The 55,008-nt window shown below is 73.8% G+C and carries 55 protein-coding genes, 2 tRNA genes and 1 riboswitch (1 of these 58 only partly in view); of the genes, 19 read left to right on the forward strand and 38 right to left on the reverse strand.

What is annotated here, in order from left to right:
• A protein-coding gene (locus tag ACI1MP_RS19765; protein ID WP_404869134.1) for a metal-dependent hydrolase crosses the window boundary here: on the forward strand, positions 1-446 show its 3' end. Its footprint begins 448 nt before the window's first position; 446 of the gene's 894 nt are visible here — the last part of the coding sequence; the start codon falls outside the window, past its left edge; the stop codon is at positions 444-446.
• Between the two features lie 83 nt (positions 447-529).
• Here ACI1MP_RS19765 and dcd read toward each other — a convergent pair whose 3' ends face one another.
• Positions 530-1,105: a dCTP deaminase gene (dcd, locus tag ACI1MP_RS19770; protein WP_100589142.1), complete on the reverse strand. Its 576-nt coding sequence runs from the start codon at positions 1,103-1,105 to the stop codon at positions 530-532.
• Positions 1,106-1,186: 81 nt separating this feature from the next.
• Positions 1,187-1,387, reverse strand: a complete 201-nt coding sequence (locus ACI1MP_RS19775; RefSeq protein ID WP_043915270.1) for a hypothetical protein — start codon at positions 1,385-1,387, stop codon at positions 1,187-1,189.
• A 155-nt stretch (positions 1,388-1,542) separates the two neighbouring features.
• Here ACI1MP_RS19775 and ACI1MP_RS19780 point away from each other — a divergent pair.
• The 6 genes from ACI1MP_RS19780 to ACI1MP_RS19805 all read left to right on the forward strand — a co-directional run bounded on the left by ACI1MP_RS19780 (position 1,543) and on the right by ACI1MP_RS19805 (position 11,322).
• Positions 1,543-1,613 (forward strand) — tRNA-Gly (locus ACI1MP_RS19780).
• A gap of 235 nt (positions 1,614-1,848) precedes the next feature.
• Positions 1,849-4,956, forward strand: a complete 3,108-nt coding sequence (locus ACI1MP_RS19785; RefSeq protein ID WP_404869135.1) for a BTAD domain-containing putative transcriptional regulator — start codon at positions 1,849-1,851, stop codon at positions 4,954-4,956.
• Between the two features lie 188 nt (positions 4,957-5,144).
• Positions 5,145-5,786, forward strand: coding sequence for a pyridoxamine 5'-phosphate oxidase family protein (locus ACI1MP_RS19790; RefSeq protein WP_404869136.1), 642 nt, complete (start codon positions 5,145-5,147; stop codon positions 5,784-5,786).
• A 7-nt stretch (positions 5,787-5,793) separates the two neighbouring features.
• Positions 5,794-7,044 (forward strand): MFS transporter, encoded by a 1,251-nt coding sequence (locus ACI1MP_RS19795; RefSeq protein WP_380341877.1) that lies wholly within the window; start codon positions 5,794-5,796, stop codon positions 7,042-7,044.
• Positions 7,045-7,250: 206 nt separating this feature from the next.
• A complete protein-coding gene (locus tag ACI1MP_RS19800; RefSeq protein WP_404869137.1) occupies positions 7,251-10,277 on the forward strand; it encodes an AfsR/SARP family transcriptional regulator in 3,027 nt (1,008 codons plus the stop codon).
• A gap of 52 nt (positions 10,278-10,329) precedes the next feature.
• Complete coding sequence (locus ACI1MP_RS19805) at positions 10,330-11,322, forward strand: hypothetical protein (RefSeq protein WP_404869138.1); 993 nt, start codon at positions 10,330-10,332, stop codon at positions 11,320-11,322.
• Here ACI1MP_RS19805 and ACI1MP_RS19810 read toward each other — a convergent pair.
• The 4 genes from ACI1MP_RS19810 to ACI1MP_RS19825 all read right to left on the reverse strand — a co-directional run bounded on the left by ACI1MP_RS19810 (position 11,297) and on the right by ACI1MP_RS19825 (position 14,803).
• A complete protein-coding gene (locus tag ACI1MP_RS19810) occupies positions 11,297-12,058 on the reverse strand; it encodes a BTAD domain-containing putative transcriptional regulator (RefSeq protein ID WP_380341869.1) in 762 nt (253 codons plus the stop codon). The genes ACI1MP_RS19805 and ACI1MP_RS19810 overlap by 26 nt on opposite strands.
• Positions 12,059-12,252: 194 nt before the next feature.
• Entirely contained in the window at positions 12,253-12,864 is a 612-nt protein-coding gene (locus tag ACI1MP_RS19815) for a hypothetical protein (protein WP_380341866.1), read from the reverse strand.
• A 32-nt stretch (positions 12,865-12,896) separates the two neighbouring features.
• Positions 12,897-14,411 carry an LCP family protein gene (locus ACI1MP_RS19820; protein ID WP_404869139.1) on the reverse strand — a complete coding sequence of 505 codons (1,515 nt, stop codon included), beginning with the start codon at positions 14,409-14,411 and terminating at the stop codon, positions 12,897-12,899.
• 164 nt (positions 14,412-14,575) lie between these two features.
• On the reverse strand, positions 14,576-14,803 hold the full coding sequence (locus ACI1MP_RS19825) for a hypothetical protein (protein WP_043915261.1): 228 nt from the start codon (positions 14,801-14,803) through the stop codon (positions 14,576-14,578).
• A gap of 163 nt (positions 14,804-14,966) precedes the next feature.
• Here ACI1MP_RS19825 and ACI1MP_RS19830 point away from each other — a divergent pair, with 163 nt between their 5' ends.
• Entirely contained in the window at positions 14,967-16,151 is a 1,185-nt protein-coding gene (locus ACI1MP_RS19830; RefSeq protein WP_404869140.1) for an ROK family transcriptional regulator, read from the forward strand.
• On the opposite strand, the gene ACI1MP_RS19835 is transcribed toward ACI1MP_RS19830, so the two are convergent.
• The 3 genes from ACI1MP_RS19835 to ACI1MP_RS19845 all read right to left on the reverse strand — a co-directional run bounded on the left by ACI1MP_RS19835 (position 16,148) and on the right by ACI1MP_RS19845 (position 18,659).
• Entirely contained in the window at positions 16,148-17,389 is a 1,242-nt protein-coding gene (locus tag ACI1MP_RS19835) for an RNA polymerase sigma factor (RefSeq protein WP_380341859.1), read from the reverse strand. The genes ACI1MP_RS19830 and ACI1MP_RS19835 overlap by 4 nt on opposite strands.
• Positions 17,390-17,394: 5 nt before the next feature.
• Positions 17,395-17,757: a YciI family protein gene (locus ACI1MP_RS19840; protein ID WP_043915259.1), complete on the reverse strand. Its 363-nt coding sequence runs from the start codon at positions 17,755-17,757 to the stop codon at positions 17,395-17,397.
• A 98-nt stretch (positions 17,758-17,855) separates the two neighbouring features.
• Positions 17,856-18,659 carry a GNAT family N-acetyltransferase gene (locus ACI1MP_RS19845; protein ID WP_380341856.1) on the reverse strand — a complete coding sequence of 268 codons (804 nt, stop codon included), beginning with the start codon at positions 18,657-18,659 and terminating at the stop codon, positions 17,856-17,858.
• Positions 18,660-18,769: 110 nt separating this feature from the next.
• Here ACI1MP_RS19845 and ACI1MP_RS19850 point away from each other — a divergent pair, with 110 nt between their 5' ends.
• From ACI1MP_RS19850 to ACI1MP_RS19870, 5 genes are all read left to right on the forward strand, one after another.
• Positions 18,770-19,213, forward strand: a complete 444-nt coding sequence (locus tag ACI1MP_RS19850) for a MerR family transcriptional regulator (protein WP_404869141.1) — start codon at positions 18,770-18,772, stop codon at positions 19,211-19,213.
• Complete coding sequence (gene trxA / locus ACI1MP_RS19855; protein ID WP_380341853.1) at positions 19,210-19,533, forward strand: thioredoxin; 324 nt, start codon at positions 19,210-19,212, stop codon at positions 19,531-19,533. Before ACI1MP_RS19850 ends, trxA begins: the two co-directional genes overlap by 4 nt.
• A 94-nt stretch (positions 19,534-19,627) precedes the next feature.
• A complete protein-coding gene (locus ACI1MP_RS19860) occupies positions 19,628-20,689 on the forward strand; it encodes a hypothetical protein (RefSeq protein ID WP_380341851.1) in 1,062 nt (353 codons plus the stop codon).
• A 54-nt stretch (positions 20,690-20,743) separates the two neighbouring features.
• Positions 20,744-21,166 (forward strand): MarR family winged helix-turn-helix transcriptional regulator, encoded by a 423-nt coding sequence (locus ACI1MP_RS19865; protein ID WP_380341848.1) that lies wholly within the window; start codon positions 20,744-20,746, stop codon positions 21,164-21,166.
• Positions 21,167-21,247: 81 nt separating this feature from the next.
• A complete protein-coding gene (locus tag ACI1MP_RS19870) occupies positions 21,248-22,015 on the forward strand; it encodes a MerR family transcriptional regulator (protein ID WP_380341845.1) in 768 nt (255 codons plus the stop codon).
• Positions 22,016-22,022: 7 nt separating this feature from the next.
• Here the strand turns inward: ACI1MP_RS19870 and ACI1MP_RS19875 are convergent, their stop codons facing one another.
• The 3 genes from ACI1MP_RS19875 to ACI1MP_RS19885 form a co-directional block, all read right to left on the reverse strand.
• Positions 22,023-23,039, reverse strand: a complete 1,017-nt coding sequence (locus tag ACI1MP_RS19875) for a helix-turn-helix domain-containing protein (protein ID WP_404869142.1) — start codon at positions 23,037-23,039, stop codon at positions 22,023-22,025.
• Between the two features lie 379 nt (positions 23,040-23,418).
• On the reverse strand, positions 23,419-24,909 hold the full coding sequence (locus tag ACI1MP_RS19880; RefSeq protein WP_380341840.1) for an aminopeptidase P family protein: 1,491 nt from the start codon (positions 24,907-24,909) through the stop codon (positions 23,419-23,421).
• A 139-nt stretch (positions 24,910-25,048) separates the two neighbouring features.
• On the reverse strand, positions 25,049-26,419 hold the full coding sequence (locus ACI1MP_RS19885) for a PP2C family protein-serine/threonine phosphatase (protein ID WP_380341838.1): 1,371 nt from the start codon (positions 26,417-26,419) through the stop codon (positions 25,049-25,051).
• A 363-nt stretch (positions 26,420-26,782) separates the two neighbouring features.
• Here ACI1MP_RS19885 and ACI1MP_RS19890 point away from each other — a divergent pair, with 363 nt between their 5' ends.
• Positions 26,783-27,439, forward strand: a complete 657-nt coding sequence (locus ACI1MP_RS19890; RefSeq protein WP_363475728.1) for a bifunctional DNA primase/polymerase — start codon at positions 26,783-26,785, stop codon at positions 27,437-27,439.
• A 189-nt stretch (positions 27,440-27,628) separates the two neighbouring features.
• On the opposite strand, the gene ACI1MP_RS19895 is transcribed toward ACI1MP_RS19890, so the two are convergent.
• From ACI1MP_RS19895 to ACI1MP_RS19910, 4 genes are all read right to left on the reverse strand, one after another.
• A complete protein-coding gene (locus ACI1MP_RS19895) occupies positions 27,629-28,606 on the reverse strand; it encodes a DUF5926 family protein (protein ID WP_404869143.1) in 978 nt (325 codons plus the stop codon).
• 65 nt (positions 28,607-28,671) lie between these two features.
• A complete protein-coding gene (locus ACI1MP_RS19900) occupies positions 28,672-29,208 on the reverse strand; it encodes an ATP-binding protein (protein ID WP_380341914.1) in 537 nt (178 codons plus the stop codon).
• Between the two features lie 261 nt (positions 29,209-29,469).
• Positions 29,470-30,282 carry a glycerophosphodiester phosphodiesterase gene (locus ACI1MP_RS19905; RefSeq protein ID WP_380341830.1) on the reverse strand — a complete coding sequence of 271 codons (813 nt, stop codon included), beginning with the start codon at positions 30,280-30,282 and terminating at the stop codon, positions 29,470-29,472.
• Positions 30,283-30,428: 146 nt separating this feature from the next.
• Positions 30,429-31,787, reverse strand: a complete 1,359-nt coding sequence (locus ACI1MP_RS19910) for a purine-cytosine permease family protein (protein WP_387995441.1) — start codon at positions 31,785-31,787, stop codon at positions 30,429-30,431.
• Positions 31,778-31,929: riboswitch (TPP riboswitch) on the reverse strand. It overlaps the preceding gene by 10 nt.
• 412 nt (positions 31,930-32,341) lie before the next feature.
• Between ACI1MP_RS19910 and ACI1MP_RS19915 the strand changes: the two genes are divergently transcribed.
• Positions 32,342-33,919: a S1C family serine protease gene (locus ACI1MP_RS19915; RefSeq protein WP_404870810.1), complete on the forward strand. Its 1,578-nt coding sequence runs from the start codon at positions 32,342-32,344 to the stop codon at positions 33,917-33,919.
• 62 nt (positions 33,920-33,981) lie between these two features.
• A tRNA-Ser gene (locus ACI1MP_RS19920) sits at positions 33,982-34,070 on the forward strand.
• 149 nt (positions 34,071-34,219) lie between these two features.
• Here ACI1MP_RS19920 and ACI1MP_RS19925 read toward each other — a convergent pair.
• From ACI1MP_RS19925 to ACI1MP_RS20015, 19 genes are all read right to left on the reverse strand, one after another.
• Complete coding sequence (locus tag ACI1MP_RS19925; RefSeq protein WP_404869144.1) at positions 34,220-35,587, reverse strand: tyrosine-type recombinase/integrase; 1,368 nt, start codon at positions 35,585-35,587, stop codon at positions 34,220-34,222.
• Positions 35,588-35,649: 62 nt separating this feature from the next.
• Positions 35,650-35,835, reverse strand: coding sequence for a helix-turn-helix transcriptional regulator (locus ACI1MP_RS19930; RefSeq protein WP_380341820.1), 186 nt, complete (start codon positions 35,833-35,835; stop codon positions 35,650-35,652).
• 173 nt (positions 35,836-36,008) lie between these two features.
• Positions 36,009-37,259, reverse strand: coding sequence for a DUF3631 domain-containing protein (locus tag ACI1MP_RS19935; protein WP_404869145.1), 1,251 nt, complete (start codon positions 37,257-37,259; stop codon positions 36,009-36,011).
• 41 nt (positions 37,260-37,300) lie between these two features.
• Complete coding sequence (locus ACI1MP_RS19940; RefSeq protein ID WP_404869146.1) at positions 37,301-38,131, reverse strand: DUF3631 domain-containing protein; 831 nt, start codon at positions 38,129-38,131, stop codon at positions 37,301-37,303.
• A gap of 44 nt (positions 38,132-38,175) precedes the next feature.
• A complete protein-coding gene (locus ACI1MP_RS19945; protein ID WP_404869147.1) occupies positions 38,176-39,063 on the reverse strand; it encodes a bifunctional DNA primase/polymerase in 888 nt (295 codons plus the stop codon).
• 56 nt (positions 39,064-39,119) lie between these two features.
• Complete coding sequence (locus ACI1MP_RS19950; protein WP_404869148.1) at positions 39,120-39,476, reverse strand: hypothetical protein; 357 nt, start codon at positions 39,474-39,476, stop codon at positions 39,120-39,122.
• The gene (locus tag ACI1MP_RS19955; RefSeq protein WP_404869149.1) at positions 39,473-40,177 is read right to left on the reverse strand and encodes a DNA methylase; all 705 of its coding nucleotides are present in this window, start codon (positions 40,175-40,177) and stop codon (positions 39,473-39,475) included. Before ACI1MP_RS19955 ends, ACI1MP_RS19950 begins: the two co-directional genes overlap by 4 nt.
• A gap of 50 nt (positions 40,178-40,227) precedes the next feature.
• Positions 40,228-40,818: a hypothetical protein gene (locus ACI1MP_RS19960; protein WP_404869150.1), complete on the reverse strand. Its 591-nt coding sequence runs from the start codon at positions 40,816-40,818 to the stop codon at positions 40,228-40,230.
• Positions 40,819-41,186: 368 nt separating this feature from the next.
• Positions 41,187-41,600, reverse strand: coding sequence for a hypothetical protein (locus tag ACI1MP_RS19965; RefSeq protein ID WP_404869151.1), 414 nt, complete (start codon positions 41,598-41,600; stop codon positions 41,187-41,189).
• A gap of 30 nt (positions 41,601-41,630) precedes the next feature.
• Complete coding sequence (locus ACI1MP_RS19970) at positions 41,631-41,822, reverse strand: hypothetical protein (protein WP_404869152.1); 192 nt, start codon at positions 41,820-41,822, stop codon at positions 41,631-41,633.
• Positions 41,823-41,999: 177 nt separating this feature from the next.
• On the reverse strand, positions 42,000-44,060 hold the full coding sequence (traB, locus tag ACI1MP_RS19975; RefSeq protein ID WP_404869153.1) for a plasmid transfer protein TraB: 2,061 nt from the start codon (positions 44,058-44,060) through the stop codon (positions 42,000-42,002).
• Between the two features lie 125 nt (positions 44,061-44,185).
• Positions 44,186-44,767 (reverse strand): plasmid transfer protein TraA, encoded by a 582-nt coding sequence (traA, locus tag ACI1MP_RS19980; protein WP_404869154.1) that lies wholly within the window; start codon positions 44,765-44,767, stop codon positions 44,186-44,188.
• A gap of 17 nt (positions 44,768-44,784) precedes the next feature.
• On the reverse strand, positions 44,785-45,309 hold the full coding sequence (locus tag ACI1MP_RS19985) for a hypothetical protein (protein WP_404869155.1): 525 nt from the start codon (positions 45,307-45,309) through the stop codon (positions 44,785-44,787).
• 35 nt (positions 45,310-45,344) lie between these two features.
• Positions 45,345-46,001, reverse strand: a complete 657-nt coding sequence (locus ACI1MP_RS19990; RefSeq protein ID WP_404869156.1) for a nucleoside 2-deoxyribosyltransferase domain-containing protein — start codon at positions 45,999-46,001, stop codon at positions 45,345-45,347.
• Entirely contained in the window at positions 45,998-46,378 is a 381-nt protein-coding gene (locus ACI1MP_RS19995) for an HIT family protein (protein ID WP_404869157.1), read from the reverse strand. The genes ACI1MP_RS19990 and ACI1MP_RS19995 overlap by 4 nt, the downstream gene beginning before the upstream one ends.
• A gap of 2 nt (positions 46,379-46,380) precedes the next feature.
• Entirely contained in the window at positions 46,381-46,851 is a 471-nt protein-coding gene (locus tag ACI1MP_RS20000) for an NUDIX domain-containing protein (protein WP_404869158.1), read from the reverse strand.
• A 56-nt stretch (positions 46,852-46,907) separates the two neighbouring features.
• Positions 46,908-47,792, reverse strand: a complete 885-nt coding sequence (locus ACI1MP_RS20005) for a hypothetical protein (protein WP_404869159.1) — start codon at positions 47,790-47,792, stop codon at positions 46,908-46,910.
• Positions 47,793-48,000: 208 nt separating this feature from the next.
• Positions 48,001-48,402: a WhiB family transcriptional regulator gene (locus tag ACI1MP_RS20010; RefSeq protein ID WP_404869160.1), complete on the reverse strand. Its 402-nt coding sequence runs from the start codon at positions 48,400-48,402 to the stop codon at positions 48,001-48,003.
• Complete coding sequence (locus tag ACI1MP_RS20015) at positions 48,402-48,653, reverse strand: hypothetical protein (RefSeq protein ID WP_404869161.1); 252 nt, start codon at positions 48,651-48,653, stop codon at positions 48,402-48,404. Before ACI1MP_RS20015 ends, ACI1MP_RS20010 begins: the two co-directional genes overlap by 1 nt.
• Positions 48,654-49,222: 569 nt before the next feature.
• Between ACI1MP_RS20015 and ACI1MP_RS20020 the strand changes: the two genes are divergently transcribed.
• Both ACI1MP_RS20020 and ACI1MP_RS20025 read left to right on the forward strand, forming a co-directional pair.
• The gene (locus ACI1MP_RS20020) at positions 49,223-50,071 is read left to right on the forward strand and encodes a GntR family transcriptional regulator (RefSeq protein ID WP_404869162.1); all 849 of its coding nucleotides are present in this window, start codon (positions 49,223-49,225) and stop codon (positions 50,069-50,071) included.
• Entirely contained in the window at positions 50,068-50,757 is a 690-nt protein-coding gene (locus tag ACI1MP_RS20025; RefSeq protein ID WP_404869163.1) for an HAD family hydrolase, read from the forward strand. The genes ACI1MP_RS20020 and ACI1MP_RS20025 overlap by 4 nt, the downstream gene beginning before the upstream one ends.
• A gap of 232 nt (positions 50,758-50,989) precedes the next feature.
• Here the strand turns inward: ACI1MP_RS20025 and ACI1MP_RS20030 are convergent, their stop codons facing one another.
• From ACI1MP_RS20030 to ACI1MP_RS20040, 3 genes are all read right to left on the reverse strand, one after another.
• Positions 50,990-51,553 carry an NUDIX hydrolase gene (locus ACI1MP_RS20030; RefSeq protein WP_404869164.1) on the reverse strand — a complete coding sequence of 188 codons (564 nt, stop codon included), beginning with the start codon at positions 51,551-51,553 and terminating at the stop codon, positions 50,990-50,992.
• Positions 51,554-51,557: 4 nt separating this feature from the next.
• Complete coding sequence (locus tag ACI1MP_RS20035; RefSeq protein ID WP_404869165.1) at positions 51,558-53,030, reverse strand: hypothetical protein; 1,473 nt, start codon at positions 53,028-53,030, stop codon at positions 51,558-51,560.
• Between the two features lie 81 nt (positions 53,031-53,111).
• Positions 53,112-53,333 carry a hypothetical protein gene (locus tag ACI1MP_RS20040; protein ID WP_404869166.1) on the reverse strand — a complete coding sequence of 74 codons (222 nt, stop codon included), beginning with the start codon at positions 53,331-53,333 and terminating at the stop codon, positions 53,112-53,114.
• A gap of 105 nt (positions 53,334-53,438) precedes the next feature.
• Between ACI1MP_RS20040 and ACI1MP_RS20045 the strand changes: the two genes are divergently transcribed.
• The gene (locus tag ACI1MP_RS20045) at positions 53,439-54,803 is read left to right on the forward strand and encodes an FAD-binding oxidoreductase (RefSeq protein WP_380341760.1); all 1,365 of its coding nucleotides are present in this window, start codon (positions 53,439-53,441) and stop codon (positions 54,801-54,803) included.
• Positions 54,804-55,008: the final 205 nt, after the last annotated feature.

Genomic DNA, 55,008 nt, shown 5'->3' on the forward strand with positions numbered 1-55,008 from the left:
CGCGCTGGCGCAAGGACCCGGGCCGCGCCGACGCCTTCGGGAACCCGGACTTCGACAGCCTCGCCATGGACACCTCGGTGATGGACACCGAGGCCAGCACCGACACCTACCGGATCGGCAAGTCGCTGAAGAAGAAGGGCTTCACCGTCGACGCCACCGAGGAGCTCCCCGCCCTCGCCGACGCGCTGCCCGCCCTCACCGCGGACGTCAACGCCCGGCTGGCCGCCTGGGTCGCCGCCGACGCGGCCGTCCGGATCGACGTCCCCGGCCCCGAGCTCACCGCCCGCCGCCGCTGGCACGCCGACCTCCCGGACGGCGCCGCGGAGATCCCCTGCGGCGGCACCCACCTCCACCACCTCGGCGAACTCGTCGAACTGCGCACCGAGTTGACCCTCTCCGCGGACGGCACCGAGCTGGTCGCCCGGACCAGCCCCAAGCGCGCCTGACGCACGACGAGGGCCGGCCCCGCGGCTGCGGGACCGGCCCTCCTTGGCGTCTGTCTGCTGTCCGTGCGCTCTGCCGAAGCGGCTCAGACCTGGGTGCGGTGGAAGTTCTGGAACGACCGGGACGGCGTCGGGCCGCGCTGGCCCTGGTACCGGGAGCCGTAGCGCTCCGAGCCGTACGGGTGCTCGGCCGGCGAGGACAGCCGGAACAGGCACAGCTGGCCGATCTTCATCCCCGGGTACAGCTTGATCGGCAGCGTCGCCACGTTCGACAGCTCCAGCGTCACGTGGCCGCTGAAGCCCGGGTCGATGAAGCCCGCGGTCGAGTGGGTCAGCAGGCCGAGCCGGCCCAGGCTGGACTTGCCCTCCAGCCGCGACGCCACGTCGTTCGGCAGCGTGATCACCTCGTAGGTGGACGCCAGCACGAACTCGCCCGGGTGCAGGATGAACGCGTCGTCGCCCTCCGGTTCCACCAGCCGGGTCAGGTCCGGCTGCTCCTCGGAGGGGTCGATGTGCGGGTAGCGGTGGTTCTCGAAAACCCGGAAGAACCGGTCGAGGCGGACGTCGATGCTCGACGGCTGGACCATCGACGGGTCGAACGGGTCGACGACGACCCGCCCCTTGTCGATCTCGGCACGGATGTCATTGTCAGAGAGCAGCACGCCCCCGAGGGTACGTGTCCCGGGCCGGGCCGCCCAAAAGCGACCGGCCCGTGGACCTGCTGCGATGGCCGCCCGGAAGGCCTACCGCCGCGCGCCGCGCCCCAGTTGGGCTGCCGACAGCTCCGACACGTCCGCCGGCACCGAATTCCGCAGCCGCCCGCACCCCGGGCACCGCAACAACCGCCCCGGCCCCAGCCGGCCCGCCTGCAACTGCTGCATCGGAAACGCCGCCGTACTGAACACATGCCCCTCGGCACAACGAACCACGGTGCGCTGCTCCATCGGTCCCCTTCCCACAGTTCCGCAGACAGTGTCACATTAGGGGATCAACCGGACACCACCCCACGAGGCTCGCCGCCACCCGGAACCCGGCCCTCCCGCCCCGCCGCATGGGGTACAGTGGTGCTTGATCGATCCGTCCCTGACGGACCGTCAATGCGGGCGTAGTTTAATGGTAGAACATGAGCTTCCCAAGCTTAGAGCGCGAGTTCGATTCTCGTCGCCCGCTCTTCAAGGAATCCCCAGGTCGATGACCTGGGGATTTTTGTTGTTCGGCTCGGTGTCGAAGCTCACCGGCGGGTCGGTGAAGAGCTTCTGGCGGGCGGCGTCGTGGGTGCGGGCCCGGTCGCTGGAGTCGGTTGCTCGGCCGGCTGACGGGCTGAGCCGACCGCCCGTCGGTCCTCCCTTGCCGGGGGCGAACGGCCCGGCCAGACTGGCCGTCCGGGGTGGACGAGGGGGATGCGATGGCAGGACCGGCGGCGGTCGGCGGGGCTCCGTTCGGTCGTCGGCTGCGGGCGTTGCGCCGTCGGGCCGGGCTGAGCCAGCAGGTGGTCGCCGAGCGGGCCGGGCTCAGTGCGCGGGCGTTGCGCGACCTCGAACAGGGGCGGGTCGGGCGGCCGCGGGCGGGCACCCTCCGGAGGCTGGCCGAGGCGTTCGCGCTGACCGGTGAGGAGATGGCCGAACTCACCGACGGCCAGGACGAGTTGGCGGGCGGCGGCCTCGAGGGCTCGCCGCGGCTGCTGGTCCTCGGGCCGCTGGCGCTCCGGCAGGGCGACGGGACCGTTCCCGTCACCAGCCCGATGCTGCGCCGCCTGCTCGGACTGCTGGCGCTCAAGCACCCGGAGCCGGCCACCCCGGAGGAGATCACCGACACGCTCTGGCCGGACGGGCCGCCGGAGTCGCGGCAGAGCCTGGTGCACACGTACGTCAGCCAGGTCCGCCGCCTGCTCGGGGCCGGCGGGGTGGTCCGCACGCCGGTCGGCTACCGGCTGACGGCCGGCCCGGAGGACACCGATCTCGGCCGCTTCGACGCCCTGTTGGCCCGCACCGTCTGCACGCACCACGCGCCGGACCCGGCGACCGTCCACGAGACGCTGGCCCGGGCGCTGGGCTGGTGGCGCGGCCCGGTGCTCGCCGACGCGGACCTCGCGCTGCGCGGGCACCCGGCCGCCGTCGCGGCGGGCGAACGGCGGATCCGCGCCGCGCTGCTGTACGCCGACACCGCCCTGCTGCTGCACCGGCCCGCCGACGCCGTCCCCCGGCTGTGGGAGCTGGTGCACGCCGAGCCGCTGCACGAAGGACTGCACGCCCGGCTGATCCTCGCGCTGGCCGGCGACGGTGAACAGGCCGCCGCGCTCGACGTGTTCCACCGTCTGCGCGAGCGCCTCGACGAGGAACTCGGCATCGCCCCCGGCCCGGAGGCCGACGACGCCCACCTGCGGGTGCTCCGGCGTCAACTCCCGCTACCGGCGCGGTCGGAGAGCGGCCTGCCGAGCCGGCCGGGGAGGCCCGTGGGCGGCCCGCCGGCCCAGCTGCCCGCCGAGACCGGCCGCCACCTCGGCCGCCGGGCCCAGCTCCAGGTCCTCGACACCCTGGTCTCCCCGGGCCCGCAGCCGCGCCTGGTCACGGTGGTCGGCCCGCCCGGCATCGGCAAGACCGCCCTCGCCGTGCACTGGGCGCACACCCGCCGCGAGCACTTCCCCGACGGGCAGCTGTACATCGACCTGCACGGCCAGTCCGCGCAGCCCGCCCTGCGGCCCGCCGAGGTGCTCGCCCGGTTCCTGCGCGCCCTCGGCACCCCGCCCGACCGGCTCCCCGCCGACCCGGACGAGGCCGCCGCGCTCTACCGCACACTGCTCGCCGACCGCCGGGCGCTGATCGTGCTGGACAACGCCCGCGACCCCGAGCAGGTCCGGCCGCTGCTGCCCGGTACCCGCGGCTGCGCCGTCGTGGTCACCGGCCGCCACCGCCTGACCGGGCTGGTCGCCGGCGACGGCGCCCGCCGCCTCACGCTGGGCGCGCTCGACCCGGACGAGGCCCGCGACCTGCTCGGCAGCGTCGTCGGCGAGTGCCGGACCGCCGCCGAACCCGACGCCGCCCGTCGCCTGGTGGAGCTCTGCGACGGGCTGCCGCTGGCCGTCCGCGCCGCCGGCGCCGACCTGGTCGCCCGGGACGGCACGATCGCTGAGCACTGCGCCCGGCTGGCCGGCGACGACCTGCTCGACCTGCTGCACGTCGAGGGCGACCCGCGCTCGACCGTCCGGGCCGCGTTCGACCTCTCCTACCGGGCGCTGCCCGGCCCCGCCCGGCGGTTGTACCGCCTGCTCGGCCTGCTCCCGGGCCCGGACACCACCGTCGACGGCGCCGCGGCCCTCGCGGAGACCGACCCCGCCGAGGCCGCCGCGCTGCTGCGCACCCTGGCCGACGCCCACCTGCTGCGCGAACACCCGGCCGGCCGGTACGCGCTGCCCGGGCTGCTGCGCGCCCACGCCCGGAAGTTGACCGACCGTCAGGAGGCGGACGCCGCGCGGCAGCGGCTGTTCGACCGGTACCTGACGGGCGCCGGGACCGGGGACCTGGCCGCCGTCGTCCGGCAGGCCTGCGACACCGGTTTCCCCGCCACCGCCCGCCGGCTCGCCGAACGCCGTGATGCCGAACGCCGTGATGCCGAACGTGCCGACGTCGAACGTCCCGATGCCGCACGGGAGTTCACCGCCGCCGAGGCCGGGCACCCGGACGACCTCACCGTCCTCGGACTGATCTGCGGGAAGCTCGGCCGGCTCCGGCAGGCCGCCGAGCACTTCGCCCGGGCCGCCCGGCTGCACCACGATTGCGGCGCCTACGCCGAGGAGGCCGTCGACCGCACCAACCTGGCCGTCGTCCGCCGCGCCCTGGGCCGCCCCGCCGACGCCGTCCGGCTGCTCGACGCGACGCTGCCCATGCACCGCAGCACCGGCAACACGTTCAGCGAGGCGGTGGCGCTGACCTGCCTCTCCGGGGCGCGCACCGACCTCGGCGACCCCGCCGCCGGCCGGCTGCTCGCCCGGGCGGCGATCACCGCCGCCCGCGGCGTGCGCCACCCCGCGCTGGAGGCGGGCGCCCACCTCGCGCTGGCCGCCGCACAGGAACGCGCGCACCGCCGGGCCGACGCGGCCGCCGGCTACCGGGAGGCGCTGCGCCTCGCCGAGGCCGCCGCCGACCGGCACCCGCAGGCCGTCGCCCTGATCGGCCTCGCCACCACCCGCTCCGACTCCGATCCGCAGGCCGCGCTGCCGCACGTGGAAAGCGCTCTCCGACTCACCCGTGCGGCCGGTTTCCGCATGCTCGAAGGCAACGCGCTCACCGCCCTGACCTGCGTCCGCACCAGGCTGGACCAGCCGCGGGCGGCGCTGGACAGCGGCCACCGGGCGCTCGCCGTGCACCGGGAGACCGGCCACCTGCCGGGGGAGGTGAGGGCCTTGCTGGCGCTCGGCCGCGCGCAGTCCGCCCTCGGCGCGCCCGGCCTCGCCGTCGGGCACTGGCGGGAGGCGCTGCGGCTGTCCCGGGGGATGGGCGTCACCCGGCTGCGCTGAGCGGCAGTCCCGGCACTTCCGCCGTTCTGCCGGTCGGCCGTGACGGAGAGTCAGTAGCAGCAGGCCAGGGGCGTGGTGGCGGCCTCTGGTCCGGCTGCGGGGGCGCGTACAGGCCGCCTCCGTACGGTGGGCGCACCGCCCGCGCCGACACCCCGAGGTGACACCGTGCCCCTGCTCCCGGACCCCGCATGAGCCGCTACGACCTGCTGGCGTCCACCCCGGCGGTGCGCCGCGTCCAGCAGGAGCTGGGCAGCGCCGCCGCGGCCGGCCGCCGACTGCGGGAGCCCGCCGGGGAGCCCGAGCCGCTCACCGGCGCCGCCGCCGCGTTCATCCGCGGTCTCGACGGCTTCCTGGTCGGCACCGTGAACGAGAACGGCTGGCCGTACCTCCAGTACCGGGGCGGCCCGCCGGGCTTCGTCCACGTGCTGGACGAGCACACCCTCGGCTACCTGGACGTCCGCGGCAACCGGCAGTACCTGACCACCGGCAACCTGCGCGCCGACGACCGGGTGTCGCTGTTCTTCCTCGACCACGCCCGGCAGGCCCGGCTCAAGCTGTTCGGCCGGGCCACCGCCGTCCCCGCCGACCGGTGCCCGGAGCTGGTCGCCCGCCTCGACTCCCCGCGCACCGACGGGCGGGTCGAACAGGTCGTCACCGTCCGGGTGGAGGCGTTCGCCTGGAACTGCCCCAACCACATCACCCCGCGCTTCAGCCAGGACGAACTCGACCGGGCGCTCGCCCCGGTCCGCGAGCGCCTCGCCCGGCTGGAGGCGGAGAACGCCGCGCTGCGCGCGGAACTCGCCGCCGTCCGCACCGACCCGAAGGACTGAACCACCCGTGTCCGAACGCCTGGCCGAAGCCCCCGCGCCGGCCCTCGACCGGCCCGCCGAACCGGCGATCTGGTCCCGCAACTTCCGCTACTGGTTCACCGCCCGCAGCGCGGGCCTGCTCAGCTGGGCGATGCTCCCGGTCGCCGTCTCGGCCGGCCTGATCGACAGCGGCCACGGCCTGGCCACCGCCGGCTACGCGATGGCCTTCCTGGTCGGCCCGTTCGCCGGCCTGGTGCTGTTCGGCGGGGTGCTCGCCGACCGGTTCACCGCCCGCCGGATGATGATCGTCGCCGACCTGGCCAACCTCACCGCGCACGTCCTGCTCGCCGTCCTCTTCCTGCACGGCATCGACCACCTGTGGCAGCTGTACGCCCTGCTGGCGGTGGCCGGCACCGCCAACGCCCTGTTCCAGCCCGGCGCTTCGTCCACCGTCCCGCTGATCGCCCGGGACGTGCAGGGCGCCAACGGGGTGCTGCGCACCTCCGAGGCGATCACCGGGCTGGGCGGGCCCGCGCTGGCCGGCGTGCTGGTCGGATTCGGCTCCACCGGCTGGGTGATGGCGATCTCCGCCCTCGCCTACGCGACCAGTGCGAGCTGCCTGTTCGCGCTGCGCCTCGGCCGGGTGCCCGCCCCGCCGGCCGGCGACGGGCTGTGGCGCAACCTGGTGGTCGGCTGGCACGAGTTCCGCGCCCGCAGCTGGCTCTGGGGCGTGATCGTGATCTGGATGGTCCACGCCGTGCTCGCCTGGGGCCCGCAGCTCTCCCTGGCCGCCGGCCTGATCGTCCCCCGGCACGGCGCCACCGCGTTCGGCCTGGTCAACTGCGCGCTCGGCGCGGGCACCGTGGCCGGCGGGCTGATCGCCATCCGGTACAAGCCCGCCCGGCCGCTCGCCGCCGGCGCCGTCGCCATGTTCGCCTACCCGCTCTACCCCCTCGCCCTGGTCCTCGACGCCCCGGTCTGGCTGCTCGCCGCCGCCCAGGTCCTGGTCGGCGCGGGCATCGGCATCTGGGGCGTCATGTGGGCGACCAGCGTGCAGACCCAGGTCCCCGGCGAGGTCCTCAACCGCGTCCACGCGTACGAAGTGGCAGGCTCCGTCGGCCTCTACCCGCTCGGCAGCGCCCTGGCGGGCCCCGCCGTGCACGCCTTCGGCAGCACCCCCGTCCTGCTCACCGGCCTCGTCGTCGCCACCCTGACCGCCACCGCCCTGTTGCTGACCCGCCCGATCCGCACCCTGACCCGGGTCCCCGACCGCGCCTGAGCCGGCCCGGGCGTCGGCGCGCCCGCCGGTCGCCGCCCCGGTCCCGGCCCGACCTTGGCCGCGGCTCCGGCGGTTGGACCGCGCGAGCGGCCGGACGCGGCGGACGGGATGCGCGCCGGTACTGTGATCAAGTGCAGGGGAGGGGTGAAGCTTCCCGGCACAGGCGCCCGTACCGGGGAGGGGCGTCCCGGCGAACGGGGGATCGGTTGGACGCGCGGATCGAATTCGGCCTGCTCGGCCCGCTGTCGGTCACCGCCGACGGCCGGCGCACGGCCGTCGGCGGTCCGCGCCAGCGCACCATCCTCGCCCTGCTGCTGCTGTCCCCGGACTCCGTGGTCTCGGTGGACGCGATGGTCGAGGCGGTCTGGCAGGGCGTCCCGCCGGCCACCGCCCGCACCCAGGTGGCGATCTGCGTCGCGGGCCTGCGCAAGGTCTTCCGGGCGGAGGGCTGCGGCGACGACCTGATCACCACCGTCCACCCCGGGTACCAGCTCAACTCGGCCGGCCACCGGATCGACCTGCTGGTCCTGCAGGACCTCGTCCAGCGGGCCGAGCAGGCGGTCGGCGGCGGGCGGACGGCCGAGGCCGCCGCCTGCTACGAACGCGCGCTCGAACTGTGGCGCGGGCCCGTGCTGGAGGGCGTCACCGGGCGGCAGGTCGAGGACGAGACCGCACGCCTGGAGGAGGTGCGGATGTGCTGCCAGGAGGCGCTCGCCGAACTCAACCTCGCCCTCGGACGGAACCTGGAGGTGATCGGGTCGCTGGCGGCGGCGGTCCGCGAGCAGCCGCTGCGCGAGCGCGCCCGGCACATCCTGATGCGGGCCCAGTACCTGGCCGGGCGGCGGGCGGAGGCGCTGGAGACCTTCCGCGAGGGCCGCCGGCAGTCCGTCGAGGAACTCGGCCTGGAACCGGGCGCCGCGCTGCTCCAACTGCACGACGCGATCCTGCGCGACGACCCCGCGCTCGCCCCGCCCGAGGACGGCCCGCCGCCGGCGCCGCTCCCGGCGATCCCGCTGCCGCCCGCGCCGGCGGCCGGATCCCGCCCGACGCCGTTCTTCCTGCCGCCCAACGTGCCGGCCTTCACCGGCCGGGCCGCCGAGACCGCGACGCTCGACCGGCTGCTGGAGGGCCGGGCGGAGGAGCAGCCGCCCGGCATCGGCCTGATCACCGGCGTCCCCGGCGTCGGCAAGACCGGCCTCGCCGTGCACTGGTCGCACCGCGTCGCCGCCCGGTTCCCGGACGCCCGGCTGTACGTCGACCTGTGCGGCCACGACGGGACCCGGGAGCCGACCACCGCCGCCGACGTGCTGAGCCGCTTCCTGCGCGCCCTCGGCGTGCCCAGCGAGCAGATCCCGGCCGACACCGGCGAACGCACCGAGCTGTACCGCAGCCTGCTGGCGGGCCGCCGGGTCCTGGTGGTGCTGGACAACGCCCGCGACGCGGCGCAGGTCGACCCGCTGCTGCCGGGCACCGGGCAGTGCTGCGTGATCGTCACCGGCCGCCAGCCGATGGAGCAGCTGATGCTCCGTTACGGCGCGGTGCGCGTCCAACTCGGTGTGCTGCCACCGGGCGAGGCTGTCGAACTGCTGGGCCGGATCGTGCCCGAGGACCGGGTCGCCGCCGACCCCGAGCAGGCCGAGCGGCTGGCCGAACTGTGCGACCGGCTGCCGCTGGCGCTGCGGATCGCCGCGGCCCGGCTGGCCTCGAAGCCGCACTGGAGCGTGCCCCACCTGGTGGCCCGGCTGGCCGACGAGCGCCGCCGACTGGACGAGCTCAGCCAGGGCGAGTCGCAGGTCCGGGCCGGATTCGCGGTCAGCTACCGCCAGTTGGCGCCGGACGCGGCCCGGCTGTACCGCCGCCTCGCGCTGCTGGAGGCGCCCGACGTCACCGTCTGGACGGCCGCCGCGCTGGTCGACGTCCACCCGTTCGAGGCGGAACGGCTGCTGGAGCACCTGGTCGACGTCCAACTGCTGGAGGTCACCGGCACCGACGGCACCGGGCGGCTGCGCTTCCGGCAGCAGAACCTGCTCGCCCTGTTCGCCCGCGAGCGGGCCGCGGCGGAGGACAGCGAGGACGAGCGGACGCAGAGCCTGCACCGGGCACTGCGCGGCTACCTGACCGTCGCCGAGCACGCCCACCGGGTTGAGTACGGCGGGGACTTCGCGCTGATCCACGGCTCCGCCCCGCGCCTCGAACTGGACGCCCTGCTGCTGGAGGAGCTGACGGCCGACCCGCTGGAGTGGTTCGAGGCCGAGCGGCTGTCACTGGTCGCCGCGATCGACCAGGCCGCCCGGCTGGGCCTGGACGAGCTGGCCTGGGACCTGCTGGGCTGCACCGTCGTGCTGTTCCGGACCAGGGCGTACCTCGACGACTGGCAGGACAGCTGCGACCGCGCGCTGGCCGCGACCCGGGCCGCCGGGAACCTGCGCGGCGAGGCCGCTGTGCTGGAGTCGCTGGGCGAACGCTGGATCGGCACCCAGTACGTCTCCGCGGCCGCCGAACCGCTGCTCCGCGCCCAGGCCCTGTTCGAACAGATCGGGGAGGAGCACGGGCGCGCCCTGGCGGTGCGCTCACTGGCCGTGCTGGACCGCGTCCAGGGCGATCCGGCCTCGGCCGGGGCCCGGCTCGCCGAGGCCGTCGAACTGTTCCGGGCGGCGGGCGACCTGTCCTGCGAGGCGCACGTGCTCGGCTTCCTGGCACAGGGCGAGCTTGACGTCGGCCGGCCCGACGCGGCGCTGACGTACGCCGAGCAGGCGGTGGCGGTCGCCCGGCGGATCGGCGAGACCGGGGTCACCGCCCAGGTCCACTTCCGGTACGCCCGGGTGCTGTCGGAGCTGGAGCGGTTCGCGGACGCGGAGCGCGAACTCCAGGTGGTGCTCCGGGTGGTGACGGCCAAGCGCGACCTGCTGGGCTCCGCCCACGCCCGGCTCGGCCTGGGCGAGACGATGCTGCGGCGCGGCCGGGCCGCCGAGGCGCACGCCGAGCTGCTGATCGCCCTGGACCTGGTCGGCCGGTGCGGAACCGTCGTCGCGGAGGGCCGGGTCGGCGTGGCGCTCGGGCGGGCCGCGGCCGCGCTCGGCCGCACCGACGAGGCGCGGGAGCGGCTGGACCGGGCGGCCGAGCTGCTCCGGGCCGGCGGGGCCGAACGCGATCTGGAACTGGCGGAACAGGAGCTGGCGGCCCTCGGGCCGGCCGCGGGCGAAGCGCCCGGCGGCGATATCGGCGACGTATAGGCCGCCGGGGCACAGTGGGACGCAGCTGCCCCGTTCCCCGAAGGAGCCGGCGATGACCAGCGCCTCCGAGCCGCACCCCGCCGACCCGCCGTCCGCTCCCCGCACCACGAGCAGCCTGCACGGGCTGTCCGGCCTCGACCCGGCCTCCATCGGCGGCGGCCCGCTCCCGCTGCACGTCACGGGCTGGGCGCAGAGCCTGGACGCCGGCGACCGCGCCCTGCGGGCGGCGCTGCACGACGGCGCGGTCGGCGCGACCGGCGCGCACGCGCTGGGCCGGGCCGCCGCCCTGCTCGGCGCCGCCGAGGCCGCCACCGTGCTGGCGGCCCGCAGCGCGCACGTGCTCCCCGCGGAGGCGGACCTCACCCTCACGGTGGTCTCGGCCCTGGTGCCGGCCCTGGTCGCCGAGGCGACGTCCGCGCTGGACCACCCGGCCGCCCCCCAGGTGTCGAGGGTGGAACGCCTGCGCGGCGCGCTGACCGCCCAATTCCCCTGGTTGGTCCACGGGTTCGCCTCCGAGGCGGTGGACGGGGCGGGGCTCGCCGAGGCCGTCCGGCTGGGCGCGCCGCTGCCCGCGACGGTGGACGCCCCGGGGCCCGACGCCCGCCCCCGGGGCGGCTGCAGCCCTGTCCAGGCGCTGCCCCGACTGGTCGGCGGTGATGCGCTCGACGCCGCCGGCGCCGAGGCGCAGGGCCTGGCCAGGTCGCTGCTGGCCGCCGGTGACGAGCTGCACCGGCGGATGGCCGAACTGCCGACCGAACCGGCCGGCAGCCCGACGGGGCGCGAACTGGCCGCCGCCTACGAGACCCTGTACGCCGCGACGGCCTGCCTCACCCTGTGGGCGGCTGGTGTGGCGGTCGGACCGCTGTGGCTGCGCACCGCCCTGCGCGCCCTGCTGGTCCGCCTGCACCGGCTGCTGCTGGAGCCGCCCCCGGTCCTCGACCCGTACCCGGCCGAGGAGTTGCTGGCCATCGCGCTCGGCGCCGGGGCCCGGCTGCTCACCTTCCGCACCGTCGACGAGATCAGTGCGCAGGCCGAGGCGGCATGACGGCCCGCGCCTCGCCGCTCAGGATCGCCTGGTACGTCCGCACCAGCAGCCGGCCCGGTTCGACGCCGAGCTCGTCCGCGAGCAGCCGCCGACCGTCCAGGTAGAGCGACATCGCCTCGGCCTGCCGCTCCGAGCGGGACAGCGCCGTCATCAGCAGCGCCCGGAACCGCTCCCGCATCGGGTGCCGGGCGACCAGGCCGGTCAGCTCGGAGATCAGCCGACGGTGCCGGCCGGTGATCAGGTCGGCCTCGATCCGGGCCTCCAGGGCCGCCAGCCGAGCCTCCTCCAGCCGCGGGCGCTCCGCGGCCGCCAGATGGTCCGTCACATCCGCCAGCGCCTCGCCGCTCCAGCACTCCAGCGCCGCCCGCAGCAGGTCGGCCGCCGCCTCGAAGCGCTGCTCGCGCAGCGCCCGGAAGCCGTCGCCCGACAGATCGGTGAACCGGGTCAGGTCGCAGGGCACGTGCTCGGCGAGCAGCCGGTACCCCGATCGGATCCGCACCAGCTGCACGTCGGGGCCGACCCGGGGCCGGAGCCGCGAGGCATAGGTGTGGAGCTGCGCGGGGGCCGTGCCGGGCGGGCGCTCGTCCCACAGCATCCGCCCGAGGTGCTCGTCCGAGACCCCCTGGCCGGCGGCCAGCACCAGCGTGGCGAACATCGTCCGCTGCTTGGTGCCGCTCAGCGTGTCCTCCCGGCCGTCGGCCAGCAGGTGGACCGGACCGAGCATCCGGAACTCCATGGCGTCGCCCTCTTCCCTGCCCGGTGCGGGCCCACTCCGGGACCGCCTACGGGCCGACCCTAGAAGGGCACGTCATCACCGCGTTATCGCCTCCATATCGCCCGCGCGGAGCCTGCGCCGAGCCCGTCCGAGCCCGTCCGAGCCCGCGCGGAGCCTGCGCCGAGCCCGCCCCGGGCCGGTGCGGTCGGCGGTTCTCAGCGGCCGGGCTCGGCGGTGCGCAGGTCGGCCAGCAGGAAGGGGATCAGGCCGCGGTGGAGCAGCGCGGTGCGCCAGGCGGTGCGGGCGGCGGACAGGTCCTGGGCGTGCTGCGGCTCCTCGCCGGGCACGGCCCGCTGGCGGGCGGCGCTGAACAGCAGACCGAGCAGGCCGATCAGGGCGCTGGCGACGGCGGCCGCGACGGTGCTCCAGGCGGCGGTGCGCAGCACGTCGGCGGAGGCGGCGTGCGGGCCGGACAGGCCGATGACGGCGCCGAGCAGGAAGAACACGGCGGCGGCGCTGCCCATCACGATCGGCACCACCAGGGCCAGCGCGCCGAACCAGCCGGACAGCCGTTCGCCGGGTTCGGCGGCGGGGCCCGGTGCGTCCGTCGCGGTGCCCCGGAGCCGGCTGTAGGCCAGGTACTCGGGTTCGGCGGCGGCCAGGATCTCCGCGGTGCGCTGCCGGGCAAGGGTCCGCAGCCGGGCGGCCTGCGCGGTGTCGTCGGCCAGTGCGGCACGCACCGCCGGGTCGGCGAGCGCCCGGCCGAGGGCGTACTCGAAGTCGGCGCGGTCCTGCTGGGTGGGGCCGTGGCCGGTGAGCGGGTCCATCGCTGCTGTCCCCCGTGGAGGTCGAGTGCCGGTCAGCCGTAGGTGAGGTCGGAGCAGGCGTCGTCGGCGGCGGAGCGGGCCTGGCTGACGCTGGTGGGCAGCGGGCCGGTGGGCAGCGGCGGGGCGGCGGTGGTGCCGTTGCCCGCCGCGTAGTCGGCGCCGAGGGTGACGGCGATGCCGGCGTGGCTGCCGGCCTGCAGGGTGGCGCCGGGGAACAGCTCGGCGACCTTCTCGGCCTTGGCCTTCTCGCCCGGCCCGTACTCGACGAGGGTGGTGGCGTGGGTGCGGGAGGAGGCGTTGGCCCGGCCGGTGACGGTGAAGCCGGAGCCCTCCAGTGCCTCGGCGGCCCTGGAGGTCAGCCCGGAGGTGTCGGTGCCGTTGTAGACGGAGACCCGGATGCCGGCCCCGTTGACCTTGACCGGTGCGGTGGTCGGGCCGGGGCTCGGGCTCTCGGTGGCGGGGGCGCTCGCCCCGGCCGAGGCGTCCTGCCCGTCCAGGGTGCGGTCGGCCTTGAGGGCCGCCCACAGCTGGTCGGTGTCGGGGTGCACCAGGGCGACCCGCTCGCCCTGGTAACGCCAGGGCACGGTGAGGAACTTGATGTCGTGCAGGTCGATGTCCTTGAGCGACATCGCGAAGTCGACGAGCTTCTGCGCCGAGCCGAGGCCCTCGTCGACGGTGAGCGACTTGGTGACGGCGTCGGCCAGCGGCAGCAGCGCGACGGGGTTCATGCCCTCCGCCTTGACCTGCTTGATCAGCGAGGAGAGGAAGGCCTGTTGGCGCTTGGTGCGCCCGATGTCGGAGCCGTCGCCGAGGCCGTGCCGGATCCGGACGTAGTCGAGGGCGGCCTGGCCGGAGATCTTCTGGTGGCCCTGGTTGAAGAGCAGCTTGCCGCGGTGCCCGAGGTTCGGGTTGAGGTCGCCCTCGTAGACCGGCTTGGGCAGGCAGACGTCGACGCCGCCGACGGCGGAGGTCATGTCGGAGAAGCCCTGGAAGTTGATCACCATGGTGTGGTCGACGCGCAGCCCGGTGAGCTTCTCCACGGTGTTCTGGGTGCAGGCCGGGTTGCCCTGCTCGCTGTCGCCGACCGAGAAGGCGCTGTTGAACATGGCGCTGGCCTGCGGCTTGGTCCAGCTCTTGTTCGGCAGCAGGCAGGGCGGGACGGCGACCAGCGAGTCGCGCGGGATGGAGACGCCGACCGCGTGCTTGTGGTCGGCGTAGACGTGCAGCAGGATCGCGGTGTCCGAGCGGGCGCCGCCCTCCTCGCCGCCGCCGAGGTCCTTGTTGCTGCCGGAGCGCGAGTCGGAGCCGATCAGCAGCAGGTTGACCGGGACCCGGCCCTGGGCGTCGGCGCCGGCCGCGTCCGGACGGTCCCTGCTGATGCCGGAGGAGTCGAAGGTGCTCAGGTTGCCGTTGAGCCGGTAGTAGACCAGGCCGCCCGCGGTGACGGCGAGCGCGACGACGCCGGCGGTGCTCCACAGGGCGATCCGGCGGATCCGGCGGCCGCGTCCGGATCCGGTGCCGCGGCCCCCCGCCCTGCGTGCAGACATGACGCACCCTTCCCCGTTGTGGCCGACGGTGCGCCGACCCGAACTTCTACAAAGCTGTAGAGGTTCAGCGAAGCATACAAATTCGGTCCAGTGAAGTCACACCCCGGCGGAAACGCACGATCCCCCGACGGCGGGCGGCCGTCGGGGGATCGGGAAGCGGGGGGTCAGTGCACGCGCAGCAGCGCCAGGTGGACCACGGTGGCCCGGGCGAGGTCAAGGGTGGCGCCGCGGCGGTGGCGGCGGGCCTCGACCGACTCGGCGCGTTCGATGGCGGCGCGGCGGGCGTCGTCCTCGGCGGGGGCGTCCACGATGAACAGGTGGCGGCCGGCGCGGATCTCGTTGGCGTGCGGGATCTCGACGCACCAGCGGTGCCGGCTCTGGGGGGCGTCCATCGGCCTTCCTCTCCCGCACATGAGGTGCTGCTGCTCTCCTGGGCGACAGGGAGCCGACTTCGACCATAGGTATAGGCCAATTCCTCCGTCAAGAGGACAAGTCGTTCAGTAAATAATCCGTTCAACGGTGTATATCCGGTCGCTGTCCGCTACCGTTCCCAGCATGACCGCCCCCGCCCACCCGGCCCCCTCGGCCCGCCGCCTGCGCACCCGGGCCGCCCTGCTCGCCGTCCTCGGCGAACACGGCACGCTCAGCCGCGCCGAGATCAGCCGGCTCACCGGGCTCTCCCGTTCGGCCGTCAGCAGCGCCGTCACCGACCTGATCGACGAAGGGCTCGCCGGCGAGACCACCGCCGCCGCCACCACCGGACGCGGCCGCCGCGCCGCCGCCGTCACCCTGCGTCGCGCCCACGCCCTGGTCCTCGCCTTCGACTTCGGGCACACCCACGTCACCGCCGCCGTCGCCGACACCACCGGCGCCGTGCTCGGCGAGGCCACCGCCCACCTCGACGTCGACAACCACCCCCGCGAGGTCCTGGCCGCCGCCCGCACCCTCGCGGACCGGGCGCTCGCCGCCGCCGGGCACCCGTTGGACGCGATCACCGCCGTCGCCGCCGGCATCCCCGGCGCCCTCGACACCCGCACCAACGTGGTCCGCGCGCCCTCCACCCTCTCCCAGTGGATCGGCATGGACCCGGCCGCCGAACTCGGCCGGCTCTTCGAACGTCCCGTCACCGTCGGCAACGACGCCGAGATGGGCGCCCGCGGCGAACGCGCCCACAGCGGCGGACACGCCGTCAACGACCTGATCTACGTCAAGGCCTCCACCGGCATCGGCGCCGGCCTGCTGCTCGACGGCCGCATCTACCGCGGCGCCAGCGGCATCTCCGGCGAGATCGGCCACATCCAGCTCCCCGACACCGGCACCTGGTGCCGCTGCGGCAACCGCGGCTGCCTGGAGTCCGTCGCCTCCATCGTCGAGGTCCGCCGCCGCCTGGCCCACGTGCTCGCCCCCGGCGCCCGCCCCGACGACGCCGTCGACCTGCCGCCGCTCGGCGAACTCGCCGGCACCCCCGCCGCCGCCCGCGTCATCGGCGAAGCCGGCCGCACCATCGGACGCGTCCTCGCCGACCTGGTCAACTGCCTCAACCCCGCCGCCATCGTGATCGGCGGCGAACTCGGCCTGGCCGGAGCGCCGTTGATCAACGGCATCCGGGAGTCCGTCGACCGCTACGCGCAGCCCGCCGTCGCCGAGGCCGTCGAGATCCGCGCCAGCCGGCTCGGCCTGCGCTCCGAACTGTACGGAGCCGTCGACGCCGCGGTGGCCGCCGCGGTCGGCAGGCCCTAGCCGACCGTCCGGGCCCGTTCCGCCAGGAAACGCCGCTCCGGCAGGCTCGGCGCCAGCGCGGACGCCCGGCGGAACGTCTCCGCCGCCGCGGCTGCCTCGCCGGTGCGGGCCAGCAGCTCGGCCCGAACCGCCAGGAAGCGGTGGTGCCGGCCCAACGCCGCCTCCAGCGCGTGGAGTTCCTTCAGCGCGAGCTCCGCGCCGTGCACCTCCGCGAGCGCCACCACCCGGCCCAGCTCCGGCATCGGACCGGGCGCCACCCGCACCAGCAGGTCGTACAGCGCCAGGATCTGCGGCCAGTCCGTGGTCGCCACGTCCGGCGCCTCGTCGTGCAGCGCCGCGATCGCCGCCTGCAACTGGTACGGCCCCACCCGGCCGTGCGGCAGCGCCCGCTCCACCAGCGCCACGCCCTCGGCGATCGCCGCCGCGTCCCAGCCCGTCCGGTCCTGCTCGGCCAGCGGCACCAGCTCCCCGGCCGGGCCCGTCCGGGAGGGCCGCCGGGCGTCGGTGAGCAGCATCAGCCCCAGCAGGCCCATCACCTCCGCGTCCTCGGGCAGCAGCCGGTGCAGCAGCCTGGTCAGCCGGATCGCCTCGTCGGACAGCCGAGGGGTCGTCAGGTCCTCGCCGGAGGTGGCCGTGTAACCCTCGTTGAACACCAGGTACAGCACCTGCAGCACCTCGCGCAGCCGCTCCACCTGCTCGCCCGGCTCCGGCCGTACGAACCGCAGCCCCGACGAGCGGATGGTCTGCTTCGCCCGGCTGATCCGCTGCGCCATCGTCGCCTCCGGCACCAGGAACGCCGCCGCGATCTGCGCCGTGCTCAGACCGCCGACCGCGCGCAGCGTCAGGGCGATCCGGCTGGGCGAGGTCAGCGCCGGGTGGCAGCACAGGAACAGCAGCGTCAGCGAGTCGTCCCGGTCGGCCTCGGGGCCGGCGTCGGCGGCCCGGTCGAGCAGCTCCGACTGCGGCGTCGCCAGGAACAGCCGCTCCTCGCGCTCGCGCCGGGCCCGCTCGGCGCGCACCAGGTCCACCAGCCGGCGCGAGGCCACGGTGACCAGCCAGCCGCGCGGGTTCTCCGGCCGGCCCTGCTGCGGCCACTGCACCGCGGCCGCCAGCAGCGCCTCCTGCACCGCGTCCTCGCAGCTGTCGAACGCGCCGGGGTGGCGGCGCAGCAGCGCCGCCAGGACCTGGGGTGCGAGGGTGCGCAGCAGGTCCTGGTCGGCGGCCGTCCGGTCGTCCACGCGGCTCAGTCCTCCATCGGCGTCTCGTGCAGGATCGGCCACAGCTCCACCGGCTCCTGGTCCGCCCACGGCATGTCGGCGGCGATCTCCAGCGCCCGCTGCTCGCTCTCGCAGTCCAGCAGGTAGAAGCTGGCCATGTACTCCTTGGTCTCCAGGTACGGGCCGTCGCTCACCGCGGGCAGCCCGTCCTGGCGGCGCACCAGTCGGCTGGCGGCCGCATCGCCCAGGCCGTACGCGCCGATCAGCTCCCCGGTCTCCCGGTAGCGGTGGTTGAACGCGTCCTGCCGGGCGATCGCCTCCGGCCACTCCTCGGCCGAGACGGACGCCCACTTCTCCTGGTTGCCGTACGTCATCAGCAGGTACTTCACGGGGACCACGTCCTCTGTGCTCGTCGGGTGCTTGCGTCCGGTGGTCGGAGCCGGGGAGCGGCTTCTCTACACGGCGGAGCGGAGTCTTCGAGAGATTCTCAGGAGGCGGGCGGGGTCCACACGTACGGCGTGGTGGTGGTGACGGCGTGCATGCCGAGGCGGCGCAGGATCGGGGTGCTGTCGGGGGAGGCGTCCACCTGGAGGTAGCGGATGCCGCGTTCGACGGCCCAGCGGGCGCGGTGGGCGACCAGCGAGCGGTAGATGCCGCGGCCGCGCCAGGCGGCGAGGGTGGAGCCGCCCCACAGGCCGGCGAACTCGGTGCCGGGGGTGCGGGTCAGCCAGGCGGCGGAGACCACCTCGGGGGTGGGGGTGTCGGTCTCGGCGACCACCACCAGGAAGCCCTCGGGGTCGGCGGCGGCGTTGTCGGTCAGGTCGCCGACCAGCCAGCTCCAGTCCTCGCCCCAGACCTCGGTCTGCAGCGCGGCGATCCGCCGCATGTCGGTGCGGGCGGTGACCCGGCGCAGCGTGATGCCCTCGGGGGCGGGGGTCGGGGTGGCGAGTTCGGCGGCCAGGCCGACCAGGACGGTCTCCGGGTCCTCGGCGACGAAGCCGGCCGCGGTCAGCCGCTCCGGCAGGTCGGCGGGCAGGTCGTGGCCGCGGGTCTTCCACTCGACGGACTCGCCGCGGGCGGCGAAGAAGTCGCGCTGGCGGGCGATCAGGTCGTCGAGTTCGGCGCCGCGCAGGCCGAGGTCGGCGGCGGGCGAGGTGACGAAGCCGCGGAAGCCGCCGCACTTGCGCAGCAGCGGGCCGTCGGTGTCCCGGATCTCGCCGTCGCGGACGGGGCCGAGGCCGCGCAGGTGCTCGTCGTAGGCCGCGAGCAGGGCCTTGTTCAGGTCGGTCATCAGGCGAGGGTAGAGGATCTTGGCAAGCGCTTTCCGGCCATTCTGCGGACCGGGGCCGCCCGGGACCGCCCCTGGCGTTGACGCCGGGGTGAAGGTCTAGCGTCGTGGCCATGCGGATCGGCGAGCTGGCTCAGCGGGCGGGGACCACCACCAGGGCGCTGCGGTACTACGAGTCGCGGGGGCTGCTGCCCGCGCGGCGCGGCGGCAACGGGTACCGGGCGTACGACGAGGACGACCTGCGGCTGCTGCGGCAGATCCGGGTGCTGCAGGACTTCGGGTTCGAGCTGGAGGAGACCCGGCCGTTCGTGGAGTGCCTGCAGGCCGGGCATCCGGCCGGCGACTCCTGCCCGGCCTCGCTGGAGGTGTACCGGGCGAAGCTGGCCGAACTGGACGCCATGGTGGCCCGGTTGACGGAGGTCCGGGAGCAGGTGGCGGCCCAGCTGACGCAGGCCGAGGCGGCGCGCGACGCGCTGGCCGCTGCGGACCGGGAGCCGCGCTGCGAGCTGGCCCGCACGGACGACCGAACGATCGAACGAGGAGAGGGGAACCGATGAGCGGCGTACAGGAAGTGACCGACCAGGACTTCGCGAGCGAGGTGCTGGGGGCGAAGGGCCCGGTGCTGGTGGAGTTCACCGCCGACTGGTGCCCGCCGTGCCGCCAGCTGGCGCCGGTGCTGGCCGAGGTGGCGGCGGAGCAGGCGGGCCGGCTGAAGGTCGTCGCGCTGGACGTGGACCGGAACCCGGAGACCCAGGCCGCGTACGGCGTGCTGTCGATGCCGACCTTGATGGTGTTCCGGGGCGGCGAGCCGGTGCGCTCGATGGTCGGGGCCCGCGCCAAGGCCCGACTGCTGCGGGAGCTGGACGACCTGCTGTAGGCGGGTGAGCTGTGTCACGGGGCGGGCGGGAGTCTGGATGCGAAGCATTTATGCGTTGTAAAGTGCAACTAGATATTAGTTGTATTTATCAACCATGGAGTCAGAGATGTCCTCGCTGCCAGCGGTGTCCCGCCCCGCCCTGCGGCACGTCCTCACCCACCTGGTCACCCCGCTGCTGATGTGCCTCGGCATGGGCGTCGCGTACCTTTCCGCCTTCCACGCCCCCGCCCCGCACCGGCTGCCGGTCGCCGTGGTCGGCCAGGGCCCGCAGGCCGGGGCGCTGGCGCAGACGCTCCAGGACAGGGCCGGCGACAGGCTGGACGTCACCACCGTCGCCGACCCCGACGCGGCCCGCACCCGGCTGCTCGACCGGGAGCTGGTCGCCGCGTACGTGCCGGGCGGCGACGCGCCCACCCTGCTGGTGGCCACCGCGAACTCGGAGACCTCGGCGAGCGCCGCCGAGAAGGTGTTCACCACGGTCGCCGCCCAACAGGGCAAGCCGTTGGCCGTCCAGGAGCTGACCCCGCTGCCGGCCGGCGACCCGACCGGGCAGGGCCTGTTCTTCCTGCTGGTGGCGTTGAGCATCGGCTCCTACGGCTCGGTCGCGGTGCTCGGCGCGGCCGGTGCGGCGCTGGCGATGCGGGCCCGGGCGCTGCTCGGCCTCGGAGTGGCGCTGGTGGTCAGCCTGCTCGGCGCGGCGCTGGCCGGGCCGGTGTTCCACCTGGTCGACCACGGCCTGTTCGGTCTCTGGGCCATGAGCTGGCTGTACTCGGCGGGCATCATCGCGATCGGCACCGCCCTGCACACCTTCCTCGGCCGGTGGACCACGCTGACCATGATGGTGCTGTTCGTGATGCTCAACTTCACCAGCTCCGGCGGCATCTTCCAGCCCGAGCTGCAGAACGGCTTCTACGGCGCCCTGCACTCCTTCTGGAACGGCGCGGGCTTCCTGGAGGGCGTCCGCGACCACGTCCACTTCGGCGGCCGGGCCGGGCTCGGCGGCCACGTCGCCACCCTGTTCGGCTGGCTCGCGGCCGGTGCGGCGCTGCTCGTCCTGGCCGCCCGCACCGAGCGCGCCCGGGCCCTCGCCGCGGCCCCCGGCCCGGATGCCGGGGAGCCGGCGGAGGAGGAGATGGAGGAGGCGGTCGGCGTCTGAGGACTGCTGCCCCTACCGTGGGTCGCAACACCGCACGACGAAGGAGCCACCGCCATGCCCGACCGCGACGCCGCGCTGGAGACCATTCAGCGCGAGCTCACCGCGTTCGCCCGCCGGGCCCGCCACAAGGCAGCCCAGCTGCACCCCGAGCTCTCGCTGGTCACGTACAGCATGCTCGACCTGGTCAAGGAGCGCGGGTCCTGCCGGGCCGCGGACCTGGCGGCGCACTTCATGCTCGACAAGTCCACCGTCAGCCGGCAGGTCGGCGCGTTGGAGCGGCTCGGGCTGCTGGGCCGCCAGGCCGATCCGGACGACCAGCGCGGGCAGTTGCTGCACCTGACCGACGCGGGCGAGCAGCTGCTGGCGGAGGCGTACGAGCAGCGCCGGCGGGCCTTCACCGACCGCTTCACCTCCTGGGGCGACGAGGACCTGGACCGGTTCGCCGATTACCTGGTCCGCTACGGCGCGTCCGAATAACCGTCCGGCCGGGCCGACTTGACCCTCACGCGACGTGAGGCCGGAGGCTGGTGCGCAGCGGGAAGGAAAGGAGGCGACGCGATGAGCGGGTACACCGTCGGGCAGCTCGCCCAGCTCGCCGGAGTGACGGTGCGCGCCCTGCACCACTACGACGAGATCGGGCTGCTGTCGCCCGGCGGCCGCACCCCGGCCGGCTACCGGCGGTACGACGACGCCGAGCTGGACCGGCTGCAGCAGATCCTGTTCTATCGCGAACTCGGCTTCCCGCTGGAGGAGATCGCGGCGATCCTGGACGACCGCTCGGTCAGCCCGACCGAGCACCTGCGCCGGCAGCGCGAGCTGATCGGCGACCGGATCAGGAAGTTGGAGAACCTCGCCGCGGCAGTCGAACGAGCGATGGAGGCAAGGACGTTGGGCATTCAGCTGACCCCGGAGGAGAAGTTCGAGGTGTTCGGCAAGGACTACCAGGAGAGCTGGGAGGACGAGGCCGAGCAGCGCTGGGGCGACACCGACGCCTGGAAGCAGTCCCAGCAGCGGACCGCGAAGTACACCAAGGCGGACTGGGAGCGGATCAAGGAGGAGACCGACGCCGTCAACGACGCCCTGGTGGCGGCGTTCACGGCCGGCGCGGCCCCCGACAGCCCGGAGGCGATGGACGCCGCCGAGCAGCACCGGAACCACATCGGCCTGAACTTCTACGAGTGCGCCCCGCAGATGCACCGCTGCCTCGGCGACATGTACGTCGCCGACCCGCGGTTCACCGCCACCTACGAGCAGCTCGCCCCGGGCCTCGCCGGGTGGCTGCGGGACGCGGTCCACGCCAACGCGGACCGGCAGGAGCAGTCCTGACGCAGCGTCAGGCGGCCCGGCCGAAGGTGCGCCGGTAGGCGGTGGGCGAGGTGCGCATGGTGCGGCCGAAGTGGTGGTGGAACGTCGCCGCCGACTCGAAGCCGACCGCCGCCGCGATCTCCTCGACACTGCCTTCCGGCGACTCCAGCAGCGGCAGGCTGGCCGCGATCCGCTGGATCGCCACCCAGCGCATCGGGCTGACCCCGTTGCGGGCGGTGAAGTGCCGCAGGTACGAGCGGTCGGACATGGCGGCCGCCCGGGCCAGCAGCGGCACGGTCAGCGGCCGGGCGAGGTGGTCCAGCGCCCAGCGCATCGACCGGGCCACCCCGTCCTCGGGCTCGTCCACCGGGCGCACCGCCGCCTCGACGTACTGGGCCTGTCCGCCGTCCCGGTGCGGCGGGGCGACGAAGCGACGGGCGACGGTGTTGGCGACCTTGGCGCCGTGGTCCTGCCGGACCAGGTGCAGGCACAGGTCGATGTCGGCGGCGCTGCCCGCGCTGGTCAGCACCTGGCCGTTGTCCACGTACAGCACGTCCGGGTCGACCCGGACCTGCGGGTGGCGGCGGCGCAGTTCCTCGGCCCACCGCCAGTGCGTGGTGGCGGGCAGGCCGTCGAGCAGGCCGGCGGCGGCCAGCGCGAAGGCGCCGGAGCAGATCGACACCACCCGGGCGCCGCGGGCGTGCGCGGTGCGCAGCGCGGCGACCACGGCGGGCGGCACCTGGCCGTACGGGTCGGGCACCCCGACCACCACGGCGGTGTCGGCGGCGGCGAGTTCCTCCAGGCCGTGCCGGGGCGTCAGGGTGAATCCGCCGACCGCCTCCAGCGGGTGTCCGGGCCGCTCCGCGCACACCCGCACGTCGTACCAGGGGGCGGCCAGCAGGCCGGCGAGCTCGGGGCGGGCGAGGGCGAACACCTCGACCACCACGCCGAGTTCGAACGGGGCCATGCCCGCGAAGGCGTACACCGCGACGGTGTGCACGGGAGCCGGGCGCTTTCCGATGGTGACGGGCACGGGCTCGGCCATGTGGTGCTCCAGGTGCGGCCGGTGGCGGGTTCGCGGCGAGTGTAGCCGTCCGCCCCGCCGCCGTGCCGCGCGCCGGGCCGGGGCGGACCGGGTGCGTACGGGCGGCGGCGAAGGGTGATCGGACGGGGGCGGAAAACCTTTGGAACTGATCTGCAACCTCCCGGGAGGATGGGAGCGTCAACACGCGCAGGCCGCAGAATGCCTCTCGCGGACGTCCACCACACCCTTTTCCCGGAGAGCAGCCATGTTCACGCCCGGTCGTGCCCGTTTCGAGAAGATTGTCGTGCTCGCTGCCGCCCGCTCCGGGTGGGGCCGACGGCACTGAGCGCGCCGAAGCCCCCGCCGGCGGACCGGACGGGGGCTTCGGCGCGAGGCTGCGTCAGCCGTTCAGCGAGGCCATCCAGGCCTCCACCTCGTCGGCCTGCCGGGGCAGGCCCACCGAGAGGTTCTCGTTGCCGTCGGCGGTGACCAGGATGTCGTCCTCGATTCGGACGCCGACGCCGCGGTACTCCTCGGGGACGGTCAGGTCGTCGGCCTGGAAGTACAGGCCGGGCTCGACGGTCAGCACCATGCCGGGCTCCAGCACCGCGTCCACGTAGTTCTCGCGGCGGGCGTGCGCGCAGTCGTGGACGTCCAGGCCGAGCATGTGGCCGGTGCCGTGCAGGGTCCAGCGGCGCTGCAGGCCGAGCTCCAGCACCTTCTCCACGTCGTACACCGAGGCGTCGATCAGGCCCCACTCCAGCAGGCGCTCGGCGAGCACCCGCTGCGCGGCGTCGTGGAAGTCGCGGAAGTTGCCGCCCGGCCGGACCGCGGCGATGCCCGCCTCCTGGGCGTCGTACACCGCGTCGTAGATCTTGCGCTGCAGCGGGGTGAACGTGCCGTTGATCGGCAGCGTGCGGGTGACGTCGGCGGTGTAGAGGGTGTGGGTCTCCACGCCGGCGTCCAGCAGCAGCAGCTCGCCGGGGCGGACGTCGCCGTCGTTGCGCACCCAGTGCAGGGTGGTGGCGTGCGGGCCGGCCGCGGCGATGGTGCCGTAGCCGACGTCGTTGCCCTCGACCCGGGCGCGGCGCCAGAAGGTGCCCTCGATCCAGCGCTCGGAGGTGGCGACGGCCCGGCCGAGCTCGCGCACCACGTCGGTGAAGCCGTTGACAGTGGAGGTGCAGGCGGCGCGCAGCTCGCCGATCTCCCACTCGTCCTTGACCAGGCGCAGCCCGGACAGGAAGACCGTCAGCTCCTGGTCCTTCTCCTCGTCGAGCTGCTCGGCGAGGGCGGCCTCCAGGCCGGCGTCGTAGCCGCGCACCAGGCGGGTCGGGACGGTGTCGGCGGCCAGCTCCTCGGCGGCCTTGCGGACGTCCCGCACCGGCAGGCCGTACAGCTTCTCGGCCTCGGCGTGGGAGTTGCGGCGGCCGACCCACAGCTCGCCCTGGCCGCTGAGCCAGAACTCGCCGTTCTCCCGGTCGGAGCGCGGCAGCAGGTAGAGCGCGAACCGGTGGCCGCCCTCGACGGGCTCGCCGACCAGCACCGCGTCCTCGGTCTGGTTGCCGGTCAGGTGCACGTACTCGCTGGCGGCGCGGAACGCGTACTCGGTGTCGTTGGCGCGGGTGCGCAGGTTGCCCGCGGGGACGACCAGCCGCTCGCCGGGGAAGGCGGCGGAGAGCCTGGCGCGGCGCTCGGCCGCGTAGGGGGCCTGGGCGACCGGCTGCAGGCCGTGCAGCTCGGTGTCGGCCCAGCCGGTGCGCATGGACGCGGCGAGCTCGTCGGAGATGTCGCCGTACAGGCCGTTCTTGCGGCTCTTGATCGGCTCGTCCTCCTCGCCCTCGGCGGCCCCTTCGGGGTTCTCGGACACCGCCGGGCTGCGGTCCTCGGTCACGTACGTCGCCTCCTTGCGCGTGGTACCGCCCCGCACTCCCCGGGTCGCGGGGCGCGAGGGCGGACGTCGCCCCCATGGTACGTAGGGCCGTTCGAGGGAAGAAAGGCCGTTCGACCTGCGGTTCGCGGCCGGCCCGCGGTCACTCGAAGCGGGCCGCCAGCAGCACCAGGTCGTCCTCGCCCGGGCCCTCGCCGCCGGCCTCGGCCAGCAGGTGGTCGCAGAGCCGCTCCGGATCCAGCCGGACGTCCCGCGGGGCGTCCGCGGCGGCTCGGCGCAGCGCGCTCTGCCCGGCGTGCAGGTTGGCCCCGAACCGGCGGGCCAGGCCCTCGGTGTACAGCACCAGCACGTCGCCGCGCTCCGCGGTGAGCTCCACCCCGGGCGCCTCCCAGCAGCTGAGCATGCCCAGCGGGGCGGACAGCGAGGTCTCCACGAAGTTCGCCCCGTACCGGGTGAGCAGCACCGGCGGGCAGTTCGCCGCCCCCGCCAGCGCGATCCGGCGCTCGGCCGGGTCGACGTTGGCGTACACGGCGGTCGCCGAGCGGGTCGGCTCGGTGGTCTTCAGCAGCAGCTCCAGGTCGCCGAGCACGGACACCGGGTCCTCGCCCTCCAGCACCGCGTACGCGCGCAGCGCGGCCCGCACCCGGCCCATCGCGGCGGCCGCGCAGGCGCCCGCGCCCGGACCGGCGCTGGGGCCGCCGCCGAGCACGCTGCCCACGGTCAGCGCCAGGGTGTCGTCCGGCAGCGGGACCGCGTCGTACCAGTCGCTGCCCGCGGAGTGCTCCAGCGCGGCGGGCACGCAGCGGGCGGCGATCCGCAGGCCGGGCCGGACCGGCAGGTGGTCGGGCAGCAGCGAGCGGCGCAGCGCGGCGGTGGCGCGCACCGCCCGGTCGGCCTCCAACTGGCGGGCCAGCAGCGGGGCGGCGAACTCGCAGTAGCGGCGCACCAGGTGCTCGCGGCGCTCGCCGGGACGGCCCGGCTCCTCGTAGAACCAGGCCGCGGCGCCGAGCGCGCCCTCGCGTTCGGTGGCCAGCGGCAGCGCGTAGCAGGCGCCGAGGCCCAGCTGGGCGGCGATCTCGCGGAACCGGGGGCCCACCGTCGGGTCGGTGGCCAGGTCGGAGATCAGCAGCCGGCCGGTCGCGCCGGGCAGGCTGAGCAGGTCGGCGAACGGGCCGTGCTCGGCCGGGATGGTCTCCAGCTGGCCGAGCGTCGCCGGGTCCAGGCCGAGGCCGACCGGCCGGGCCAGCGTGCGGGCCGGACCGGGCCGCAGCGTGACCACCAGGCCGCGGCGGGCGCCGAGCAGCGCCGCGCCGGAGTCCAGCAGCGCGTCCAGGGTGCCGGCCAGCCCGTCGGCCCTGGCCAGCAGCTCCAGGTGCTCCTGGAGGCTGGTGAAATCGGACAGCCATCCGGCCAAACGGTCCTGCAGGTCCGCCGAGGGCGCCTCGCCGAGCTCCGGCAGCAGCGCCTGCTCGAACCTCAGGGCCTCCGCCGCCAGCGGCTGGACGTCGGTCATGTCGCAACTCCCCACAATCCGGAACGTGTCACGCAGGACCCCCGAGACCGACCGAAAACGATGTCTTTACTCACTACTCGGCACGATTCCCCCACTTGTACACAGGCCGATCGGGGCATGTCCAGGAGAGCGACGGGCCGAACGTGCCAGGGATCGTACGGCGAGGCCCCGCAGGTGCCACCCGGGGCGCCGGGCACTCACTCGTACGGTGGAACCGGTGTCGGCCGACCCGCGTCCATCCGGACGTATGGGGGATTCTCGTTCCAGCGGCGCAGCGCGGGCTCGGCCGAACAGGCCCTGAGCGCAACCGCACCGCCCGCACCCCCGGCCCAGGCCGACCGACGCGGAGAGGAACGAGCCGCCATGCGCCGACACCGCCGAGAGCTGCTGACCGAGCGGGTCGGCCAGTGGTGGCCGGGCCGCCGCGGCCGGACGCTGGCCCTGACCGCCGCACTGCAGGCCGCCGTCGGCTGCGGCTGGCCGGTGGTGCCCGGCGCGCGGGCGCTGCGCGGCCCGGCCTGCTCGTGCCCGGACCGGCTCTGCCCGACGCCCGGCGCGCACCCGTGCGACCCGCCGCTGGAGGCGGCCACCACCGATCCGCGGATGGTCCGGCACTGGTGGGAGCGGCGCGCGCCCGGCGCGCCGGTGCTGGCCGCCACCGGCCGGTCGCTGTGCGCGGTGAGCCTGCCCCGCCCGGCCGGTCCGTGGCTGCTGCGGCACCTGGACGAGATCGGCGTCCCGTACGGCCCGGTGCTCGGCACGCCCGGCCGGTTCGTGCTGCTGACGGCGCCCTACACGCTGCCGGAGCTCGGCGCGCTGCTGTCCGAACGGCCGTGGGTGCCGGGCGTGTTGCGGTACCACGGGGCGGGCGGCTACCTGGTGCTGCCGCCCTCGCGGACCGGCGAGGGCCAGGTGCACTGGGTGCGCCGCCCGGGCCCCGGCCGGCCCTGGCTGCCCGAGGTCGGCACCCTGCTGGGCGGGCTGATCACCGCCAGTGCCGTCACCCTGCCGCACTGCTGACCGATCGTCAGATCAGTTGCACCACAGGCCCGGAAACAGAAAAGGCCCGACCGCTAGCGACGGGGGATGCACCAGCGGTCGGACTGTTCAAACAGTAACAAAGATCCGGCTCCGCGCCAATTTGTCCACGCCGAAAGGCCCTTGGGATTTTCGGCGGCCGGACGGTAGTGTGACGCGGGTCACTTCCGGCTAGTTGAGGGTGATCTGACGGTTCACCAGGTTGGCGCGGGCGCGGCGCTCGTCGGCGGTCAGCGGCGCGGGCGCGGCCAGCACCTCGGCCAGCTTCGCGGCGAACTCCACGGCCGGCTTCTCCACCTCGGCGGCGGCCATGTCGACCGGCAGGTCCCACACCGGCACGGTCAGGCCGTGCGCCCGGAACGAGCCGACCAGCTTGGTGCCCTCGCCCAGCGAGCTCTCGCCGGACGCCGACAGTCGGGCCAGCGCGTCCAGCAGCTGCTCCTCCGGCACCGTCATCACCCAGCGCAGGTGGTTCTTGTCCGGCGTGCCGCACCAGTACGCGGAGTCCACCCCGGCCAGCTTCTCGGTGGGGATCGCCGACGCGTTCGCCCGCTCCAGCGAGGCCGCGACCTCGCCGGTCGCCGACTCGGCGTCCTCCAGCCAGAACTCGAAGCCGGTGTGCACGGAGGGCACGAACTCGGCCGTGGTGTCCAGCAGTTCCTGCAGGCGGCGGGCGCCCGGGTCGGTCCGGCGGGCCGGCACCGGAGTGCCCGGCTCGGTGGCCAGCGCCAGCTCCAGCGCGTCCGCCAGGTCGCGGCTCAGGTCGCCCGAGGACGACTGGGTCTGCAGGCCCAGCAGGATCGAGCCGTCGGCGCGCCGCAGCGCCGGCCAGGCCAGCGGCAGCACCGTCGCCAGCGTCACCGACGGAACCGCGCCGACGGCCTGCTCGGCCACCCCGGCGGCCAGCGTCAGCGGCACCGTGGCGGCCGGCACCAGCTCGCGCAGCGCCACCCAGTCGGCCTCGCCCGGCAGGCCCTCGAACGGGCGGTGCACCAACTCCTGCACCGCGTGCGCCGCCTGACGGCCGTGGCAGGCCTTGTACCGGCGGCCCGAACCGCACGGGCACGCCTCGCGCGCTCCGACGACCGGGATCTCGCCCTCGACGACGGTGGACTGGCTGGGCTGCTTCTTCGCGGCCTTCTTGGCCATGGTGCGGCTCTCCCGGGGACGTCGGACTTTGCACCGCGCAGCCTACTTCGCCCGCGGCCCGCGGTTCAGGCGCTGCGCCGCTCCCCGCCGCCCCTTACCTGCTCGAACGCGGGCAGCTCCGCCCACACCGTCACCTGACCGGGTGCGTGCCGCACTCCCCAGTCCTTCGCCAGCTTGCCGACGATGCTCAGCCCCCGGCCGCCGTGCGCCGACACCGAGGGACTGGCCGGCACCGGCCGGGTGGTCGCCCCGCCGTCGGTGACCTCCAGGGTCAGCAGGCCGTCCCCGCGCATCCGCCAACTCACCAGCACGGTACCGATCTCCGCGTCGTCGTCGACGTGCGGGCGACGGTCGGCGGATCTTCCGGGTCTGTCGCCGGGCTCCGGATCTTCGGCCGGCAGCGGCCGGGCATGACGACAGGAATTGCTGAGCAGTTCGGAGAGGATCAACACCGCGTCGTCAATCACCGCATCCGGTATCGAGCGATCACCGAGATCGTTGCGCAGCCTCCGCCGCGCGGTCGAGACACTGGCCGGACCGTGCGGAACGGCCATGGCCGATGAGGTCGACCCGGCCTGAACTGGCACAGCTCGCGCCACCATCAACGCCACCCCCGGACCTCCTTCAGCTTCTGCCGAGGGATGGATGCCCGCCGTTATTGCATCGGAAACGGGCGTTCGACGATCCGATCGCGGCATTAACGGGATCCGCCCGGCTCGCGGCCGAAAGGTGAGGAGCGTCTCACCTTTCTGTCGCGTCCCGGGGGTTGTCCGAATGGGCAACGGGAAATGCCCCGTTCGGTATTTGTGCCACGCCAATGGAGCCCGCGTGCCACCCGGCGGGCGCCGGGCCGGCCGGCCCGTTCAGCGGCCCAACTGGGCCAGCACGTCCGCCGGTCGGTTGGTGATCAGCGCCTCCACGCCGAGCTCCAGGCAGAGTTCGACGTCCTCCGGGCGGTCCACCGTCCACACGTGCACCCGGTGCCCGGCCCGGCGCAGCGCCGCCACCATGCCCGGGTCGCGGCGCACCAGCGAGATGCCCGGGCCGGCGATCGACGCCCCGCCCGGCAGCGACCTGGTCCGGCCCAGCAGCGGCACCGAGCGCTCCCACAGGTACACCCGGGGCACCGCCGGGGCGGCCCGGCGGACCCGGTGCAGGGCCAGCTCCGAGAAGCTCATCACCCGCACCGTGGACTCCTCCGGCGCGGCCGGCAGCAGACCGAAGCGGCCCAGCACCCGCAGCAGCTCGGACTCCACCCGGCCCGCGTACCGCACCGGGTGCTTGGTCTCGATCGCCAGCTCCACCCGCCGCCCGGTGTCCGCGACCAGCTCCAGCAGCCGCTCCAGGGTGAGCACCGAGCTGCGCCGCGGCTGCTCCGGGTGCTTCCACGAACCGAAGTCCAGCTCGGACAGCTGAGCCAGCGTCATGGTCGACACCACGCCCTGCCCGTCGGAGGTGCGGCCCACCGTCCGGTCGTGCACGCACACCAGCTGCCCGTCGGCGGTGACCCGGACGTCGCACTCCAGCCCGTCCGCGCCCTCCTCCAGCGCCTGCCGGTACGCCTCCTCGGTGTGCTCCGGGAGGGCCGCGGAGGACCCGCGGTGGGCGATCACCTTGACCGACGAGCGGTCGATCGGAGCGGGGAGCGAGGCCGAGGCGCTGTGCTGGGTGTTCACGTCAACCACCCTACGCGGCACCGGATGACGGCCCGCTTCCGGCACGGCAACGCTCCGGTGAACAGCTCCCCGGGGGCGAACGGCTGGCGGACCGTCAGCCGGTCGGACGCCCGCGGACCGTCAGCCCGTCGGACGCCCGCGGGCGGTCAGGCCTGCCGGCGTTCCAGGGCCGTCACCGCGCCGGTAGCCAGGGCCGCCACCAGGAACGAGAACAACGAGGCCGAGCTCCACGCCTGCGGGGTGAAGTGCACCGCCTCCTGCGCCTTCGCCCACAGGTCGGTCCACCAGCCGGCCACCGCCGTCGGCGCCAGGAACTGGTACACCGCGAAGCCCAGTGCCCACGGCAGCAGCATCACCCAGCGCGCCGGGGCGTCCTGCGTCAGGTTCCAGCCGCGCCGGCCCGCGCCGAGGAAGTAGTCCACCGCCAGCACCGCGAACAGCGGCACGAACACCGATCCGATCAGGCCGAGGAACGCGTAGTACGACTCGGTGAACTCCTTGATCCGCAGCGCCAGCACCGTCACCAGCACGCCGATGCCGCCGGTCAGCACCCGCCGGTCCACCTTCGGCCACAGGTTGTGGATCGACATCGCCGTCGAGTACACGTTCGCGAACGACTGGTCCGACTCGCGCAGCACCAGCACCAGCAGGAACGCCCAGCCCGCGGCCACGCCGGTGAACGAGCCGAGGATCCTGTCCGGGTCGCCGCCGGACTGCAGCAGCGCCACCACGCCCAGCACGTAGCACCAGACCTGGGCCACCGTGTAGCCGGAGAACGTCCCCCAGAACGCCTTCGCCGAGCTGCGGGCGTGCCGGGTGTAGTCGGCGGCCAGCGGCACGAACGAGATCGACACCGCGATCACCGCGTCCGTCGCCGACAGGAAGCCGTCCCAGTTGCCCGCGCCCGGGTCCGGGAAGCCCAGCCGGGCGAACTGCACCGTGAAGTAGACCATCGCCACGCCGACCGCGACCGCCACGTACTTGCGCAGCACCGCGATCGCGCCCAGCGGCCAGATCGTCAGCACCGTCGTCAGCACGCCCGCCAGCAGCACGAACAGCCAGCGCCAGCCCTCGGTGCCGGCCACCGTCTGGGCGCCCCAGGCGATCACCGTCAGCTCGTACACGCCCCAGCCGACGCACTGGAGGATGTTCAGCACCGTCGGCACGTACGACAGCCGGGTGCCGAACAGGCCGCGCAGCACCGCCATCGCCGGCGCACCCGTGCGGGCGCCCACCAGGGCCGCCACCGCCAGCATCGCGGTGCCGATCGCGGTGCCCGCCACGATCGCCGTCACCGCCGCGGTGAAGCCCAGCTCGTGGCCCTGCTTGCCCAGCACCGTCGCGGCGCTGGTGAAGCCGATCAGGCTCACCCCGAGGTTGGCCCACAGCGCGAACAGCGCCCGGAAGTCCAGGGTGCGCGGCGGCGCCGTGTCGAGGGTCAGCGGGGCCTCGGCCCGCGCGGCAGCCTCATGATCGGAAATTTGGGCAGACGGAACAGCCGTCATGGCCGATACTCCCTACGCCGGCATTATCCGGACAGGTTCAGGCGGTCAGCGCCCCCTCGACCGGGGCGGCGTCACCGCCATGCCCTACGGTCGATCCGGCGCACTCTCAGCCTGGCTGGTCCAAGCTCCCGCGACGTTCTTCGGTTTACAGGAGCGACAGGCTAGCCTCCGGGCTGGGGAACGCCAAGGCCGGGGGGATCGGCGTCCGCACCGCGGGACCACTGATGTGCATGTCAGCGAGGCCTAAGGCTTCTCATGATTTCTTCAGGGGCCCGCTTACGGTGTCCGAATCCGGCATAGGAAAAACTGTGCCCCGAGGCTGTGGCCGCGCCGCCGGCGCGACGGACCGCGGCCCAAGATTCTGTCAGCGATGGAGGTCGTCCGTGAGCACCGAGCACGCGAGTGGTACCACCCCGCCGGAGAAGGCCCCCGAGGCCACCGGCACCGAGGCGGCCTCCGCCGGCTCCGGGACGCCCGCGCCCGCTCCCGCCTACCTCGACGCGCCGCCGCCGGTGCTGCCGGCGTCCCCGGCCGCGCCGGTCTCCGACGGGACGATGCAGCTCGGGAAGGTGCCCGCCGCGCCGGTCCCCGACGGGACCATGCAGCTCGGGAAGGTGCCCGAGGCACCGGCCGCCCCGCCCGCCGCCCCGGTGGACGCGCCGCCGCCGTTCCAGAACCCGTACGGCAGCGTCGCCGCACCGGCCGGCCCCTACGCGCCGACCGCGGCCGACGCACCGGTCAACCCCTACGCGCCGACCGCGGCCGACGCACCGGTCAATCCCTACGCGCCGACCGCGGCCGTCCCGGCCGTGCCGCCGCTCGCCCAGACCGGTGCGCCCGGCGCCCCGGGTGCGCCCGGCGTCCCCGGCGAGCCGCAGCACCCGTTCGGCGCCGGCCACCCGGTGGGCGGCTGGGGCAACCCGTCCGGCGGCACCGGCGGTGTCGGCGGACCGGGCGAACCGGGTGCGCCGTGGGGCAGCCCGCAGCCCGCCCCCGGCGGGTCCGGCAAGGGCAAGCGCGGCGGATTCGTCGCCCTGGTCGCGGCGGTCGCCCTGGTGGCCGGCCTGGCCGGCGGCGCGATCGGCGCGTCCGTCTCCGACAAGGGCGGCAGCGGCGGCACCGGCGCCAGCCACAGCAGCACCACCGTCACCGTCGGCAACACCCACCAGAACCTGGACCGGGCTCCCGAGTCCGTCGCCGGGATCGCCGCCAAGGCGCTGCCGTCCACCGTCACCATCAAGGCCTCGAACTCCAGCGAGTCCGGCACCGGCACCGGATTCGTCTTCGACACCGAGGGCCACATCCTGACCAACAACCACGTGGTCGCGCCCGCCGCCAAGGGCGGCAAGCTCAGCGTCAAGTTCTCCGACGGCTCCTCCTACGACGCGTCCGTGGTCGGCCGCGCCGAGGGCTACGACGTCGCGGTCATCCGTCTGGAGAACCCGCCCAAGGACAAGCTCGTCCCGCTGCCGCTCGGCGACTCCGACAAGGTCGCCATCGGCGACGCCACCATCGCCATCGGCGCGCCCTACGGCCTCGAAGGCACCGTCACCACCGGCATCATCTCCGCCAAGGACCGCCCGGTCGCCTCCGGCGACGAGACCGGCGCCCAGTCCTCGTACATGAACGCCCTGCAGACCGACGCCTCGATCAACCCCGGCAACTCCGGCGGCCCGCTGCTGGACGGCTCCGGCTCGGTCATCGGCATCAACTCGGCGATCCAGTCCAACACCAGCGGCTCCGGCCGGGCCGGCTCCATCGGCCTCGGCTTCGCCATCCCGATCAACCAGGCCAAGTGGGTCGCCCAGACCCTGATCAAGGACGGCACGCCGGTCTACGCGATCCTCGGCGTCCTGCGCAACGACGACTACCGCGGCGACGGCGCCCAGATCGCCACCGCCCCGGTCCGCGACACCCCCGCCGTCACCCCCGGCGGCCCCGCCGACCAGGCCGGCCTGAAGGCCGGCGACGTCATCACCAAGCTCGGCGGCATCGCCATCGACAGCGGCCCGACCCTGGTCAGCGAGATCTGGACGCACAAGCCCGGCGAGAAGGTCGAGGTCGAGTACACCCGCGACGGCAAGGCCGCCAAGACCACCGTCACCCTCGGCGAACGCAAGGGCGACAACTGACCCACCCCACCGGAACGGTGTGCACCGAACCCGCCCCGACCCGTTAGGCTGGCCTCCGCCGAGGAGGGTTGCCCGAGCGGCCTAAGGGACCAGTCTTGAAAACTGTCGTGGCTTCGCGCCACCGTGGGTTCAAATCCCACACCCTCCGCCACGGTGGATGAACCACCAGCTCAGAGCGGGTGCCGACTTCGGACGGCACCCGCTCTTTCGTCATCCTGTCTCACCCCGTGCACCCTGTGTCCCGGTCCGGTCCAGCGTGTGTGGAACATCGGTGGAACGTTTTCGGGCGCTGCGGAGGGGCTATCCGGCCAAGTCGTCGCCGTTCAGGAAGCGCTCGATCAGGGCGTTGGAGTGGTCCTCGCGGTCGTTGATGACCTTCGCGTAGAACCGAAGCAGGACGGCGATGCTGTGCCCGGCGCGGCGAGCGACTTCGGCCTTGTCTACGCCGGCCGTCAGCCACCCCGAGACGGCGGTGTGCCTCGCCGAGTATGGGACGTCCGCAAACGGGCTGGCGATCTGTTCGGGCGTCAGGGCGAGCTTGCGGCAGGCCTTCCAGACCTCGGCGGTCTCCTTGGTGAGGACCACGCCACCCTCGGCCGCGCGGAACAGGCGGCCGTCCGATGCCACCCCGAACTCTGCGATGTGCTCCCGCAGCAGCCAGACGAGGACGGGCGGAATCGGCACCGGGCGGGTGGTGCTGCGGGCCCGCCGTTTCAGCCCCCGCTTCTCGTGTGACTGGCCGTCATCGGTCCACCGGGAGCCGACCCTCGGCGAACTCCCTTCCAGGAGCAGTTGACCCCATCCCGATTTCGGGAGAGTGCAGTCGGCCTCCCGCAGATGGTTGAGCTCGGCCGGCCGAGTGGCGGCGTAGAGCATGCATCCGTAGAAGGCTCGCAGGTGGCGGCCCCGCGCCGAGACCTGCGCTGCGGCTTCGACCAGCGCGCGGCCGACCTGTGGGTTCGGCACCCATCGGAAGTCGATCTCGTCGTCCGTCTCCGGCGGCGTCCAGTCGATGAACTGGAGCGGATTGGCCGGCAACTTGCGCCGCTCAACGGCGTAGTTCAGCGCGTTGTTGAACACCATCCGCTTTCGGGTGATCGTGTTGTCCGCCGCGGTCTTGCCGTCCAGGAGACGCGAGAGGGCGTCCAAGGCGCGGCGGATGGTGTCGGAGTCTTCCAACTGGCTGATCTGGACGGACTTCCGGGCCAGCCAGGCCAGGGCTTCTGCAACTTCCTCAGGCTGTTCCGGCAGATGTTCCGAGAAGTTGAACGCCCAGCAGGACAGCGCGGTTCGAAGCAGCCGCTTGTCGGGAGCGCCTCGATGGTCTGTCACGAGCGCCGGCGTGATGGTGGCAAGCGCGTCCGCCCGGGCGGCCCGGCTCTTCGCGGACGAGCCCTTCCACTTCACCTCCGCGAACTTCACGGCGTGCTCGAACCAGGTTCCCTCGGTCTGCTTCCGCAACTCGGATGCGGGCAGCCCCGACTCGGTGTCGAACTGCTCGCCCCGCTTGATCGCGGTCATCAATTCGGAGCGGCGCCCGTCCGCGAGCGTCTTCGTCGCAAAGGTCCGGGAATGCGGCCTCTCGCCCACCCGCCACCTGAGCTGGTGCGGCTTTCGCCCGCGACCGAGGTCACGGAGCTTGTAGATCTGTACGTCAAACGTCAGCATGTGTGCTCCGGCAGAAGAGAAAGGGCCCTGACGGAATGTCAGGGCCCAAGGTGTTCGAGGTGCTACGCGGCGTCCTGCTGGTTGTCCCACCACGCGTCGAGCGCAGTTCGGCTGATGCGGAGCTGCCCGTTCGCGAGCTTCTTCATCGCGGGGGCTTGGCCGCGGGCGCGCAGGCGGTAGAACGCGGCGCGCGACATGCGGATCTCGGCGAGCAGTTCGGGGAGCGTGAGCAATTCCTGCTTGGCCATGGCGACTCCGTGAAGTGGGCGTGGGCGGGGCTTCGGCCCCTCCTTCTGTGGGATCCGCTACTGCCGCTACCGCCGCTACCTTCCTGGTCAGGGGCATGTTTTTGGTAGCGGATTGGGTAGCGGTAGCGGATTGGTGCCGCTCCCGGGGTGATGGTCGGGAGCGGCGGGGAGGTCTACGGTGCGGTGGCGCTCTGGGGGGTGGGTAGCGGATCGGTATCCGCTACCGCCGCCGTATCCGCTACCGGAAACAGGGCCCTGACCTGCGCGGTAGCGGCAGTAGCGGAGGTAGCGGCTTCCTGAGACGGGGGCGGGCAGTAGCGCAGCCAGGCGTCGGTGAGGTCGCTGGCGTAGTAGCCCTTGGCGCTGGACTTCGGGCCGGTCTTGATGTTGCGGGGCTTGATGGGGTCGCCGTCGGCGGTGACGTAGTCGCCGAGCATGCGGGCGAGGGCGCGGGCGGTGATGGGCTTGCCGTCGAGGTCGGCCCACGGGGCGTCGTCCAACTCGGCGAGCTTGCCGAGCAGGTCGGAGGTGAGCATCCGTTCCGCGCCGGCGAAGATGTCGCGCAGGTCGGTGAGCAGTCGGATGCCGACGGACCCCTTGTCGTTGGCGCGGGCGGCGTTGACGAGCTGGACGCAGGCGGCGCGGGCGCGGGCGGGCCAGTGGCCGCCGGCGGCGTCGGCGACGGCGAGCAGGGGCTCCCACACGTCGGCGGGGCGGTCGCTGACGCCTTCGGGCATCTCGGGTTCGGTGCCCTGGAGGGTGTCGCGGACTGAGTTGGCCCAGGCGGCGAGGCGCTTGCGCAGGGCGTGGCCCTCGGGTGCGTTCTTGCGCTCGCGGAAGGGTTCGACCTTCTCGTTGGGGGCGCGGCGGCGCATCCGGATGATGACGGAGCGGCTCATGATGGTGTCGGGGAGGTCGCCGAGTCCGCCCATGGCGAGGGCGGCGTAGACGGGGAACGCCTGAACGGTCTGCGTGTTGCCGTCGCCGACGCAGCGGTGGACGACGCCGGAGCGGCGGTGGCCGGAGTTGATGAGCCCGCGCAGGTCCTCGTTGCCCGCGGCCTTGGGACCGAAGGTGGTGTCCACCTCGTCGAACAGCACGGTGGGTCGGGCTTCGGGGTCGGACACGGAGCGAAACAGCGCGGCCGGCGACACGTCGGTGGTGAACATCGGCCGGGGCGCGAGGGTGTCGATGATCTCCAGCGCGCGAGTCTTGCCGGACCCCGGTTCCGGGGAGAGGAACGCGATGCGGGGCGTGGACTCGAAGCAGTCCAACAGGTGGGTGTGGGCGTCCCACAGCACGACGGCGACGAACGCGGCCTCGGACGGGAAGACGTTGAAGCGGCGGTGGTGGGCTTCGACGGCGTCGAGGAGGGCGGCGCCGTCCTCGGCCTCGGGGGCGGTGCGGGGCGGGTGTTCGGTCATTCGCGTGTTCTCCTGAGGTTCGGGGGCGGGGCCGTCGAGGTCTAACGAGCCTGGCAGGTCGGCGAGTTGGCGGCGGCGGCGTTGACGAGCTGGACGCAGGCGGCGCGGGCGCGGGCGGGCCAGTGGCCGCCGGCGGCGTCGGCGACGGCGAGGAGGGGCTCCCACACGTCCGCCTGGCGGTCGCTGATGCCGTCGGGCAGTTCGGGCCAGGCATCGTTGAGCCTGTCGCGGACGGTGTCGGCCCAGGCGGCGAGGCGCTTGCGCAGGGCGTGGCCGTCGGCCTCGGGGTGGCGGGATTCGAAGGCCGAGGTGTTCGCGCGACGCATCCGGACGACGATGGAGCGGCTCATGATGGGGCCCGGCAGGTCGCTGGTGCCGGCGATGGCCAGCGCGAAGTAGACGGGGATCGCCTGGACGCTCCGGTCGTCGCCGACACCGGTGCAGCGCAGGACGCGGCCGGTGCGGCGGTGGCCTGCGTTGATGAGTCCGCGCTGTTCCTCGCTCGCGGCGGACCTGGAACGCGCGAGGTTGTCGACATCGTCGAGCAGCACCGTCGGGCGGTCACCCGGGCCGGAGACCGCACGAATCAAAGCTGCGGCGATGGTGCCGGACACACCCCGGGCCCGGGGAACGAGGCTTCCGATGGTCGCCAGGGCGCGGGTCTTGCCGGACCCGGGCTCCGGGGAGAGGAACGCCAGGCGGGGGGTGGACTCGAAGCAGTCGAGGAGGTGGGTGTGGGCGGACCAGAGGGCCACGGCGACGGCCGCGGCCTCGTCGGGGAAGGCGGTGAAGCGGCGGTGGTGGGCTTCGACGGCGTCGAGGAGGGCGGCACCGGTCTCGGTGGCGGCGTGAGCGGGGGCGTTTTCGGTCACGGGAGTGTTCTCCTGGTCGTCGCGGAGGGGGTGCTGGCTGCTGGTCAGGCGGCGGCGTCGAAGCCGCGGGTGACGGCGCGGGTGGCGTAGTCGTCGGGGACGCCGACGGAGGTGGCGGCGGCGATGAGGTGGGCGGCGATGGTGTCGAGGCCGCAGGGGCCGGGGCACCGGTTGTGCTGGGCGGCGAGGAAGCGGGCGACGCCGTAGGTCTGGGATCCGGCGCCGCTCTTGATGTGGGCGCGGATCTTGGCGAGGCCCTTGGTGAGGCCGTCGGTGATGTAGCGCTCGGTGTGGCGGCAGCCGGTGGCGACGTGCCGCGTCCACGGGGCGGGGGTGGAAGAGGCCAACCGCCCGCCAATCGGGAGCGGGTTGGCCTCTTCGTTCCGGACCACGAGGGTGCGGACCGCGTCGGTGAGGCGGGTCATGGTGCCGGTTCCGGGGCCGAGCCAACGGGCGTACTGCATCAGGGACTTGACGTCCACGCCGGGGCGGACGGCGTTGGAGGAGGGCATGGTGCCGAGGTAGATCCAGTGCTCGCCGCGGGTGGTGGCGACGGTGCGGGTGGCGGGCATGTGCTGCCGGGCCCAGGCGACGGCGTCCGCGTTGTCGAGGTCGAGGACGGTCAGGTTCGCGCCGCCCGGGTGGTAGCCGACGGCGCGCGCTTCGCGCCAGGCGTCCAGCCACGGGCGGTTGAGGATGACCTGCTGGTCGGTGGTGGCGGCGGCCCAGGCGTGGCAGGGCCTGGGGCACTGGCACGGGCCGGGGTTGCGCATGTTCGGCCGGCCGCCGCACCGGGAGCGGGTCGGGCTGATCTTCTCGCAGGCGGGGCAGTTGCCGAGGGGGCCCTTGCCCTCGCGCAGCGGCAGCACCGGGACGCCCGCTGCGGCGAGTTGGAGGGCGTCGGCGATGAGGTGGTGCATGGGGTGGGGCATCCGGGGTCCTTCCGGACCGGTCGGCCCGCCTGTGGCACCGGCGGGCCGGCGGCGGGTCAGAGGTCGAAGAGGGCGTCCGGCTCGGCCGGGGCGGCGGCCCGGGCGGCCTTGCGGGCGGCGGTGAGCGCGGCGTCGTGGCAGGTGGGGCACCAGGCAGCGAGGGCGTGCTTGGGCAGGGCGGCGGCGCGGTGCGGGGGCAGCAGGAGGTTCGCCGGGTCGGCGGGTGCGGCGAGGAGGCGGACGGTGCCGCCGCCGTGGTGCTGCTGGTAGCCGCCGTGCTCGCGCCCGCACCTGTCGCCGCTCTTCGCGTGGGACTTCCCGCACGCCCCGCGGCACTGGCACCGGCCGGCAGCGGCGTGGACGACGGCCTGCCACATGTCTGCGCCGGGCAGCGGCGGGATCCGGGCCCTCACGCCGCCACCCTCTCGGGGAGGGCGAGTCGGTGGGCAGCGTGACGGCCGATCAGTTCGGCGTAGGCAGGCGGGATGGCCTCCGCCAGCTCCCGACGGTCGCCGGTCCAGTGGATGCCCATGGCCTGCTGCCAGTCGCTGATCGAGCCCTTGCCGCCGCCGTTGCCGTAGACCTGGAAGTACCGGCCCTGCTCGGGGCTGACGTAGGCCCCGTGGCGGTAGCCGATCGTCGGGCCGCGGTGCGGGACGTGCGCCGGTCGGGGCATCGACCAGCCGCCCAACTCGAAGTTGCGGTGCCGGATCACCCGGAGGCCGAACATCTCCCCACACAGGGCCACATCGACCCTCATGCGCTTGGAGGCGCGGCCGGGGGGCTGCTCGATCACGTACGGCCGCCCAGTCGTCTCCAACGCCTGGCGGGTGGGTTCGAGCAGGTCGGGGTAGCGGTCGCGGTGGCGGGCGTTGGTGCCGGCAGTGAGGGTGCAGTCGTGCTGGCACGGCGGGCCGGCGGAGATCAGGTCGAACGCCGCGCCGTGCTCACGGATGAAGGCGACGGCGTCTCCGCGGACGAACGCGAAGGGGTAGTTCGGCTGGTCGAGGACGTCCACGCCGAGCACCCGGAATCCGGCGAGGTGGAAGCCCATGCCCGTGCCGCCGATGTTGCAGAACGCGTCCAGCACCGTCATCCCGTTCCACGGCCGCATCGGAACCTGTTCCGCTTCCGGCCGGGCGGCGACGGGCCACGTCCCGGCGCTCACGAGTCGGCCCCGGTGAGGTCGTTGACGAGGTGGGCGTGGCCGTTGGTCCAGAGCGCGAGCGCGGCGACGGCGTCCTTGGCCTGGGAGGTCATCTTCCGGCCGGGCTCGGCGGCGGTGGGGGTGCCGAGGATGTAGTCAGGGACGGGCAGCAGAAGCGTGGCGGTGGTCAGCAGGACGGGCCGGCCGGTGGGGCGAGGTTCGGCGAGGGCGGCGAAGCCGTCGGCGGTGGCCCACACGTCGCGCTGCCAGTCCGCGAGGCGGTGGTCGGGCTGGGCGGCGAGCTGGTGATGCCGCAGCGGGACGTCGATGCGGATCGCGACCCGGTCCAGGTCCTCGCGGTGCGGCACGAGGCTGACGGCGTGCAGGTCGGGGCGGAAGCGGAGGTAGCCCGGGGACATGACAGGGGCGGTGGCAATCCGCCAGACCGCGAACGCGAAGTCCTGAGCGCTGAGCGGTCGGCCGTCGTCGTGGAGTCGGCGGGCGTTGAGGGCGAGGTAGGAGCCGAAGCGGGAGTGGTCGTCGGAGGCGTCGCGCCGGTCGGCGATGTCGTCGGCGATGACGAGCGTGGAGCGGGTGAAGTCGGGCATGCTGTGTCCTGGTTCGTCTCGTACGGACCTGGGCCCCGCAACAGCCGTCTCTCTGCCAAGATTCGGCGGCTGTTGCGGGGTTTCGTGGTTCCGGGGTCGGGCTGTCCGTCCCCCGCACCGCCCACCAACCGCTTAGAAGGCGGGTGTTGGGCGGCACGGCGGTCGGCACAAGCCGATCAGCAGCGGTGAAGGCCGTCGCAGGGGGAGTCCTCGCAGGAGCAGCCGCCGCACTCCGCGCAGATGTCGTCGGAGCAGTCCTCGCACAGCTCGTGGCCGGAGCAGTTCTCATCAGCGCATTCGTCGCAGTAGTGACCGGGGCAGCCCCAGTCATCGCATTCGTCGCAGTAGGACACGGTGATCTCCAGGGGTCAGCGGTTGCGGTTGGTGACGTTGACCTGCACGTTCACGGCCCCTCCCCGTCCGCCGCCCGAGCTGCTGCCGTTCTTCAGCAGCCAGACGAGGGCGAGGACGGCGGCGAGCAGGCCGAGGCCGGTGGTGGCTGCGGCGAGGGTCTGCAGGAGGAATCCGACGCCGACACCGGCGGCGCCGAGGCCAATGCCGCCGGCGAGCAGGCGGGCGGGCCACGGATCCCGGACGGGCGCGTCGGCCTGCGCGGGCAGGTAGCTGGCGGGTGTGCCGGGCTGGTGCTGGGCGGGGAGCACGGCCGCGGGCTGGTAGAGGGCGAGGGGTGCGGTGGTGGGCGGGGCGGCGTAGTAGGGGGTGCCGTCCGGGGCGTGGAGCACGGGGGCGGCGGGCTGTTGCGTGTACGGGGTGTGGTTCACGGTGCTCTCCGTTCGGCCGGCGGGGCGGGGTCAGTGGATGGTGGCGAGGGCGTGGGCGAGGGCGGTCAGGGCGCTGTTGACGGGTCCGGCGAGGCCGGTGGAGGCGACGGTGAAGCCGGACAGCCACACGAGGACGGCGGAGCCGGTGGAGACGCGCTGGGAGCGGATGAGGATGACGGTGATCGCGCCGAACATGAGCGCGGAGGAGACGGTCAGGACCAACGGGGGTGCCTTTCGGGCGGGGGACGGTAGGGGTGTCAGAGGTGTCAGGTGGTGGGGTGTCAGAAGCGTCAGGAGGGGTGTCAGACGCGTCTGACACCCCTCGCGCGCACGCGTCACCTGGGGAAAAGGGCCTTCTGGCGTCAGGGGTGTCTGACGCGTCTGACGCGTCAGACGCCGTCAGGCGGCGATCGCCTGGAGCGGGATGATCTCGTAGCGGCCGGTCTCGTCGGTCTCGCGCAGGCGGCCGTCGGCGACCATCGCGGCGACCTCTCCGGACACCCAGGAGCGGCCGCGGTTGAACCGGTCGCAGTAGTCCATGAAGTCGACCGGGCCGACGACGGTGCGGCCCTCGGCCTCGAACTCGCGGAGGAGTTCGATCATGATTCGCTTGGCCTCGTTCTTGCCAACCTTGGTGCGCGGCGGGATTCGGGGCGGGGCGATCTCGACCACGTCGTCGTCCTCGACGGGCGGGAGTTCGGCCTCGGCGTCGATCCAGCCGTCGACGTCGTCCTCGACCGCCTCGGTCTCGTCGTCGGGGTCGAGGTCGTAGTCGTAGCCGCTGTGCATGTCGGTCTCCTGGTCGTAGACGCCCGTCTCGTCCGGGTCGGTGGCGAGGGCGGGCAGCGGGTGGCAGGTGCGCTGGGTGAAGGCCGGGCCGACGGCGTTCGCGGCGGCCTTGGCGGTGACCGGGTCGCACTGGGCGCGGACGTCGGCGAACGCGGCGACGACCCACTCGGTGGCGTCGGCGGGGGTGAGGTAGGCGCGGGAGGGGGTGGCCCAGAACGTCTCGGGGATGCCGTTGGCGGCGAGGTAGCAGTAGCCGGGCTTCTTGTCCTTCCACGCGTGCGGCGCCGCGCCGGCGTCGAGCGCGTCGTCGGGCAGGGCGAAACCGGCGTCGCGCTCGTCGCGCAGCCCGAACACCAGCGAGCTGCCGAGCGAGGCACGAGTGTCGGTGCTCATCTGCGAGCCGGAGGCGCGCTGAAGGGAGATGACCAGGGACATGCCGGCGGAGCGGGCTTCCTGGGCGATGCCGGTGAAGACGTCGTCGTCGGTCTCGCGGATGGTCTTGGCGGCCTCCTCGAACCAGGCGAGCAGGTAGGGCATGCCCGGGGAGCCGTCGGCCTGCGTCTCGGCGCAGGCGGGTTCCCACTGCTTGTAGCCGTACTTGGCCAGCCAGGAGGTGCGGGCGGGGATGACGGCGCGCAGGGCGGTGATCATGGCCTTGGTGGAGTCCATGTCGAGGGCGGCCCAGTCGAGGGCGGGCAGCAGCGGGCCAAGGGTCTGCTCGGCCTTCGCCGGGTCCGACGCCCACACGATGACGTCGCGGCGGGTGACGACCTCGGTCAGGGCGGTGATGCCGCCCTCGGACTTGCCGGAGCCGGTCATCCCCATGACCAGCAGGTGCATGGCGTTGCGGTGCGCGGCCGGGTCACCGGGGAAGAACATCGCGAGGTGTGCGCCGTCCTCGTAGATGCCGAGGTGGATCGGGTCGGCGATCGACCCGCCCGGGTGCGAAGGGCCCGGGTAGGGCGCGCCGGCCTTCAGCAGGTCGTTGGGGACGACGGTGAGGGTGGCGCGGGAGGAGTCGTCGGCGTCGGGGGTGACCCGGACCGCGTTCTTGGCGACCTTGAGCGCGCCCGCCAGCCGCGGCAGGGCCTTCGACACGTCGTCCGGAGTCAACTCCCCGCCCGGGAGCTGGAGGTCGAAGGACGCCTTATTGGGCTGGACGGTGGCGGAGGTGACCATGGTCTTGGCGAGGCCGACCTTCTCCAGCAGGCCCTTGTCGGCGCTGTTCCCGGTGCCTTCGGGGTTGACCCGGAGGATCTGCCGGGCGTTCCAGGACGCGGCGACGGTCGGCAGCGTGATGAAGAACAGGCTGGGCAGCGGGCCCGCGGTCGGTCCGGCGAGGGCGGCGGCGGTGAACCACGTCGAGCCAAGGACGACGGTGATCGCGGAGTGCAGGCGGCGCTGGGCGCTGGTGGCCTTGCCCGCCCACCAGGTGACGCCGCTCATGGCGACGGAGGCGAGGGTCAGGCCGACGCCGCCGCCGGCGGAGTTGCCCCACATGGCGTGCGCGGGGAACGACAGCACGCCGACGCCGGCGCCGAGCAGCCATGGGGGCAGGTAGGGCTTGACGCGGTGGAACAGGTAGTCGATGGGTCCGCCGGCGTGCTGGTTGGCGTCCAGGGTCAGGGTCGAGGCGGCGGTTTCGTGGTGCGCGGCGGCGTGGCGGGGCACGGCTTCCTCCATGAACAGGTGTGGCGGGGAGGGGAGTTGAGCCGGGCCGGGGCGGACGCAGGGTACACGTCACCCGAGCGGGCCGGGTGACGGGCACAGCGCCCGCCCCGGCCGGGGCGGGAGGGTCAGCCGCCGAAGTCGAACTTGCGGCGGGGCTGGCGCGGCTTGGCGACGCGGGAGATCTCCGGGTCGTACTCGCGCTGGAAAGCGGCGTAGGTGCGGGCGAGTTCGGCGGCGCAGTCCTTGGCGTCGTCGGCGGCCTTGCCCAGGTGCTTGGCGACGCGGCGGGCGCGGGCCTGCGAGCCGAACGGCTTGCCCTCGGGGTCGGGGACCTCCTTCAGCACGGCCCGGAGGATCTCGTGGGCCATCGACAGCTCGAAGGAGAGCTGCATGAGCAGGGACCGGCCCTTCTCGCAGTAGGCGCGCACGTCCGCGTTGGTGAAGAACTCCGGGTCGCCGAGCGGCGAGTAGTTCGTCCGGCCGCCCGCGCCCTGCCCGCCGCCGGACGGCTGGCCGATGCCGCCGCCCTGCGCGCCGCCGGTGTTGCCGCGGGTGGGGCCGGTGTTGACGGGCCCGGGGTTGTAGTGGAAGTGGTAGCTCTTGCCACCGCCGCCGCCCGCGCCGCGGCCCTGCGGCTTGGGGTTCTGCTGGGCGCCGGTGCGGCGCGGGGGCGGGAACGGGTTGCCGCTGCTGTACGGGGTGCTCATCTGCGGTTCCTCCTAGGTCAGTTCTGGGCGGTCTGGTCGGCGGCGAGCGGGCCGGTTGGCGTCTTCCTGCGGCGGTACGACCACGCGACCTGGGCGGCGATGGTGCCGATCAGCCACAGCAGCGTCATGACGCGGCCGGGGCCGAACCAGGTGGCGGCGGCCGACCACGCCAGCACCCCCGCGGCGGCGGCGATCGAGGGGAGCTGGGTGCGGGCGGTGCGGCGCACCGACCAGCGCGGGTGGCGGTAGGCGATGGACACCCATCCGGCGGGCATCAGCAGCGCCGCGACGGCGGGGGCGAGGGCCGCGCCGGGCAGCACGAGCGACAGCACGGCGGCGGCGACGAAGAGGCCAACCCCCGCCCAGAGCGGAGCCCAGGCGAAGCGCCGCTCCCACAGCTCGCGGGCGGCGGCGAGCGCCAACCTGCTGGCCAGGGAACGCCGGTGGGGCACGACGAGGACCACCGGCGCGGTGCCGTCGCCGAGGTCGAGGAGGTGCGCGGCCGGACCGGAACGCCGGCCGCGCTGGGCGGGAATGCTCACTTTGGACATGCGGACCTTGGACACGCCGACCCCTTTCAGGCCGTCAGGCTGGTGGCGGAACGGGACTTCCACTGGTCCTGAAGCTCGACGAACAGCGTCCAGACGGCCTCGCCCTCCTCGCACGGCTGGTCGTTCCCGCACGCCGGGCAGCTGCTGGTATGCAGGACGGACGCCTCGAACGCGGCCATGAAGTCGATGAACAGCCGGTCGGCGGGCCGGGCGAACTCCAGCGCGGCGGCCACGGTGCCCGCCAGGGTGTCGCGGACGGGCGCGCCGTGCCGCTCGGCGACCCAGATCAGGTAGCGGTTGCGCTCGGGGTTGGGGCAGTCGGGCGGGCAGCCCAGCACCACCCGGCGGGCGGCGACGTCGAGGCCGAACTCCACGTTGGTGGTGAAGCCCGGCATCGAGTCGAGGTCGCGGGGGATCCAGAACAGGACCACGCTGCTGGCCTCGCGGGCGGCGCTCTCCCAGCCGACCTGGTCGTCGTAGTGCTCGGCCCGGACGCCGCCGCGGGACTCGGGCGAGAACACCGTCAGCGTCTCGCTCTCGCGCCACTGGCGGTCGAGCTCGGCGATCGCGGCGGGCCGCCACGAGGCGACCGGGCCGCCCAGTCGCGGGGTCGGTCCGGCGAGGAACACGCTCGGGCCCGGGGCGGTGGGGAGGTTCTCGCGGGCCATCACGACGTTGATCACTGCTGGTCTCCCATCGGGGTGCGGGTGCGGGCGTTGTGCTGGGGCGTCCAGGGCAGGGGCAGGCCGTCGCCGTCGGCGCGCGGGACGACGTGGATGTGCAGGTGGAACACGGTCTGCGTCGCCTCCGGCCCCTTGGACGTGATGACGTTCGCGGCCGGGAGAGCGGCGGCCAGCTCGGCGGCGCGCGCCATCGCGGCGGCCGAGACGACCGGGTCGGTGCCGACGTCGGCGACGTGGGCGCGCGGAATCACGAGGAGGTGGCCGGGGTTCACGCCCCCGGAGCGGGGCCGGATCGCGATCGCGTCCGGCCACTCACGCACGACCACGGCTGACGCGGTGCCGGCCACGATCGCGCAGAACACACACGAGGTAGCCACGGTCAGATCCCGTCGCGGCGGTCGCCGGTGAGCCGCAGCGCGTCGGAGAGGATGATCCCGTGGTCGAACGCGAGGTCGTTCAGGTCGCCCTGGAGGTCGGCCACCGGGACCCAGCGGACGGCGGCGGCGTCGTCGGCGGCGACGGCCTGGGTGCCGGCCGGGACGGTGACGACGTAGGCGGTGGTGGAGTACCGGCCGCGGGGGTCGCGGCCGGGGGCGTCGTACACGCCGACCTCGCGCAGCCAGGACGGCGGCACCTTGACGCCGGTCTCCTCCTCCAGCTCCTGCACGGCGGCGTCCATCGCGCTCTCGCCGTCGTCCACGTGCCCGCCGGGCAACGCGTAACGGCCCTTGAACGGGGCCTTGCCGCGCTTGATCAGCAGGACGCTGCGGATGCTGTCTTCGAGGATGGAGATCATGTCGGTGGTGTAGCGGACGATCTCGGTGGTCTCGGTCTGGGTGTTGTCGGACATGGCAGGACTCCAAAGTTGTTGTGGTGAGCGGGAGTTGGGCGTGACCGTGGTCGCGCTCAAGCGGCGGCCATCGCCTCGGCGTCGGCGGCCTTCTGCTCGTTGAGCCGCTTGTAGACGGCGTTGACGTAGGACGCGGCGCGGGTGGAGCGCTGGGCGGCCTGGCGCTGCGAGACGCCGTCGCGCCAGCACTGTTCGATCACGCGGGCGGCCTCGGCCTCGCCCAGCCGGACGGTGGCCGGGGCGGTGTTCACCTCGCCGTCGGTGGTGAACGCCTCGGGTTCCGGGGTGTTCACTGGGCTCGGTCCGTCCGAGTCCACCGGGTCCTCGATCACGTCCTCGGTGTTCTCCGGGGCCGGTTCGGTGATCGGTTCGGCGGTGTCGGCCGGGGCGGGGTGAACGGGGGTGAGCGCCGGGTGAACGGGCTCGGTGTTCACCGCCTCTGTCGGCCCCTCCTGGAGCGCCTTCCGGGGCTCTGCCCTCGGGGTGGGCGGCGGGGTTGCGGTGGGCTGCGGGACGGGGGTGAACGGCACCTGCGGGGGGCTGAACAGCGGGGTGTTCACCACCTGCGGGGCGGCCTGCGGGGCCGGGGCGGGCTGCTTCCGCAGCGGCGTCTGGGGCCGCTGCGCGATGCGGGCCAGGGCCCTGCGGTAGGCGGGTCCGGCCTCGGCGACGAGCAGCAGCAACAGCGGCGGGATCAGGTGGATCACGACGCCGACCAGGTCTTTCGCCAGCGCGGCGGCACCGATGTTGAGCCAGACCGTGGCCAGCCCGGTGACCCAGCGGAAGAGGGCCGGCCAGCGTCCCGCGCTCACTCCGAAGCGGGCCAGCGTGCTGTCCGCCTGAAGGCTCAGGATGAAGCATCCGTCGCTGGCGACCGCCATCACGGGCCCGGTGCCGTAGCCGCGTGAATGGTCGTCGATGAACGGGGCGGCGGTGGACATGCTCACCAACACCACCGCTCCCGTCAGGATCCACGTACCGACGCTGATTACGAGCGACGTACGGCGGATCTGGGCCGGGGTGGGCACCTCGGTGAGCACCGGGTGAGCACCCTCGCCAGGGCGGTGAACGTTCACCCGGCACCACCGGTGTTCACCCGGGTCCCGGCACGGACCGTCCGTCGTTCAGCGCGGCGCCCGCTCGGCCCGTTCACGCCGCACTCCCGATCGTGGCGGCGCGGTCCTGCCGGCGCTGGCGGGCCTGCCGGTTCTGCTGCGAGCGCTTGAGCTTCGCGCGCTCGTCGGCGGTCAGCCCGCCGAAGATGCCCGCCGACTCGCCCCGCTCCATCGCGTCGGCCAAGCACAGCAGCCGCACCGGGCACCCGGCGCAGATCATCTTCGCCCGACGCTCCGCAAATTCGAACGCGCATTCCCATTCCGGGCCCATGGCGTCCGGGTCGGGCTCGGGGAAGAACAGGTCCGGGTCGACGCCCTTACAGGCCGCGCCGGTCAGGTCGCCCTCGGCGGGCGGCGCGACCAGCACCGTGCGGGCGGCGACGTGCGGTCGGCGGGTGCCGCGCAGGCTCCGGCGGTGCAGACGGGCCCGGGCCATCACGCCGCCGCCTTCCACGCCAGCGCCAGCGGGCGCTCGGCCCCGGCGCGGATCAGCCGGCGGGCGACGCCGCGGACGGCGAGGTCCAGCTCCCGCTCGACCTCGCGGGCCACGTCCAGTCGGGCCCGCTCCTCGTCCGCGCTCTCGCCCGGCACGCCGGCGAACAGGTCGGGGTCCACCCCGACGCCGAGCGCCAGCTCCTTCAACTCCTCGGCCCCGAGGGCCGTCTGTCCTGCGACAATGAGTTCCACGGTCTACCTCCGTTGTAGGTGGGCCCAGGGGCCGCCGCGCGTTCCTTGGCCGGGAGCGCGGCGGCCCCGAATCTCGGGCCGGACCACTCGGTGCATCACGAGCAGCCGCGGCACACGACGCACACCACCCGCCCACCTCTGGGCGGAAGTTGCGCGCCGAGCACCGTGATCACTGGTGTGCGATCAGAAGCGGTGAGCCCCGCCCGCAGTCAGCGGCGGGGCTGGGAATGTCGGTGAGCTCTCATGGCTCACCCCCTTACAGGCGTCTAGCTGGGTGATGGTGGTCGTCCCGCTGCTTTTCGAGAGCGTGCTCCCGTTTTAGGACGCAGCTGCGTGACCAGCGCTTTAACCCTCCGGCTGACAAGGTGCCGGGTACCTCGGCCCGATCTTTCGCGGGCCCCTTCACCCCTCGGGGTGCGTTTGTGCAGCTCAGGGCAGCCCAAAGAAGGCCACTCTGTGTCGCCCCTGTCTCACTTTGTGGCGACACCCACAACATAGACAACCTGCCTAGGCAGGTCAAGAGGGTTGGGTGTCTCGCGCATGTTGTACACCTCGCCTACGATTGCGACATGAGCCTTGACCCGGATGACTCTCGACCGCCGTATCAGCAGGTCAGCAGTTCTCTGCGAGCCTCGATCCTGACCAAGAAGCCGGGCTTCGAGACCGGCGACAAACTCCCGTCCGGCCCTGAACTCGCCAAGCGCTTCGGAGTGGCGCGCGGCACCATCGACAAGGCGCTCGACCTGCTCAGGCAGGAAGGGCTGATCGTCACCCGGCAGGGGAGCGGGTCGTTCGTCAGGGAGCGAACGTCGCGACCGGTCGGTCTCCGGCCGCACCTCGAAGCGGCCTTCGAGCAGAAGCACGTGACGCTCGACTTCGCCGGGTTCTCCAGCGAGACCCTGCACAGCGCCATGCTTGAGCCGCTGGACAAGGTCCGGAGCGGCCGACTGGCCCCGGAGTCCATCACCGTGCGGCTGCTGCTGCCGGACACCACGGTCCCGATGGCCGTCCCGGTGCTGGTCGACGGGCTCAAGGACGAGGAAGTCCTCAGGGAGCGCGCCCGCGGCATCGCATTCACCAACGCCGGCGGGATCGCCCACTCCGTCGAGGTTCTGGCGGAACTCGGACTCGTCCAGTCGGCCAGCGTCGAGGTCAAGGTGCATCGGGCGTCGAGCCTGTTCAAGCTCTACATCCTGAACAGGTCGGAGGCGTTCTTCGGCTTCTACCCGTTGCGGGAACGGACCGTCGCCGTCGAAGGCGAGCCCTACACCTTCTTCGACGTCACCGGGAAGGACACCACGCTCTTCCACCACGCTGCCGGCCCCGACGACGCCTCGCTCGGATCGCAGTACGTCCAGCAGGCCCAGACCTGGTTCGACAGCGTCTGGTCCACGATCGCGTACGAGCGTCAGGCATGACCGAGCCGAGCGAATCCCTCGCCGACCTGCTGCGGCCGGTCAAGCACGTCCTGCTGGACTTCGACGGACCCGTCTGCTCGGTCTTCGCAGGATTTTCCGCACCGGATGTTGCGGAGAGCCTTCGCCAGGCGCTCGCCGACCTCGGCTGGCAGGCGGCTGCTGGAGGGTCGGTCGAGACCGATCCTCTCGCCCTGCTTCGCCAGGTTGCAGAGGTTCGCCCAGACCTCGTCCCGGCCGCCGATCAGCGGCTGACGCTACTCGAAACTGAGGCTGTACGTTCCGGCCGACCAAACCGTGAAGGTGAGGCAGTTCTGCGGGCCTGCGCCGACTCCGGACGCTCGGTGTCGATCGTCAGCAACAACGCAACTGCCGCGATCGAGTCGTACGTTGAGGCGCACTCGCTCGGCCGCTACGTCGCGCGGGTCATCGGCCGGGCACCGGGCGATCCGTCATCCATGAAGCCGAGCCCGCGCCTGCTGCTCGAAGCCATCCAGGCAGAGGGTGGCGGACTCGCAGACTCCGTCTTCGTGGGGGACGCGGTCAGGGATGTCGAAGCGGGCCTCGCGGCCAGCATCGGCACCATCGGCTATGCGAACAAGCCCGGAAAGCGCGAACGCCTCACCGGTGCCGGTGCGGTCGAGGTGGTCGACTCCATGGGCGCCATCGCCGAGGCGTTGATGGGTTGAGCCGACGTCTGCCCGCCCTGGAACATAGACGGAACGGTCGCGTGCCGATCTGGGGTGGCGGCGGCTCACTCGCTGGTCAGAGCGTTCTTCCGACCAGCGAGACTGACGTTCTTGAAAACTGTCGTGGCTTCGCGCCACCGTGGGTTCAAATCCCACACCCTCCGCGCCTGAGAACGGCCCCCGACCTGTACATCCGGTCGGGGGCCGTTCGGCGTTCGCGGGTGACGGCGCGTCAGGGGAGGCGACCGTGGGCGCGGGCGAGGGTGAGGGCGGCGAGGGTCATGCCGTCGTCGAGGCGGCCGGTGGTGATCCAGTGGTGGAGGTCGGGGAGGGGGAGCCAGCGGGTCTCGACGACTTCGTCGGGGTCGCGGGGGGCGCCGGTGGGGACGGGGGCGGGGACAGTGGCGTGGACGACGGCGACGGCGCCGGCGAGCAGGCCGGAGTCGGGGGTCATGGTGCCGAGGAGGTGGAACTCGGCGTCGGGGACGCCGAGTTCCTCGTGCAGTTCGGCGCGCGCGGTGACCAGCGGGTTGGCGTCCTGGGCGAAGCCGCGGGGCAGGCCCCATTGGGGGCGGCCGAGCGGGTAGCGGTAGGTGCGGACCAGCCCGACGAGCTCGCCGTGGACGGGGAGCACCACCACGCCGAGGCCCTCGGCGCGGTGACGGATCCTCAGGTAGCGGCCGGCGGAGCCGCTCGGGAAGGCGACCTCGTCGTCGTAGACGTCGACGAAGCGGTTGCGGTAGGCGAGCACCTCCCGGGTGCGGCGGATGGCGTCCGGGTGCTCGGGATCTGTCACGGTGTCAGCTTCTCAGGTCGACGACTCGTCCCAGCGCACAGGCCAGCCGTCTGCTGGAGAGCCGGCGTGCCACGCTGTCCTTGCCCTTGCGGTACAGGACGTTGCCGACCGCGCCGGCCGCCATCGCCGGGTAGCCGACCAGTCCGGGCAGCCGCCACACCTCGGTGGCCAGCGCGGGGCCGACCGCGCCCGCGGCAGTGAGTACCAGTTCGATCGCGAACCCGCCGATCGGGGCCAGCCCGGTCCGGTCGCCGAGGACGGCGGCGACCCGGGCCAGGTGGGCGTCCAGCGCCTTGCGCGCGGCGAGCGGGTCCTCGGCCGTCCGCAACCGCTCGATGCCCTTCCAGAACGGCGACTCGGCAGTGCGGCCGCGCTCGGCGCGGGCCTGCATCAGGGCGGCGATCGCGTCGCCGGCGTCGGTGCGCAGCGCCGCCATCCGGGCGCGCACCCGGTCGTCGGCGAGGCCGGCCGCCGCGCCGAGCCTGATCTCGAACAGCGGCCCCGAGCCGGCCCGGTCCGTCTCCGGGCGGGTCTGCCCGGCCCGGTGGCGGTACTGGGCGAGGGCGAGTTCCTGGGCGGCGGCGCGGGCGGCCAGTCGGCCGTCGTCGAGGCCCTGGCCGGTGCTGAGAGTGGTGTCGGCGACGCCGATGGAGTCGACCACGGTCAGGTTGTAGAGGGTGTCGACGAACTCGACCACCAGGCCGAGGGTCTCCGGCCCGCCGACGATCTCCTCGGGGGTCCGTCCGGCGGCGTCGCCGGGCCACGGCCGGGCCAGCCGCAACCGGCTGCGGTGGTGGAAGGCCTGCGGCCGGTCGACGCCGAGGCGGCGGATCGCGGTGGCCAGCGTGGCGTGCACCTCCCGGTACGGCTCGGGCAGGTCGGCCACGGCCCGTCCCATCGGCGAGGCCGGGTCGACGGCGGCGACCACCAGCTCGCCGAGGGCGTACAGCCGGGCGGGCGGCCGGGCCGCCACCCGGGGGAGGTGCCGGAACTCGTCGCGGACCACCGCCAGCCCGTCGGCCCGTTCCGGGTCGAGCCATTCGGCGCTCAGCAGCCGGTCGAAGTCGGCGGCCTGTTCCCGCACCTCGCCGGGGTCGAGGCCGTGGGCGGCGGGGTCGCTGAGCTCGGGCAGCAGGAGGCTCAGGAACGGGCCGGCCGGATCGACCGTCCTGGCGAGCATGCCCGCCACCGCCTCCTCGTACGAGCGCGCCCCGAACAGGTGGAGCCGGAACGGGTGTTCGCCCGGTGCGCTGCTGTCCCTGGCGCGCAGGACGGTGGCCGCGACCCGGTGGAACCCGAACGAGTCGAAGGCGAACGACTGCGGGACGACCACCTCGCGGCCGAGCGCCAGCGTCATCAGCACCTCGGTGAAGATCTGCAGCTGCAGCTCCTCGCCCCGGCCGTCCCCGGGCCCGGCCGTCCGGGCCGAGTCGAGCGACTCCAGGTACTGGTACTGCCTGCCGTCGTCGTACGCCATGCCGTGCCCCCCAGGACGAACCGTCGCACCGGGACGCTACCTGCGGCGTCCGGCGCTGACCAGCCCCGGACCGACGGGCCGTCAGAACAGCGTCGGCGGCCCGTCCGGGGCGGGCAGCCCGGGGAGCGCGTCCTGCCACAGGGCGGCGTCGCTGAGCGGGAGTTGGCGCATGCTGCCGTCGCACAGCTGCAGTGAGCGGCGGTCGCGCTTGTGGTCGTGGATGACGCCGTAGCCGGTGCGGCGGGTGGGCATCAGGGCGACCGAGCGGTCGCAGGCGGGGCACTGGACACGGGGTGCGCGCATGGGTACCAGGGTGCCCGAACCGACCGACAGCCCGACAGGGGGCGGCGACGCTTGCCCGGGGCCGGACGGGGGAGGAGAGTGCGGGCGGAACGAGTGGAGGTCGTCGTGGGTGAGTTGGTCGAACGGCTGCGCGCGGGACTGCCGGACGGCGCCGTCGCGGTGGACCCGGACGTCACGGGCGCGTACGCCCGCGACATGGCGGGATTCTGCGACGCGGGCGAGCCGGCGGTGCTGGTCTTCCCGGAGACGGTCGAACAGGTGCAGTTCGTGATGCGCACCGCGACCGAACTGCGCGTCCCGGTGGTGCCGCAGGGCGCGCGCACCGGACTGTCCGGCGGCGCGAACGCCGTCGACGGCTGCATCCTGCTCTCGCTGACCCGGATGAACCGGATCCTGCACCTCGACCCGGTCGACCGGATCGCGATCGTGCAGCCCGGCGTGGTCAACGCCGAGCTGTCCCGGGCCGCCGAAGCCCGGCAACTGGCCTACCCGCCGGACCCGTCGAGCTGGGAGTCCTGCACCATCGGCGGCAACATCGGCACCGGCGCCGGCGGCCTGTGCTGCGTGAAGTACGGCGTGACCAGCGAGTACGTGCTCGGCCTGGACGTGGTGCTGGCCGACGGCCGACTGCTGCGCACCGGACGGCGAACGGCCAAGGGCGTGGCCGGCTACGACCTGACCCGGCTGCTGGTCGGCTCCGAGGGCACCCTCGGCGTAGTGGTCGAGGCGGTGCTCGCGCTGCGCCCCGCGCCCGGCCCGCAGCTGGTGCTGGCGGCCGAGTTCGACTCGGTGGACGCCGCCGGGCGGGCGGTGTGCGACGTGATGGCCGCCGGGTTCACGCCCTCGCTGATGGAGCTGATGGACGCCACCACCGTCCGCGCGGTCAACGAGATGGCGCAGATGGGCCTGCCGGAGTCCACCCGGGCGCTGCTGCTGGTCGCCTTCGACGGCCCGGACCAGCGCGAGCTGCTGGCCGCGGTCGGCGAGCTGTGCACGGCCGCCGGGGCCACCGAGGTGGTGCCGGCCGAGGACCGGGCGGAGTCGGAACTGCTGCTCCAGGCCCGTCGGCTGGCGCTGCCCGCGCTGGAGCGGATGGGCACCACGATGATCGACGACGTGGCGGTGCCGCGCAGCGCGCTGGCCGCCATGCTGAACGGCGTCGCCGAGATCGCCGAGCGGCACCGGCTGACCATCGGCATGGTCGCGCACGCCGGCGACGGCAACACCCACCCGGTGGTGATCTTCGACGCCCGGGATCCGGAGCAGGTGGAGCGGGCCCGGGTCTCCTTCGACGAGATCATGTCGCTCGGCCTGGAGCTGGGCGGCACGGTGACGGGCGAGCACGGCATCGGGCTGCTGAAGCGCGAGTGGCTGGCCCGGGAGCTGGGGTCGGTCGGCCTGGAGCTGCAGCGGCAGATCAAGGCGGTCTTCGACCCGCTGGGCCTGCTCAATCCGGGAAAGATGATCTGAGGATCGTTCGGAATTCGGATCGGATTTCCCTGGAATCAGGCCCGGCCGACCACCCCGCTGGAATATCGACATTCGACGGTCGGCGCACCGGAACGGGGCGTGGGTGCGGCGTTCGCGCGCCCGAGGGGTGGCGCGACTCGCCGTGAACCGGCGGCTCGCGCTCCCGCCCGGCCGAGGCCGCCGACCGCCCGAGGTCGGGCAAAAG

Source organism: Kitasatospora griseola (assembly GCF_044999035.1).
Classification (GTDB): Bacteria; Actinomycetota; Actinomycetes; order Streptomycetales; family Streptomycetaceae; genus Kitasatospora; species Kitasatospora griseola.

What these genes read in the sequence shown, in the direction of transcription:
- ACI1MP_RS19885 (WP_380341838.1), bottom strand. Translation starts at nt 26,419, where the DNA reads ATGACCGACGTCCAGCCGCTGGCGGCGGAGGCCCTGAGGTTCGAGCAG.
- ACI1MP_RS19790 (WP_404869136.1), top strand. Translation starts at nt 5,145, where the DNA reads ATGAGCCGCTACGACCTGCTGGCGTCCACCCCGGCGGTGCGCCGCGTC.
- ACI1MP_RS19930 (WP_380341820.1), bottom strand. Translation starts at nt 35,835, where the DNA reads ATGGCCAAGCAGGAATTGCTCACGCTCCCCGAACTGCTCGCCGAGATC.
- trxA (WP_380341853.1), top strand. Translation starts at nt 19,210, where the DNA reads ATGAGCGGCGTACAGGAAGTGACCGACCAGGACTTCGCGAGCGAGGTG.
- ACI1MP_RS19910 (WP_387995441.1), bottom strand. Translation starts at nt 31,787, where the DNA reads ATGACGGCTGTTCCGTCTGCCCAAATTTCCGATCATGAGGCTGCCGCG.
- ACI1MP_RS20020 (WP_404869162.1), top strand. Translation starts at nt 49,223, where the DNA reads ATGAGCCTTGACCCGGATGACTCTCGACCGCCGTATCAGCAGGTCAGC.
- ACI1MP_RS19875 (WP_404869142.1), bottom strand. Translation starts at nt 23,039, where the DNA reads ATGGCCGAGCCCGTGCCCGTCACCATCGGAAAGCGCCCGGCTCCCGTG.
- ACI1MP_RS19925 (WP_404869144.1), bottom strand. Translation starts at nt 35,587, where the DNA reads ATGCTGACGTTTGACGTACAGATCTACAAGCTCCGTGACCTCGGTCGC.
- ACI1MP_RS20010 (WP_404869160.1), bottom strand. Translation starts at nt 48,402, where the DNA reads ATGGCCCGGGCCCGTCTGCACCGCCGGAGCCTGCGCGGCACCCGCCGA.
- ACI1MP_RS19845 (WP_380341856.1), bottom strand. Translation starts at nt 18,659, where the DNA reads ATGACCGACCTGAACAAGGCCCTGCTCGCGGCCTACGACGAGCACCTG.
- ACI1MP_RS19865 (WP_380341848.1), top strand. Translation starts at nt 20,744, where the DNA reads ATGCCCGACCGCGACGCCGCGCTGGAGACCATTCAGCGCGAGCTCACC.
- ACI1MP_RS19960 (WP_404869150.1), bottom strand. Translation starts at nt 40,818, where the DNA reads ATGCCCGACTTCACCCGCTCCACGCTCGTCATCGCCGACGACATCGCC.
- ACI1MP_RS19860 (WP_380341851.1), top strand. Translation starts at nt 19,628, where the DNA reads ATGGAGTCAGAGATGTCCTCGCTGCCAGCGGTGTCCCGCCCCGCCCTG.
- ACI1MP_RS20000 (WP_404869158.1), bottom strand. Translation starts at nt 46,851, where the DNA reads ATGTCCGACAACACCCAGACCGAGACCACCGAGATCGTCCGCTACACC.
- ACI1MP_RS19955 (WP_404869149.1), bottom strand. Translation starts at nt 40,177, where the DNA reads ATGCGGCCGTGGAACGGGATGACGGTGCTGGACGCGTTCTGCAACATC.
- traA (WP_404869154.1), bottom strand. Translation starts at nt 44,767, where the DNA reads ATGAGCACCCCGTACAGCAGCGGCAACCCGTTCCCGCCCCCGCGCCGC.
- ACI1MP_RS20025 (WP_404869163.1), top strand. Translation starts at nt 50,068, where the DNA reads ATGACCGAGCCGAGCGAATCCCTCGCCGACCTGCTGCGGCCGGTCAAG.
- ACI1MP_RS19785 (WP_404869135.1), top strand. Translation starts at nt 1,849, where the DNA reads ATGGCAGGACCGGCGGCGGTCGGCGGGGCTCCGTTCGGTCGTCGGCTG.
- ACI1MP_RS19935 (WP_404869145.1), bottom strand. Translation starts at nt 37,259, where the DNA reads ATGACCGAACACCCGCCCCGCACCGCCCCCGAGGCCGAGGACGGCGCC.
- ACI1MP_RS19830 (WP_404869140.1), top strand. Translation starts at nt 14,967, where the DNA reads ATGACCGCCCCCGCCCACCCGGCCCCCTCGGCCCGCCGCCTGCGCACC.
- ACI1MP_RS20035 (WP_404869165.1), bottom strand. Translation starts at nt 53,030, where the DNA reads ATGGCGTACGACGACGGCAGGCAGTACCAGTACCTGGAGTCGCTCGAC.
- ACI1MP_RS19850 (WP_404869141.1), top strand. Translation starts at nt 18,770, where the DNA reads ATGCGGATCGGCGAGCTGGCTCAGCGGGCGGGGACCACCACCAGGGCG.
- ACI1MP_RS19820 (WP_404869139.1), bottom strand. Translation starts at nt 14,411, where the DNA reads ATGTCTGCACGCAGGGCGGGGGGCCGCGGCACCGGATCCGGACGCGGC.
- ACI1MP_RS19870 (WP_380341845.1), top strand. Translation starts at nt 21,248, where the DNA reads ATGAGCGGGTACACCGTCGGGCAGCTCGCCCAGCTCGCCGGAGTGACG.
- ACI1MP_RS19815 (WP_380341866.1), bottom strand. Translation starts at nt 12,864, where the DNA reads ATGGACCCGCTCACCGGCCACGGCCCCACCCAGCAGGACCGCGCCGAC.
- ACI1MP_RS19895 (WP_404869143.1), bottom strand. Translation starts at nt 28,606, where the DNA reads ATGGCCAAGAAGGCCGCGAAGAAGCAGCCCAGCCAGTCCACCGTCGTC.
- ACI1MP_RS19775 (WP_043915270.1), bottom strand. Translation starts at nt 1,387, where the DNA reads ATGGAGCAGCGCACCGTGGTTCGTTGTGCCGAGGGGCATGTGTTCAGT.
- ACI1MP_RS19915 (WP_404870810.1), top strand. Translation starts at nt 32,342, where the DNA reads ATGCAGCTCGGGAAGGTGCCCGCCGCGCCGGTCCCCGACGGGACCATG.
- ACI1MP_RS19810 (WP_380341869.1), bottom strand. Translation starts at nt 12,058, where the DNA reads ATGGAGTTCCGGATGCTCGGTCCGGTCCACCTGCTGGCCGACGGCCGG.
- ACI1MP_RS20005 (WP_404869159.1), bottom strand. Translation starts at nt 47,792, where the DNA reads ATGTCCACCGCCGCCCCGTTCATCGACGACCATTCACGCGGCTACGGC.
- ACI1MP_RS20040 (WP_404869166.1), bottom strand. Translation starts at nt 53,333, where the DNA reads ATGCGCGCACCCCGTGTCCAGTGCCCCGCCTGCGACCGCTCGGTCGCC.
- ACI1MP_RS19945 (WP_404869147.1), bottom strand. Translation starts at nt 39,063, where the DNA reads ATGCCCCACCCCATGCACCACCTCATCGCCGACGCCCTCCAACTCGCC.
- ACI1MP_RS19890 (WP_363475728.1), top strand. Translation starts at nt 26,783, where the DNA reads ATGCGCCGACACCGCCGAGAGCTGCTGACCGAGCGGGTCGGCCAGTGG.
- ACI1MP_RS19825 (WP_043915261.1), bottom strand. Translation starts at nt 14,803, where the DNA reads ATGGACGCCCCCCAGAGCCGGCACCGCTGGTGCGTCGAGATCCCGCAC.
- ACI1MP_RS19805 (WP_404869138.1), top strand. Translation starts at nt 10,330, where the DNA reads ATGACCAGCGCCTCCGAGCCGCACCCCGCCGACCCGCCGTCCGCTCCC.
- ACI1MP_RS19900 (WP_380341914.1), bottom strand. Translation starts at nt 29,208, where the DNA reads ATGGTGGCGCGAGCTGTGCCAGTTCAGGCCGGGTCGACCTCATCGGCC.